The following is a 57,671-nucleotide window of genomic DNA, read 5'->3' on the forward strand; positions in this document are numbered from 1 at the left end:
GTCGAATGTGCAGCGAATCGCGAATTTATTAGTTATCCAAAACGATCAAGTATTATTGCTTAAAAAACCGCGCCGTGATTGGTACGTGGCACCAGGCGGCAAGATGGAAGCCGGAGAATCGATATATGAGGCAGCCATAAGAGAATTCAAGGAAGAAACAAATGCAACACCGATCGGAACGCATTTGAAAGGCATCTACACGATGGTGATTGAAGACGCTGGCGAAAAAGTGGATGAGTGGATGCTTTTTACTTTTGCTGCAAGAGGATTGACTGGAGTTCCGTTCGAAGAAACACGTGAAGGTTTGCTTGAATGGCATCCTGTGGAAAGTTTGGCGTTTTTGCCGATGGCAGAGGGAGACCGGACCAATCTGCAATTTGCCGCACATCAAAGAGGAATGCAATATGGGACGTTCCGCTACACATCTGATTTTGATCTGTTAGAAGAGAATATCCAAATGTCGACGGAAGAGGTGGATTGCTATGATGGAAAATAATAACAATGAAGAAACTGAACTGATTGTTATCACCGGTATGTCGGGAGCCGGCAAGACAGTTGCAATCCAGAGCTTCGAGGATCTAGGATTTTTCACCATAGACAATTTGCCTCCGGCTTTATTGCTGACGTTCATGCAATTGATGCGTGATTCCGGCAAGTCGATGAAACGGGTGGCAGCAGTCATGGATTTGCGCGGCGGCGACTTTTTCGACAATCTGGTCGATGCCATCGATGGCTTGTCGAAAGAGCCGAAAATTTCCATCACGATTCTATTTCTTGATGCCGACAACCAGACGCTTGTCAGCCGTTACAAAGAGTCACGCCGTTCCCACCCGTTGTCTCCGGGCGGCCTCGTGCTTGGAGGGATTAAAAAAGAACGGGATATGCTGGAAGATCTGCAAGGAAGAGCGAAGTACATCTACAACACTTCCCAGATGACTCCACGGCAGTTGAAAGAAAAAATCATTTCGGATTTCTCGACGAAGTCCAGCAATGTTTTCACCGTCAACGTCGTCTCTTTCGGTTTCAAACACAGCATGCCGATTGATGCGGATCTTGTTTTCGATGTCCGCTTCTTGACGAATCCTTATTATGTAGAAGAATTGAATCCGCTATCCGGGCTGGATGAGCCTGTTTCCAGTTATGTGCTTGAAAAACCCGAAACACAGACCTTGGTCAGTAAACTGACGGATCTTTTCGAATTTATGATTCCGCTCTATAAAAATGAAGGAAAAGCGCAATTGGTCATCGCCTTTGGGTGCACAGGCGGACAACACCGCTCTGTTACATTAGCGGAATACTATGGAAAACTACTGTCCGAAAACTATAAAACCATCGTGACCCACAGGGACGTCAAACCAAGAAAGGGCTGAGTGGATGGAACAACATGTTCGCCGCAAGCGAATGGTGATTATTGGCGGAGGCACAGGACTTTCCACTCTCCTTCGGGGATTGAAAAAGTTTCCGCTTGATTTGACCGCTATTGTCACTGTAGCAGATGATGGCGGCAGTTCTGGGCGTTTAAGAGACGATTTGGATATTCCGCCTCCGGGAGATATACGCAATGTCATGGCGGCGTTATCGGATGCGGAACCATTGGTAGCGGAAATGTTCCAACATCGGTTCAAAGGATCGTTGGATCTTGGCGGCCATTCGTTGGGCAATCTGATGCTGGCGGCTCTGACCGAAATTACCGGTGATTTTTCACTTGCTGTTCGGGAAATGAGCCGGGTTTTGAATGTCAATGGCACAATATTGCCGGCGGCCAACCAATTGGTGACCCTTTACGCTGAATTGGAAGATGGATCGATGGTCAAAGGGGAATCCAAAATACCGGCATACTTGCAGAAGATAAAGCGGGTTTATCTAGAGCCGCACGACGTTAAAACACTTCCGGATACCATTGCGGCTATCCGGAACGCGGATATTATTGTTATCGGGCCGGGATCTTTGTATACTAGCATCTTGCCGAATTTATTAGTAAAAGATATAAGAAATGCGGTGGTTGCATCAAATGCGAAGAAAATCTATATTTGCAATTTGATGACTCAAGCAGGCGAAACTTATCGCTATACAGCAGCAGACCATGTACAAGCCCTCTATGACCACGTAGGAGAAGCTTTTTTAGACGCGATTTTGCTTGATAAAGTCGAAATTCCGCAAAATATTGCGGAGCGCTATAAAAAAGAGCGGGCGTGGCCTGTTGAATACGATGAAGAACGCCTGCGCCAACAGGGCCTTCACATCTTCAAAGAAGACATTGCCAATATTTTAGGGGAAGCTGTCCGGCACGAACCATCCAAAGTGGCAGAATGGCTTTTTGAATATGCAGGAGGGCTCGCTAAGGAAGATTCAACACAGATGTATTTCTAGTGTTTGAAAAGGGGGGAACATGTTTTGTCTTTCGCATCCGAAACAAAAAAAGAAATGACTCAAATCGAAGTGGATGATTGCTGTGGGAAAGCTGAACTATCGGCATTAATCCGCATGAATGGCACACTGTCATTTTCAAATCGGCAGCTGAGCCTAGATATACAGACCGAGAATGCTGCGATTGCAAGGCGGATTTATACGATGCTGAAGCGTTTTTACGCGGTTTATCCAGTAGAATTGCTGGTCCGGAAAAAAATGCGCTTAAAAAAGAACAATGTCTATATATGCCGCATACGGGAAGGCTCAAAGCATATATTGGAGGACTTGGCAATCTTGTCCGAAGGGTTTCAATTCCAGCATGAAATCGATAAAATGCTAGTTGAAAAAAATTGCTGCAAGCGCGCTTACTTGCGCGGTGCTTTTCTGGCGGGCGGGTCCGTCAACAACCCGGAAACTTCGTCTTACCATTTGGAAATCTATTCACTTTATAAAGACCATGCAGATTCTCTGGTTGAATTGATGAATAAGTTCCACTTGAACAGCAAAACTATTGAACGGAAAAAAGGGTTTGTTACTTATCTGAAAGAAGCTGAAAAAATATCCGATTTCTTCAGCATCACTGGGGCGCATTCCGCTTTGTTGAAATTTGAAGACGTCCGGATTATCCGGGATATGCGCAATAGCGTAAACCGTTTGGTGAATTGCGAGACTGCCAATCTGAACAAAACCATTGATGCCGCTCTTCGGCAAGTGGAGAATATTCGTTTTATCGATAATGCAATTGGCATCGACCAATTGCCGGAGCGGCTCCGGGAAATTGCACGGCTGCGCGTCGAATTTCAGGATATTACACTAAAAGAGCTTGGTGAAATGGTTTCTTCTGGAAATGTCAGCAAGTCGGGCGTCAACCACCGCTTGCGGAAAATTGATGAAATCGCAGAATCGCTTCGCAAAGGAGAAATGATCGGCCGGTAAAAAGCCGGCTGTTCTTTTATAGATGCAAGTTTAGTTGAGTTTTGGAGGAGGATCAGCATGGTAGAAAAAGAAGTGAAAGTTTTACTGAATACCGGACTTCAAGCAAGGCAAGCGGCGTTGTTTGTCCAAGAAGCGAACCGGTTCAACTCCGATGTCTATCTGGAAAAAGACAATAAAAAAGTCAATGCTAAAAGCATTATGGGACTAATGAGCTTAGCTATAAGCAAAGGCACGACAATCAAAATTACCGCAGATGGTACAGACGAAGAAACGGCAGTGGACTCTCTGTCTGCAATGGTTGATAAGCAAGCGTAAAACTCACGGTCATCGAGGCCGTGAATTTTTATAGGGCTGAAAATTTTTTCGCAGCCACAACTATTGGTTCCAAAAGCGCCAGCCGCATAAAAAAGCTTTCCCTGCCAAATAAAAAAACTCCCCGTCTCCATGGCGGGGAGTTTTTTTATTATTATTTTTTATCATTCGGCAATTTGTTGCGAGTGATGATTTGGTCAACCAAACCGTATTCAAGTGCGCGGTCAGCAGTCATGAAGTTATCGCGGTCTGTGTCTTTAGAGATAACATCTATCGGCTGGCCAGTGCGGTCAGATAAGATTTGGTTCAATTTTTCGCGCAAGTGCAAAATGCGTTTTGCAGCGATTTCGATTTCAGTGGCTTGGCCTTGAGCTCCGCCAAGTGGCTGATGGATCATGACTTCTGCGTTCGGAAGCGCATAGCGTTTGCCTTTCGTGCCAGCTGCAAGAAGGAAAGCCCCCATTGAAGCAGCCATACCGATGCAGATTGTCTGAACATCTGGACGGATGAATTGCATTGTGTCATAAATCGCCATACCGGCTGTGATGCTGCCGCCAGGGCTGTTGATGTAGATGGAAATATCTTTTTCAGGATCTTCCGCTTCAAGGAACAGAAGCTGAGCCACAATAGAATTGGCCACATTATCGTCGATGCCGCTTCCTAGCATAATAACGCGGTCTTTCAGCAAACGTGAATAAATGTCGTAAGCGCGTTCGCCACGGCTTGTTTGTTCAATTACTGTTGGGATTAAGTTCATGAATAGATCCTCCTCATATAGATGATTGATAACATTGCTGAAACAGGTTTCAGCTGTAGTATTATCATACACATGATGGTCAATGAAGGTCAAATATAATGAATTGAAAAAAGTGGGTTGATAATTTGAAAATACTTTTGTATAATAGAAAAGTCGCTAATACAGATTGCGAAATACAAATGCGCCCTCGTAGTGTAATGGATCACACGCAAGATTCCGGTTCTTGAAATGGGGGTTCGATTCCCTCCGAGGGTATCCAGAATTATAAGCTGAGCTGTTTGTCCGGTTTTCCGGATGGATGGCTCAGCTTTTTTCTTTTCAGCCGCTTAGAGTATAATGGGATAGAGAAGGTTCTCCGGGTCCAGCCCCTAAGCCTTTCGAAAATGAATGGGAGTACATTACGAAAGAAGGAACCCTATGTTTACTTTATACACACGCCCAAATTGTCCATTATGCGAAGAAGCCAAGTTGATGATTGGGCTCGTACAGGAAGATTTTCCTCTGGAATACCAGGAAATCAACATCGAAACCGATCATGATCTTCATGAAAAGTATATGCTGATGATTCCGGTGCTTGAAAAAGATCGGAAGATTTTACTATACGGCAATATTGGTTATGCCGATTTACTAGGAGCGTTAGATTTATAACGCTTTTTTTGTTTGCTTTTTTATTTCTGTTTCGCTAGAATGATTCTAGCGGGACATTATTTGGTGTTGTGGGACAAAAAACGTCCAACCGGAGGGAGTGAAGCAATGGATCCATTAACGGAAGCGCAGCAAAAGCTTATGCCGGAAATGACCGAACTCCTGAAAAAACGCTATCAAATATTATTGACAATCCAAATGGAGGAGCCGATTGGCAGGCGGGCACTCAGCGAACTTGCCGGCTCCACCGAAAGAGAAATCAGGAAAGAAACGGATCTGTTGCGCAACCAGCAGCTGATCAAGGCAAAGTCCTCCGGCATGACTGTTTCTGACGAAGGCTTGGCTGTGCTCGATGCTTTAAAAGATTTCATGCGTGATGTGTCGGGGCTGATAGCAATGGAGAAGCAATTGAAATCCCTTCTTGGAATTTCGAGAGTGCTGATCCTTCCGCAAGACAGCGACGACATCCCGGCCGTAAAATCGAATATCGGCAAAGAAGCAGCCCGGCTATTGGAGTCCCTCTTCCCACAGCACAAAAAGATTGCAGTAACTGGCGGCAGCACCATGGCTGCCATTTCAAAGGAATTGTCTTCCGATAAAAAGGACAATACGCTGCAATTCATAGCTGCGCGCGGAGGGCTTGGCGAAGATGTGCTGCATCAAGCCAATACAATTGCCTCATCGTTTGCAGGAAAAACCGGGGGATCTGTCAAAACGCTTTACTTGCCGGACCATTTGAGCGCTGAAGCATATGAAATGATGATGCGTGAGCCGGTGATCAAGGAAATGATGAATTTGTATGACCAGACGGATGTAGTAGTCCATGGAATCGGGAATGCAGAAGAAATTGCCCTTCAGCGGCAATCTTCAACTGAGGAAGTCGAACGGATCCGTTCGGGCGGCGCGGTGAGTGAAGCGTTCGGCTATTACTTCGATAAAGAAGGAAAAGTAGTTTATCGCATCCGCACAGCGGGAATCCAATTAGAGCAAGTTCAAAAAGCTCCAGCGATCTTGGCAGTTGCAGGAGGACGGTCGAAAGCAAAAGCGATTCTTTCTTATTTCAAAAATGCAGCCCCTCAGACGAGCCTCATTACGGATGAAGGCGCTGCTCACAAAATACTTGAGTTAACTCAAAATCGGGAGGAAATTTAAATGACTTTAAAATTAGCAATTAACGGATTTGGACGTATCGGACGCATCGTATTCCGCCAGGCATTGGCAAACAACGAGGTAGAAGTGGTAGCAGTAAACGATTTGACTGATGCAAAAATGCTTGCACACCTTTTGAAATATGATTCTATCCACGGTATCCTGGATGCTGAAATTTCATCTGAAGGCAACGATTTGATCGTTAACGGCAAAAGAATCCACGTTTACTCTGAAAAAGATCCTGCAAACCTTCCATGGGGAGAAAACAACATTGACATCGTAATCGAGTCTACAGGATTCTTCACAAATGCTGAAGATGCGAAAAAACACATCCAAGCAGGCGCTAAAAAAGTTATCGTTTCTGCTCCAGGAAAAGGCATGAAAACTGTTGTTATGGGCGTTAACCATGAAAGCTACAACCCGGAAGAAGACCACGTTGTATCAAACGCTTCATGTACAACTAACGGCCTTGCTGGAATTTCAAAAATCCTGAACGACAAGTTCGGCATCAAAAAAGCGATGATGACAACAATCCACTCGTACACAAACGACCAAATTTTGTTGGATTCACCGCATAAGGACTACCGCCGCGCTCGTTCAGCAGCAGAGTCAATGATTCCGACAACTACTGGTGCTGCGGTTGCAGTAACACAAGTATTGCCTGAATTGGAAGGCAAACTTGACGGAATGGCGATCCGCGTTCCTACACCAAACGTATCATTGATCGACTTGGTTGCTGAATTAGAAACTGATGCAACTGTAGAAGATGTAAACAACGCTTTGAAAGAAGCAATCGATAAAGACGAAAACGGCTTCTTGAGCTACAGCGATCTTCCGCTTGTATCGCGCGACTATAACGGCAACACTTCTTCATCAACTGTCGACCTATTGTCCACAATGGAACTTGGCGGCAACATGGTGAAAGTTCTTGCTTGGTACGACAACGAGTCAGGCTACTCTGCACGCTGCATCGACATCGCGTTGCACATGTACAAAACTGGCCTGTAATCTCAAAATCATAGCTTAATTTCTTATGAACCTCTATAATAAAAGAGGGTAAAAGGGGTGGGGACTTACCCTGCCCCTTCTTTTTATTTAAAGAGTAAACTTGATGCTAATTCGGAGCAGGAATGTTTTTATCCAGCTCCAGCGTCCAGCCCCTCGAGTCGCTTCTGCCTAGCCTGCAAAGGCAAAAAGCGCCATTGCCAGCTATGCTTCCAGCACTTGTCGGAGCTGAGGGGACGCTTACGCTTTTAAAGAGAAACGGGAGGTATTTTCATGCAAAAGAAAATGACCATGAAAGACGTAGACTTAAAAGGAAAACGAGTATTTTGCCGGGTAGATTTCAATGTGCCGATGTCAGAAGGCAAGATCACGGATGATACAAGAATCCGTGCAGCTCTTCCTACAATCAACTATTTGATTGAAAAAGGAGCAAAAGTAATACTTGCAAGTCACTTAGGCCGACCGAAAGGGACTGTCAATGAAGATATGAGACTGGCTCCAGCTGGAGTCAAGTTAGGTGAATTATTACATAAAGATGTGAAAAGCCTCGACGAGTCGGTCGGGGAAAAAGTAGAGCAGGAAATTGCGTCGATGAACGAAGGCGATGTCATTTTACTGGAAAATGTCCGTTTCCACGCTGGCGAAGAGAAAAACGATGAAGAGTTGGCTAAAGAATTTGCCGCTTTAGCGGATATTTTCGTTAATGACGCTTTTGGAGCAGCCCATAGAGCGCATGCATCGACTGCAGGAATCGCGAACTATTTGCCGTCGGTTTCAGGATTGCTGCTTGAAAAAGAGTTGGATGTGTTAGGAAAAGCGCTATCTGAGCCGGATCGTCCGTTCACTGCCATCATCGGCGGTGCAAAAGTGAAAGATAAAATCGGCGTTATCGATAACTTGTTGGAGAAAGTGGACAACTTATTGATTGGCGGCGGCCTTTCCTATACATTCCTGAAAGCCCAGGGCATTGAAATCGGGACATCGCTGCTTGAAGAAGACAAAATGGAGTTGGCGCTGTCATTCCTGAAAAAAGCGGAAGAAAAAGGCGTTAAACTTCATTTGCCGATCGATGTGGTCATCGTGAAGGAATTCTCGAATGACACGGAAACAAAAGTAGTCAAAATCGATGAAATCCCTTCCGACTGGATGGCCCTTGATATCGGACCGGAAACTGTAAAATTGTATGCCGATGTGATCGCTAATTCCAGATTGATCATTTGGAATGGTCCGATGGGAGTGTTTGAAATGTCTTCATTTGAGAATGGCACAAAATCGGTTGCGGAAGCGATGGCCAACACTGAGGGCTATACCGTTATCGGTGGAGGAGATTCAGCTGCAGCAGTAGAGCAATTCCATGTGGCAGATAAAATGGACCACATTTCTACAGGCGGCGGAGCTTCACTGGAGTTCATGGAAGGCAAAGAATTGCCTGGCGTTACAGCATTGACCGACAAATAAGAAAAAATCATTTGGTCGAACAATTTAAGCTTGATCGTCAGTGGTCTCCGGCGATAGCGGAAATTGCTGACGGTTAAAGCTGGATAAAAGGGAGTGGCTTTTTTGAGAAAACCAATTATTGCAGGAAACTGGAAAATGTATAAAACCGCAACGGAAGCAAAGGAATTTGTGGAAAAAGCAAAAGGTCTTGTTCCGGATGCAGAAAAAGTGGATGCGGTCATTTGCGCCCCTGCTTTGTTTTTGAACCAATTGGTGATTTCAGCCCAATCGAGCCCGCTCCAAATCGGCGCTCAGACGATGCATGAAGAAAAAGAAGGCGCGTTTACAGGCGAAATCAGCGCAGCCCAACTTGTTGATATCGGCGTTAAATACGTCATTATCGGCCATTCGGAGCGCCGCCAATATTTCAACGAAACAGATGCTTCGGTCAATAAGAAAGTGCATGCGGCCTTTGCTAACGGCTTGACTCCGCTTATGTGCGTCGGTGAAACGCTGGAAGAGCGCGAAAGCGGATCAACAAGCAAAATCGTCGAAGAACAAGTGGCACAAGGCATTGAAGGATTGTCCGAAGAGCAAGTCGCTGGCTTGGTTATTGCATACGAACCGATCTGGGCGATTGGAACTGGCAAAACAGCTACTGCGGAAGACGCCAACGAAGTTTGCGGAACCATCCGCGAAAAAGTGGCTGCACTTTATAGCGATGAAACAGCTGGAAAAGTCCGTATCCAATATGGCGGCAGCGTTAAACCGGCCAATATTGAGGAATTGCTTGGCATGGAGCATATCGACGGAGCTTTAGTTGGCGGTGCTAGCCTGGAAGTCGACAGCTTCGTGAAATTGCTGGAGGCTGGTTCGAATGCGTAAAGGGAAATATCCAGTAGCACTGATTATTCTGGATGGCTTCGGCTGCCGCCAAGAAACGTTTGGCAATGCAGTGGCGCAAGCGAAAAAACCGAATTTCGACTCACTGTGGAACAATTATCCGCATAGTTTATTGACGGCATCAGGCGAAGCGGTCGGTTTGCCCGAAGGCCAAATGGGCAACTCGGAAGTCGGGCATTTGAATATCGGGGCTGGGCGCATTGTTTATCAAAACTTGACGCGCATCAATAAATCCATCCGGGATGGCGACTTTTACCTGAATCCGGCCTTTGTGGAAGCCATTACTCAGGCCAAATCAAACGGCAAAGCGCTGCATCTGATGGGCTTGTTATCGGACGGCGGCGTCCATAGCCATTATGAGCATCTTTTCGCTCTTTTGGAACTGGCGAAGCAGCACGGCTTGAGCGAAGTTTATGTTCATGGATTTTTGGACGGGCGCGACGTGGGGCCGAAATCTGCGCTTGCGTATGTGGAAAAAACGGAAGAGAAGATGAAAGAAATCGGTGTCGGGAAATTCGCATCGATCAGCGGGCGGTATTACGCAATGGACCGCGACAAACGCTGGGAGCGCGTCGAAAGCGCGTACCGGGTATTGGTGGACGGGGACGGTGCTACAGCTTCTTCTGCCATCGAAGGAATTTCCCGGTCATACGACACGGAAGTGGTCGACGAATTCATCATGCCATTTGCCATTACAGAAGATGGCAAACCGGTAGCGACTATTGGATCCGGGGACTCGGTGGTCTTTTTCAATTTCCGTCCTGACCGGGCCATTCAATTGACTTCGGTTTTCGTTCTTGACGATTTTAGCGGATTCGAAAGAAGCCTGCGCCATCCGCAGGAACTTTCCTTTATTTCCTTTACACCCTACAGCGACGAACTGTCGACACGCATCGCATTTACCAGCCAGAACCTGAATCAGACGGTCGGGGAAGTGGTGGCAGCGAACGGGCTGACGCAATTGCGCATTGCAGAGACTGAAAAATATCCGCATGTTACGTTCTTTATGAGCGGTGGGCGTGAAGATGTGTTTGAAGGCGAAGAGCGGATTCTTGTCTCTTCTCCGAAAGTGGCGACATATGACCTGAAGCCGGAAATGAGCGCTTACGAAGTAACGGATCGTTTGGTGGAGCAAATCGAAAACGATGCACATGACTGCATCATTTTGAATTTCGCCAATCCCGATATGGTCGGGCACAGCGGAATGCTTGAACCGACAATTCGCGCAATAGAAACTGTCGATGAATGTTTGGGCCGCATTATAGAAGCCCTGCACGCCAAAGGCGGTTCAGCGATCGTTACGGCGGATCACGGCAATGCCGATGAAGTGGTGACAGTAGAAGGGCTGCCGATGACCGCGCATACGACCAATCAGGTTCCGGTCATCGTCACTAAAAACGGCGTGGTTCTTCGGGAAGATGGAATTCTCGCAGACTTGGCGCCGACTGTATTGAAATTATTGAATGTTGAACAACCAGCAGAAATGACTGGAAAACCATTATACTAAACCAAAGGGAGCTGTTTTTTATGCCAATTATCACTGACATTCTTGCACGCGAAGTATTAGATTCACGAGGAAATCCAACAGTAGAAGTAGAAGTATTCACAGAAAGCGGAGCATTCGGGCGCGCAATCGTCCCTTCAGGCGCTTCTACAGGGGAACATGAAGCAGTGGAACTTCGTGATGGCGATAAAGGCCGTTACCTTGGGAAAGGTGTTTTAAAAGCTGTAGAGCATGTTAACACGGAAATCGCTCAAGAAATCGTTGAAAACTATTCAGTGCTTGACCAAGTATCAATCGACAAAGCGCTGATCGAATTGGATGGCACAGAAAACAAAGGCCGTCTTGGCGCTAACGCCATTCTGGGCGTATCTATGGCCGTTGCCCACGCAGCAGCTGATTACTTGGATATTCCGCTTTACCAATACTTGGGCGGGTTCAATGCGAAGCAATTGCCGGTTCCGATGATGAACATTGTGAACGGCGGCGAGCACGCTGACAACAATGTCGACATCCAGGAATTCATGGTTATGCCAGTCGGAGCAGAAAGCTTCCGCCACGCAATTCGCATGGGTGCTGAGATTTTCCATAACTTGAAAAACGTTTTGAAAGAAAAAGGCTACAACACTGCAGTCGGGGACGAAGGCGGATTTGCTCCGAACTTAGGATCGAACGAAGAAGCGTTGACTACTATCGTGGAAGCAATTGAAAAAGCCGGCTATACACCAGGCAAGGACGTTTTACTTGCAATGGACGTTGCTGCTTCTGAAATCTATGATAAAGAAAAAGGCGTTTACAACTTGCCGGGCGACAATGCAGTGAAAACTTCAGAAGAAATGGTTGACTGGTACGAAGAGCTTTCAAACAAATACCCGATCGTTTCAATCGAAGACGGTTTGGATGAAAACGACTGGGCTGGCCACAAATTGTTGACTGAGCGCATCGGCGACCGCGTCCAATTGGTCGGTGACGACTTGTTCGTTACGAATACGAAGAAATTGGCGCAAGGAATTTCTGAAGGCGTCGGCAACTCAATCTTGATCAAAGTAAACCAAATCGGTACATTGACTGAAACTTTCGATGCAATTGAAATGGCGAAGCGCGCTGGCTATACAGCAGTCATCAGCCACCGTTCAGGCGAATCGGAAGATGTAACGATTGCGGACATCGCAGTAGCGACCAATGCCGGCCAAATCAAAACTGGTGCTCCGTCGCGTACGGACCGCGTAGCTAAATACAACCAGTTATTGCGCATCGAAGACCAATTGAATGACACATCAAGCTACTTAGGTTTGAAAACTTTCTATAACTTAAGAAAATAAGCGATTTTCCTCTTTTCCTGTTGCTATTGTCTTAGTTCAGTATTTTTGCTAAACTAAGAGATGTTGTTAGGTTCTTTTCAGGAGGTGGAATTTATGCATACGTTGTTAATGACTTTACTCGTCATCGTATCGCTCGCATTGATCGTTGTCGTATTGCTACAATCAGGGAAAAGTGCAGGTCTTTCAGGAGCCATCTCCGGTGGAGCTGAGCAACTTTTTGGCAAGCAAAAAGCTCGTGGAGTTGATTTGATCCTTCACCGGGTAACGATTGTACTTGCTGCCTTATTCTTTATACTGGCTATCGCCGTGACGAAAGTTTAATGTAGATGATCTACGCCTAACCGATCTTTGGTTAGGCGTTTTCTTTTTATAGGGATATAGGGATTTAGAAATAAATTAAAATTAAGAAGTGTATAGAAGAAAGCCCTTCAGGCGGACGCTTTCCTCGGGCATGGCTTGAGCCTCCTCAGTCGCTGCGCTTCTTGCGGGGTCTCAAGACTCATGCTATTTCCGCAGGAGTCGCCGCCTTCCGTGCTTCTTCTTAGCTTAATAAAGTTTTTAAGTATTTTCTTTTGTACCTATAAAATGAAAGTTTGCTCAAAATTGTATAAGCCATCTATAAAGCAGTTAAAGCAACATAGGGAAGAAATCCAAGTTACATCTTTCTTTAAAAATAAAAATTGTTATTTTTTTCTTTTACAGCATTACCATGGAGTAAAACGGCGGAGACTCCCGCGGGAAAGCGAAGTGCCGAAATCCACTCGGGCGCTAGTCAAGACTTGACCGAAGCCTGCGAGGGCAAGTCTTTGCGACGAAGCTAGCGCAGCGATGCAGGAGCACCTGTTTTGAGTCAGTTCGGCGCAAGCCCGCAGGAAAGCGTAGCCGTTTTACGAAATATAGATATCGCAATATTAAATATTAAATGTACTATTAACACATTAAATGGAGGGATTTTGATGCGGATATCGCAGCCAAAACCATTTTTCTTTAAATCAGGGCCGCGTGCAGTGTTGTTGCTGCACGGGTTTACTGGGAATTCAGCGGACGTCCGGATGCTTGGGCGCTTTCTTGAGAAGAACGGCTATACGTCGCTTGCGCCGCATTATGCCGGCCACGGAGTAGAGCCGGAAGAATTGCTTGGCACAGGGCCAGTCGATTGGTGGAAAGATGTAGAAGGCGCTTACCAGAAATTAAAAGATGAAGGATACGAAGAAATTGCGGTCGCAGGATTATCGTTGGGCGGCGTATTTTCATTGAAAGTAGGGTATACATTCCCTGTAAAGGGACTAATCACCATGTGTGCGCCGATGACCATGAAAACGACAGAACTTATGTATGAAGGCGTATTAAAATATGCGCGCGAATACAAGAAATATGAAGGAAAAGACCCTGAAGTTATCGAAGAAGAAATGAAGAAGTTCCAGGAAACGCCGATGGAATCATTGGTGGATCTGCGCAACTTGATCGCGGACGTTAGAGCGCATGTAGACCACGTATACGCTCCGTTATTCGTCGTCCAAGGTACGTTGGATGATGTCATCAATCCCGATTCCGCCAATGTGATCTATGAAGAGGTGGAGTCTTTCGATAAAAAATTAAAATGGTATGAGCAATCCGGGCATGTTATCACGCTCGATAAAGAAAAAGAACAATTGCACCAAGATGTGTTAGCATTTCTCGATTCGCTCGATTGGAGTGAATGAGACCGTCAGAAGGAGGAGTTTATATGGCGACAAATGAAATGGCGCTTGATCAACGGTTATTGACTTTTATGCGGGAAGACGCGTACAAGCCGTTGACTGTCCAGGAAATAGAAGAACAATTCGGCTTTGAAGATGCAGATGAATTTAAAGAACTGGTGAAAACACTGGTAAGGCTTGAAGAAAAAGGCTTGCTTGTCCGTTCAAGATCAAACCGCTATGGTGTTCCAGAGCGCATGAACTTAATGCGCGGAAGGTTCATCGGACATGCAAAAGGCTTTGGATTTGTAGCGCCGGAAGAAGCGGGCATGGATGATGTGTTCATTCCGCCGAATGAAGTGAACGGAGCTGTAAACGGCGATACGGTGATGATTCGGATTTCAGAAGGATCTTCCGGGGACCGCCGGGAAGGCGCCATCATCCGAATTTTGGAACGGGGTACGACAAAAGTTGTCGGAACGTTCCAGGACAATAAAGGATTCGGGTTTGTCGTATCTGACGACAAGAAAATGAACATCGATATTTTCATCGCCAAAGAAAATACGTTAGGCGCAGTAGACGGCCATAAAGTGGTTGTTGAAATCATCGAATGGCCGAACGGGCATAAATCGGCGACCGGTATGGTCACACAGATTCTGGGACATAAAAACGATCCAGGCGTCGATATCCTGTCGATCATTCATAAATACGGCATTGAGACCGAATTTCCGGAAGACGTGCTGGAACAGGCGAATAATGTACCAGATACGATCGATCCGGCCGATTTAACGGACCGCCGCGACCTTCGCGACCAGCAGATTGTTACGATTGATGGTGCTGACGCGAAAGACTTGGATGACGCAGTACAAGTGATCAAATTGGAAGATGGAACGTATAAGCTTGGGGTACACATTGCAGATGTCAGCCATTACGTGACGGAAGATTCTCCGATTGACCGCGAAGCATATGACCGGGCGACGAGTATTTACTTGACGGACCGCGTTATCCCGATGATTCCACACCGCTTGTCCAACGGCATCTGCTCGTTGAATCCGCAAGTGGACCGCTTGACGCTATCGTGTGAAATGATTTTCAATGACATGGGAGAATTATTGTCGCATGACATCTTCCAAAGCGTCATCAACACATCCGCCCGTATGACTTACACAGACGTATACGAAATTCTTGAAAAAGATAACCAGGAGCTGAAGGAGAAATATTCGGAACTGGTGCCGATGTTCCAATTGATGGGCGAGCTGGCTGCTATTTTGCGTGCTAAACGGGACCGCCGGGGCGCCATCGATTTCGATTTCAAAGAATCGAAAGTATTGGTGGATGAAGAAGGCTATCCGGTCGAAGTAGTTGTCCGCGAACGGACGGTAGCCGAAAAATTGATCGAAGAATTCATGTTGGCTGCCAACGAAACCGTTGCCGAACATTTCCACCGCATGGAAGTGCCGGCGCTTTACCGGATCCACGAAGACCCGAAACCGGAAAAACTGCAGCGGTTCTTCGAATTCGTCACCAACTTCGGCATCGTCGTCAAAGGGACGAGCAACCAAGTGCATCCGGCCGCATTGCAGAAAATCATTCGTTCTATCGAAGGGCTGCCTGAAGAGCCGGTCATCTCGACGATGATGCTTCGCTCGATGCAGCAGGCGAAATATTCAGCGGAAAGCCTTGGGCATTTCGGTTTGTCGACGGAATTCTATACGCATTTCACATCGCCGATCCGCCGTTACCCGGATTTGATCGTCCATCGCTTGATCCGCACGTATTTGATCAATAAGGATTTATCAAGAGCGACGATCATGCACTGGGAAGCGAGTATGGATGAGATCGCCGAACATACATCCGAGCGCGAACGCCGTGCGGTTGATGCAGAACGCGATACCGATGCATTGAAGAAATCACAATATATGCAGGATAAGATCGGGGAAGAGTTTGATGGTGTCATTTCTTCGGTTACAAACTTTGGTTTGTTTATCGAATTGCCGAATACGATTGAAGGTTTGGTCCACGTATCGAATATGACGGACGATTTCTACCGTTTCGATGACCGCCAAATGATGATGATCGGCGAACGGACGAACAAACAGTTCCGCATCGGTGATGAAATCAAGATTAAGGTAATCGGCGTTAAACCGGAAGAGTCGTCAATCGACTTTGAAATTTCCGGAATGGTACAAAGCCAGCGCCGTCCACGGAGAGATGCGCCTAAAGTGATCCGGGCGACGAAAAAAGAAGGCACCGGAACGAAAAAACAAGGCGAAGCGGGACCAACGCGCAAGCCGAAAAACAAAAAGAAAAAGTTCTATGAAGGCGCTGTGAAAAAATCAGGCAGCCGCAGAAAGAGAAAGTAAAGGAGCGGCTCCATAGCCGCCCTTTTTAACTGTACATGGGGTGAAAAAGATGGCAAAAGGTGAAGGCAAAGTTATTGCACAAAACAAAAAGGCCACATTCGATTATTTTATTGAAGAAACGATCGAAGCGGGCATTGTCTTGCAGGGAACAGAAATCAAATCGGCGCGAAAAGGCAAAGTGCAGCTAGTCGATGCATTTGTGCGGATCCGGAACGGTGAAGCCTGGATTTCGAATATGCACATTGCGCCGTATGAGCAAGGAAACATTTTTAACCATGAACCGACGAGAGTCCGGAAGCTGCTCTTGCACAAAAAGCAGATCAACGAATTGATTGGCGTTTCCAAGCAGCAAGGCTCCAACATCATTCCGTTGAAGATGTACCTAAAAGACGGTTATGCGAAGGTATTGCTTGGCGTCGGTAAGGGTAAGAAAAACTACGACAAGCGCCAGGACCTGAAGCAAAAAGATGCAAAACGCGAGATTGACCGCGCACTGAAAGACCGCAGCCGTTAATACTTGTAGTGAGACCATTATTGTCTTATAATATCTATATAACACAAGCATAGAAGCCTTGCTTCTTCCGTGTTCCTTTATAATGAGGGGACGTTACGGATTCGACAGGGATGATCTGGGCTTGGGTTGCGCGTCGGAGGATCGGCTTCGTTACCAACGTACCTATAATAACAGGCAAAACAAACCAAAACCTAGCATTCGCAGCGTAAGCTCGGATCTGCTTTATCTATCCATCGCCCATGTGGCTGGGTAAAGCTCAACTTTAGTGGGATACGGTCGGCAGTGCCACTTGAGCTGCCGGCAAGAGATTCGCAAGTTAGTGCCCAGGACGCCCGCTTATTGGCAGAATGGCGCATGAAACCCTAATAAGTAAGCTACACGCGTAGAGGCTCAAGTAGCGGAGTTTCTGGACGCGGGTTCGACTCCCGCCGTCTCCATAGATTAATTTCATGGAGTTTCATAGAACGTCAAAACCCTTGACATATCAAGGGTTTTGGCGTTTTTTGATGTCATGGAATTTTATGTAATATCAAATAAACCTAGTTAAAAACCTAGTCAATTACCTCATAAAAAACCTCTATATCCTATGATGGAATAGATAAAAATTTCTCAAATTGAATTCAAATGCAGGCGGTTCCTTATTTACTTTTTATAATAGCTAACGGAGTTCACTGGCTGCTTTTTACTTGCCGAAACATTATTATGAGCAACTGAACCAGGGGATTTTATATCTCCATTATTAAAAGCTTTTAATGAGTTCTTTAAATTACTCCTATTTTAATTGATTAAATTTTTAAACCAGCTAGTCAATATAGGTATCTCAGCATTATAGACTGTAGCAATGACATTATTTCCATCTGTTATGATCAGGGAATCCAAAGGTACATTGTTTGCCTCTACAACTTCAGATATTCCACTAGCCGGCCAGTTAGTTCCACACAAAAATGGTGGCTCTGCTCCAACTAAAAATCTTGAAGGGTCTTTTTCCAGCTGTGAAATCAACTTATGGTTGAGATTATAATCTGCAAATTCATACATTTGATTATTAACTTCTGCGATAATTGTCAATTTATATAATGAGGTTCTAAACAATCTTTTTTGTTCTTTCATGTTAGGTTCAATCTTAAAATTTACTTCTTTTAATTTCAGTGATTTCGTTTTTTCTACATGAAAAGTAGCTTGTTCTAAATTCATAGACACTTCCATAGTCTCATTCCTTTATAAACATTTTGTTGTTTCATAATCTGGTCCGTTTGTTGAAAATTAACCTTTCTTAATTACCCAATCAGTTAATCTAACGCGCCAAAAAGCCATAACATCAACAGACTTGTTCGTAATTTCTTTCTATAAATATACCATTTAAGTATAGGAATTAGAGGATTGTTTTGACTAAACTGTGCCCAAAAAAACAAATAAATAGAATGTAAAGTTCATTTTTAAAAGCACCATATATGAAGTTATATTCCTTTGCGTCCGCAGCCTTTATTTTTATGCGGTCTTTCAAATGTCTTTGAATCAACATTTGGAGGCAACTAATGTTCGTTTTCGCAGCTCAAATAGCTGATGAAACGAATGGCTGCAGGTCTTATTGTAAGGTGTTTTCTTCTTGTTATAATCAAATGAAAAAAGGACACTACTTCAATTATATCAGTATGAATACTAATAAATTATGTTTATCGTAAGGAGAGGGACACCAGATGCTCAACAAACCGATCGAGGTATTTGAATTTCCTACTAATCTTGGATTGCGGAGAAAAGTGGACGAGGTTGAACCTGGGGTCAAGGCGCTGCCCAAATGGCTGAAATATCATGGCTTTTATGAAGCGCTGGGTATAGATACGGTTTATGGACTGCCGGCTCCTTTCTATTCGATGGAATATAATCTGAAGACAGGGATGCTGAACGAAAATCAGGTGATTGAATTTGCTGAGCGACAGGCACTGCTATTGGGAAAACACCTAAGGACCGATACTTTTAAGCTGCTAATTGGAGGAGATTGCAGCATTCTGATTGGAGCAGCATTGGCGTTGAAGAAAAAAGGAAGTTATGGGCTGTTCTTTGTGGATGGGCATACGGACTTTATCACTCCGAGCCTTTCGAAAACAGGTGGAATTGCAGGGATGGATCTGGCGATAGCTGCAGGCCTTGGAGAGGAAGCAATTACGAATATAGACGGACTGAAACCTTATGTTCAAGAAGACCATATTTTTTGCGTCGGCAATCGAGAATTTGACAGATCATATATCGCTCCAATCCTGGATTCTAAAATCCATTACTTTGATCTGAATCGGGCACGCTCTATGGGTGCCGCTAAAATTGTCGATGCGTTTCTAAAGATGGTTGAAGAAAAATTCTTGGACGGATTTTTCATCCACCTGGATGTGGATGTGATAAACGATGAGCTAATGCCTGTCGTCGACAGTAGAGCAGAAGATGGGTTTACGTATGAAGAGCTTGCTCCATTACTTCAGCCGCTTCTCCATCACTCTATGTGCATAGGGATGGAAATCACTATTTTGGATCCTTCATTGGATGAAAATGGCGTCTATACAAAAAGGTTTATCGATTTTTTCTTGAGTCTATTGGAAGAATGAAGACCGAACTGCCTAACTCTAGGTGTTTGGCAGTATTAAAGATATTCTTCATAACCCAGACAACAGCATCGTTTACTGTAATCACTGCTTAAAGAAGATGAAATGAAAAGACAGGAAAACTGCTGCACTCCTGTTTAAGAGAAGTATAAAATATTTGTATAAAGAAAAAACTATGGTTTTGCCTTAAATTGCTGAAAAACCGCTTTAAAACCGGCGTCTCCATAGTGAGATAAAACAGTTGGAAAACGCCAAAACCTTTTCATCAGTTTTGGCGTTTTTGATGTCATGGAATTTCTTATTAATTAGTAAGTAAGGGCTCATGAAAAAAGCAATAAGATGTAAGTGCAAAAATATTTTGCGCTTATAAAAATAAAATTTCAAACTTTTGAAAAAAACCTTTGCACCTTTTTAGAAGCAATGGCAAAATAAATGAAAGGGTTTTCATTTATGATAGCGAGGAGATGGATTATGAGAAGACAACAGGAAAGAGAGATCCCTTTTTTAATGGCTTTGATTCCGTTAGTGGTCATGATTGCCATCATGGCCGTCACAATCATCAAATTTGAAGGCAGTCCGCATGTGCCTTTATTGATCGGTGCAGCAGTTGCAGCTGCAATCGGATTGCGTTATGGAAACAAATGGGATGTGATCGAAGAAGGCGCTTATAAAGGCATCCGCATGGCGCTTCCGGCAATCGTGATCATTATTCTGGTCGGCTTGATCATCGGAGCTTGGATTGGCGGAGGCATTGTCGCTACCATGATCTATTACGGATTGAAAATCATTACACCGTCCTTGTTCCTGGTGACGATCTGCATTATTTGCGCAATTGTCACTTTGGCAATCGGCAGTTCCTGGTCGACAATGGGAACCATAGGCGTCGCCGGTATGGGAATTGGCGTAAGTATGGGGATTCCGGCAGCGATGGTGGCCGGGGCTGTCATTTCCGGGGCTTATTTCGGCGACAAAATGTCTCCGCTGTCCGATACAACAAATTTAGCTGCCGGAATCACTGGAACGGACTTGTTTGCACATATAAAGCACATGATTTATACCACGATTCCTGGTCTCATCATTGCTTTGGTTGTCTACTTCATCCTCGGCAGGCAGTTCGCTGGAGCGGCAGTGGATACAGGGAACATCAGCAGCATTTTAACGGCTTTGGAAAGCAATTTCGTGATATCTCCCTGGCTGTTGCTGGTGCCGCTCGCAGTCGTTGTAATGGTTGCCAAAAAAGTGCCTGCATTGCCGGCTCTTGCTATCGGTGTTTTGCTGGGCTGGCTATGCCATGTATTTATCCAGGGCGGCAGTGTGGCAGATGCTGTCAATACGCTCCACGATGGATTTTCCATTGCGAGCGGAAATGAAATGGTCGATAACCTGTTCAATCGCGGCGGTATCGAGTCTATGATGTATACAGTCTCCTTGACGATTGTGGCTATGATATTCGGCGGGATCATGGAACAAGCCGGAATGCTCCAAGCAATTGTGAAACAAATCCTGAAGGTGGCGAAATCAGCCGGCAGCCTTATTGCGGCTGCTGTCGTTTCTGCATTTTTCACGAACGCTACAGCATCTGAACAATACATATCGATTCTCCTTCCGGGAAGAATGTATGCTAAAGCTTTCAGGGGCAAAAAATTGCATTCGAAAAACTTATCCCGGGCACTGGAGGATGGAGGAACAGTCACTTCACCTTTAGTTCCTTGGAACACATGTGGTGTTTTTATATTTGCGACACTGGGCGTCGGGACATTTGCCTACGCACCTTATGCCGTCTTGAATTATGCCATCCCGATCATTTCAATCGCCATGGCGTTCCTCGGTTTGAAAGTCGAATTCCTGACGGATGAAGAAATAAAAGCGCTGGAAGAAAAAGAAGCAAGGCAAACGGAGGATAGCGGGGAAACCGAGCCTTCAGGGTCTTTGCTGACATAATCGTCAAAACACCAAGCTTATCAAAGCTTGGTGTTTTTTTATAATCTTATAAAAAGGCAATATAAAAAAGCTGAACTTGCATCATGGATGAATGACAGGCAAGTAGGAGTTCAGCTTTTCAGAGAAATTGCTTATGCAGTTTTTTTATTGTTTCGGCCGCTAAGCAAGATCCCGCCCGTCAATGCTGCAAGCAAGCCAAGCATTGTGTAAAGAGGGCCGTTTGTTGCTGTTGTTGGCATTTCATCGCCTTCGCCAGCCATCTCGACCTGTCCACGGATTTCTCCATCAGGATATTCTTCTGTATGAAGGTTTACGTAAATGTCTCCTGCCACCATGGCTTCAGTGAATTCATCCCAGCTCATTTCCCCGGACAAATCTTCTTCCGTGAATGTGCCTGTTGCGACTTCGCCGTTATAATCCATCGGTTCGTCGTTTTCAAAGATTGGCAGGACGACTGGACCGTTCTCACCAGGAGCGCCGCTGTGGAAATGCCCTGCCAGGGTGTTCTCCAGGTTTTCTGCATTCACCGTGAACTCCAAAGACATCCCATCTTCGCTAAACTGAACATGTGCATCACCCGAAGCATCGCTTTCAACTTCCATCGGTTCTTGGTCGGGTGTCAATTCTGCCATAAAATCCTGGCCTTCATGAGCAGCAAAAACCGATCCTGCAAATCCTGCGACTGCCAACACTGAAGCTAACGGTAAAGCCATACGTTTTTTCATACATCAATCTCCTTCTTGCATATTTCGCCACTTGGCGATACCATATTATACAACAGAATATTCTTAAAAATGTGAATTTTATGTTAATTTAATTAATTTTTTTATTAAGGACTTGAAACTTCCCACTCGTGTATTTAGAGTAAAGAATAAATACAGGTGCTATGAACAATTGATTGAATGGGTTGCTTGATGATGGGACAGAAAAAAGTTTCTATTCTACGGAGTGATGGGAAGTGAAACGGATTGAGGAAGAAACTCGGGTTGATTCTCGTCTTAATGGGTTTGTTGTTCGCAAGCTGGAACGGCTACACTTGGTTTTCTGAAGCATCTTCCGGGCGGGAACCCATCGGCGAAAATGATATTGTAGCAGCTGAAGAAATTAAAAGCATGGATGTTCCGGCTCCCGCCAAGGAGGACCCTCTTGATGAAGAAGCCAAACTCTCCTCGAAAATAGCTAAAAAACCGAAAGCGCCGGAAGAACCGAAACAGCGGGATTATAAGGAATATGAAAGGGGAGAGGAAATAGGCTGGCTGCTGATTCCTTCCCTCGATATGAAATATCCGATGTACTGGGGAACGGATGATGAAACTTTAACGCAAGGGGTGGGCTATCATGCAAGTAAATTCACCAGTCCTCCGGACGGACAGCGCCATACAGTGCTATCCGGCCATCGGGACACGGTTTTCCGTGAACTTGGCGACTTGAAAGAAGGTGATAAAATGTACGTGCAGTTCGAAGGGGTGCAATATGAATATGAAATAGAAAAGACCTGGGTTACGGATGCTGAAGACCGCACAGTAATCGTTGCAAAAGATGAACCGGTACTGACACTTACTACTTGTTATCCGTTTACGTTTGTAGGAGCGGCTCCTGACCGCTATATCATAGAAGCTCCGCTTGTGAGTATCACGAAAATGTAATCCTGATCCTTGTGAAAGGCAGGGAATAAAACAACCAGCCGAAGGTATACCTTCGGCTGGTTGTTTCATTTTGTCCAAAGCCGTGCCTTCCCGCTTTTCTGAAAGCTGGAAATGCCACTTCGACAAGGCGTCTGTTCATGATTTCAGTTGGAACGGACTTTTTTGGAGAAAAGGCCGATCAGCAAAAAAATCACTCCATTGAAAAATAGAATAGCCGCAAAAGTCCATCCAGCGACACTTCCCGCGATTCCATCTCCGCTATAGCGTCCAACAACCTGGAGTGTTACTTCGAACACTATGGGAGCGATCAAAAGAATGGTAACCGCAGCAGAGATACACCACCTTTTTCGATGTGCCGCAGAAAACTTATTCACCGAGTAATTCAACAGGATAAGAAATATAGCCAAAATCATAAGTGACATATGCTCGCCTCCTTAAACTATCTTCATTATACTATAATTTTCTGGAAATTAATTGGATTCTGAAGCATCAATTGGATATAGTGGATAATAAGGGATGATCTTTTCTGGTTCAGAAAAGATAAAAGCCTTTTGGATAGCGGAACAGTAAGGCAATCATTTTGGAAATTGGAGTTGAGATGATGTTCATCGTAAATGTCGAAGCAGCAATTTACAAAGACGAAAAGTGGTTGATTGTAAGAAGAAGTGAAAAAGAAGAATATGCGGCCGGGGTACTCGCACTAGTTGGCGGAAAAGTGGACAAGGAAGGGAATTCCGCGGATATTCTGGAACGGGCTTTGATAAGGGAAGTTGAGGAAGAAGTCGGCGTTGCAGTTTCAAATCTTACATATGTCAACAGTTCTTCTTTTGTCGCCGAATCCGGGGTGCATGTAGTAGACATCGTATTCCTTTGCACCTATCAAGCGGGTGAGCCATTTGCCAAAGACCCGGAAGAAGTGGCAAGCATCCACTGGATGGCCACCGAAGAAATCTCGAGTAACGATGAAATTCCAGGATTTCTGAAAGAGAATATTCAGCTTGCAGAAAAATTAGTGAAAAGTAACCCGGTTTTTTCTTTGATTCAGTAGAAGCAGCAATCTTATCAAAGAAGAACCGTTCGCAGATTTCCGCATATGATGGGTCAAATGATTGAGGGAAGGCAGAAAGATAAAAGATGAAAAAAAGCGGCAAGCCTTTAGTGATTGCTATTGGCGGTGTATCAGGCGGAGGGAAAACAACTATTGTCACCCAATTAAAGCAACAATTCGGAAAAGCCGAGGCACTCTATTTCGATAGTTACGATTTTGAAGGTCCAGAAAATGTATTCCAGTGGATTGAGGACGGCGCTAATTATGATGAATGGAACTTAACGCCTCTTATCAGGGATTTGAAAGAAGTATTGTTAAAAAGGCATGATTATATCTTCTTGGATTTTCCTTTTGCTTATCAACATTCTCAAACAAGCGGGATTATAGATTTGGTTGTTTTTATTGATACGCCACTAGACATCGCTTTAATCCGTCGGATGAATAGAGAGTTCAGGGATAGTTCTGCTGAAGAAATGCTGCAATATATGGAATCCTACGCCACCTACGGAAGAAGAGGTTATCTGGAGATGCTGCAAACGATCAGGCCCGATTCGAATGTTGTAATCGATGGGACTTTATCAATATCCCAAATTGTCGAAAAAATAAGGGAACAGGTGAACCGGCTATAAAACTCGTTTTCCAGGAATAAAAGAAAGGCTTTAACGAAAATATATGAAAATAGAGCAGGAAAGCGGAAGGGAGCTTTCAAGCAACTATGGCTTTGCAAAAGAAGGGATTAAGGTACTTCAAATTATTCCTATCTATACAAATAGCATTTATCTCCTATTATGTCTTGAAAGCATATCCTTATCCGGACAGTTTTGATTTCATTAGCACGCACTATAAAACAATCGACCTGGGAAGAAAGTTTTATCCGAAAATTGATTTAATCATACTGTTTCTTGGAATGATTATCTTTTCGCTATACTCCAGAACAAAAGTAAAGGAATACCTATCACACAAGCCATTGAAGAAATTTTCAAGCTGGGTTTTTATTTCTCTCTTTTTTCTCCTGATTTACTTGTGTGAGCAGCAGCAATCTCGTTTTTCTTATTCTTTGCAGCTTGAGATGCCTTCTTTTACTATAATAGAGTATTTTGCACTTGCTTCAACGGTTGTTTTGATTGCGCCTATAAGTGAAGAACTGGTTTTCCGAGGTCCGTTGCTCTTTTTATTTCCTGATAAAGGAAAATATTTATTTTTATTCGTTTCTACAGTTTGGTTTATTGCATTGCATGGAAATATCATTTTTGGTGCTTTGTTTTCATTAGGCCTTAGCTTTTTGACTTTGAAATTCAGGAGCTTGGCTGTTCCGATTCTCGCTCATGCTATTTGGAATTTCTTTGTTATGCACAATTAAAAAGATGGGGAGTTCCTAGCAGAATGAGATGGGCTTAAACTTTTTGCATCTTTCTCCTGCTTCCATGCTTCAACAATGTACAGTTTGTTTTTAAAAGGCATGGACTTGGTGTTTTACCAAATCCCTGCCTTTTAAAGCTGCAGACAGATTGAATATACCTATACGGCTTATTTCTTCGGTCTCTGAATATCTCATTAGTATGGCCCGGTGATCGTACTTGAAACAGAAAAAAGGGGCAATCAAGTCCACGATTGCCCCCTGCTTTAGCGTACGCTTATTCTAGCGCCGTCCTCCGAAAAAGAACCTTCCCTTCATAAGCGATCCAACTCGCCGCTCCTAACAAAAGGCCGGATAGGACAAACACACTGCGGATTCCATAAGCATCTGCCAGTATCCCCATCAAAAGAGCAGCAAGCCCGAATGTTCCTGTTCCAATCGCTCCGAGCGTGGTGAATACCGTTGGCAATCGGTCTTTTGGAACGCTTGTCTGGACTACAGTCTGCTGCGGAATATTCTTGATCTGGCTGAACATGCCGACAAGGAAAGAAAGGATCACGGCTAGTGCCGGAAAGCTATTCAGCCCGAAGAAGAAAGTCGCCAGGCTGCCGAAAACTGCTCCCATGAAAATACACTGGCCGAGTTTTTGTTCGATCCAATTTGAAAGCCGGAGGCAAAAGAGGCTTCCGCCAATCAATCCAAGGAAGAAGGAGCCATTGATGAATCCCCACCATTTCTCATCCGCCGTTAATGCATCACTGACAAATACATAAAGGATCGCGGCAATCCAGACGGTCCCGGCAATCGTCTCCAAAACATCTATCCAGGCAATTCGCTTCAGCACAGGAGCAGAGGAGACCGTCTGCCAGCCGATGCTGATTTGCTGCCATTTGCTTTGATGGCGGGGCGGCTTAAAGTCTGCAGGATCCAAACCGCAAAGCAGCAGGCTGGAACAGAAAAACAAAACAGCTGCCAGCCAGACCATCTCATTTGCGGCTATCCATATCAACAGGGAACTCCCGATAAACCACATGGCGGTCTGGATCAGTTGTGTGACGGTTTCTGCAATCCCATTCGCTTTCAGAAGTTCTTCATTCTGTACGTAACTTGGAAGAAGCGATCGAGTGACAGGATTTGCACAGCCATCAAGCAGTGCAATGAAGCCGATTGCCAAAAACAGCCATATATAATTGGACAAAGAGATATGCTGCGTAAAGAAAGCCAGGGCGAAGAGCAGCACCGTTTTTCCGAACTGGGAACCGGCCAGCAGCCATTTCAGGTTGAAATGCTGCATTAGCAAGGGCGTCAGCGTATTGGAAACAAACATTGAACTGGTTATTGCAAAAGGCACAAGTGCGGCGGCAGTAGCTGAACCGGTCAATCCAAAGATGATGTAAATGATGCTGACGATGTATAAAATGTCTCCGATATTGGCAAGAGATTGACCTGTTAACAACAAGCTAAAATTTTTATTCAGTTTCATAATGGCTATCCCCCAAGAGTTCAATTTGTAAATGCTTTTTACTGCAGGGAATCAGTTAGATTGGACAAATGTTCATGGTCAATGTTCCTTTCAGGGCTGCGATAAATCTTGGGGGATCCAGACTTATCGAAAATTTTGTTTGTTTCCATTATACGACAGAAATTTGGAAAATAAATGGAGAAAAAAGTTTTGAAAAAACAAAAAGAATTATTACGTCTTGGAGGCAGTCGTCAGGCAAACATTCTTTAAAACAAACAGGAAAAGAAAGTTGGAATGTCAAAACAGGATAGCCCCACTTGATAAGGACGAAGGGCTGATTGCTAGAAGCAGGACAACAATCAGCTATATGCATTATGAAAATTCTCAGTTCAATTAAGGGTGAAAATGCAAACAAGCCATATTCAGCATGGGGGATAAAGTGATAAGCTGACTGTATTGCAGCACTTTGATTCGAAAACGGCCAAAGGGGGGGCAAACATGAATGCAAAAGCCGATCAATCCATTCAGCCTTATATAGAGTCACCCGAAAAGTTGAAGAAATTATATCGCCATGTAATTTTTGTCGCCAGCCTCTCCCAAATTTTCGGCGGTGCAGGTTTAGCCGCCGGGATTACGGTGGGCGCCCTTTTGGCTCAGCAAATGCTCGGGACAGCTGCTTATGCGGGACTGCCGATCGCCTTATTCACCTTAGGTTCTGCTGGCGCCGCTTTGTTAGTCGGCCAGCTTTCCCAGCGCTGGGGAAGGCGGCCAGGCCTGACCACCGGCTTTATGCTTGGAGGAGTCGGGGGCTTAGGGGTGGTTCTTGCTGCAATACTGGGCAGCATACCACTTTTATGGGTTTCGCTGATCATTTACGGTTCTGGAACGGCGACCAACTTGCAAGCCCGCTATGCCGGCACGGACCTGGCAAGCAAGAACCAGCGGGGAAAAGCTGTCAGCATTATCATGGTGTCTGCCACAGCCGGCGCATTCGCCGGTCCGAACATGGTGGGTATTATGGGGAGATTTGCCCTTTCAATCGGGATTCCGGCACTGGCTGGACCCTTCCTTCTGTCGGGAACCGCGTTCATTGTGGCGGGAATGATCATTTTTCTGCTGCTTCGTCCGGATCCCTTTCTCATTGCGAAAGCGATAGAAGCTTACAAACAAGAGAACAGCCAGGAAGAGCTTTTGCCGGATACTGTCCAGGCTATCAACAAAAAAGGAGTGGCAGCCGGAGCCGCTATTATGGTGCTGACCCAGATGACCATGATTGCCATTATGACAATGACACCTGTACATATGGGGCACTATGGCCATGATCTTAGCGACATTGGTCTTTTGATTGGAATCCATATCGGGGCGATGTATCTTCCGTCGGTTTTTACGGGCATCCTTGTGGATAAATTTGGTTCGACGGCCATGTCGATTGCTTCAGGTGCGATACTCGGAGGGGCGAGTGCCTTAGCAGCTTTCGCGCCTGGAGATTCCCTGGCTGCGCTTGTTTTGGCGTTGGCTCTTCTTGGCATTGGCTGGAACTTTGGATTGATTAGCGGAACAACGCAAGTGATCGATTCAACAGATCCGGCACAACGGGCGAAAATCCAAGGAACAGTGGATGTGTTTATCGCTTTGGCCGGAGCTTCCGGGGGAGTATTGTCCGGTATGGTGGTAGCTGGGTCGAGCTATGCTGTGTTGTCGTTGATCGGTGGATTGGTATCCCTGGTTTTAATCCCCATCATTCTATGGTCACGCACAAGCAGTAAAGCCCAAAGCAGCAATCCCTAAGCTAAAAAGCTTAGGGTGGGTTCGCAAGCGTTCAATGCTGCTTTAGTGAAATGGAAAAAGGTGTTTCTTTTGATAGTTTCAGGTCGGTGGAAACGCAGTGCATCCTGCAAAATGGGGAAAAGTGATCCTTCTTTGGAAGGATGCACTTTTTATGAACGGAGCTATTTTTTCGATCTGTATAATGGAAAGAATCCGCTATCTTCTGTGATGTCATTTTCCAAAACCAGCATATGATAGTAATTCGGATTGTGGATTTTTTTGCCGATACAAAACTGGAGCGGTTCGGATGATGAAAATGATTTCTTGAATCTGAAGAGGCTGTCGCCATCACCGGAATAGCCGCCGCCTAGATGAAATCTCTGCATGCCATTTTCTTCTCCCCATTTGGCAACTTCATAGAGAAGCACATTATTTGCACCAAGATGTTGATATTCTCTTGCTGATCCTGACAAGTGATAATGCATGAAATTCCCTTTCGTTAAGATTAATGTGGAAGAAATCATTTGACCTTCCAAGAAAGCTCCGAAAAGATGAAGGTCAGGACCGAACAGCTTAATGGTCTCCTTGAAATACTCTTCTGTAAAGTAGTAAAAGCCGGAAGCCCGATTCCGGTCCATTGTGGCGTAATACATGGATAAAAATTCCCCTAAATAACTTCCTATATCCACTTTCTTTACTTCAACATCGTTTTTCAAAGCTTTGCGGATCATATTGCGGTTTTTTCCGGGAAGTCTATCTAGCAGATTGCCTTCCTGTTGCAAGTTGATTTCTATAGTATGGCTGAGGGGAACGATTTCCATTTCCTCTTCAAACCCCCTATGGTTGCTCAGCAGCGGATGAAATCTTACAAATTCGGAAACAATGCAATGGGTACTGCAATACTCGTTGAAAGCTTCCCTGAATTCCGATATCAGGCATTTCCTATTGCAATAGACTTCCATCAATGGGCCGCCATATCCGTAAGGAGTAGTAATATCATACAATTCCACATTTGTTTTCGCTGTGACTTTTCTTTTTACTGCGGGGTAAGCGATTTTGCCATTTTCGCTTTCAAAGAGAAACAGGAGCGCTTCTCCGTCATCCAGGGATAAGGAACTCATGATATATTCAAAATAAAAATAAATGTCTTTGTCTGAAAAACCATCTATGATGCTGTTCCAATGAGCTGAATCTTTGGCGTCCATAATCATCAGCAAACTCTTTTCCTGTTTCTGCATGTTGCATCCCCCCATTTTTTGAAGAATTTTCAGATCTACTATGCCTGAAAAAACCATGTGTTCACCTTTGTCCAAAACAATACATGGGGAAAATGAAAATCAGGTGAAAATCAATAACAGAAAGATATATTTGCGTACTAGGCAGGAGAAGATGGAAGCAGCCGAAGGCGTCCTGCGTTTGATGCAGAAAACGGCTAACTCTTTTGGGGATTAGCGGATTTTCCATAACTTATTTATCTTGCGTTTTACTCCATACGATAAGGGATTGAAATCTGCCGATCCATAGCATTTGAGTTGTTGCTGGCCCTTCTGCGGCATGGGATATGAAATTCTGTAAACTGCTCATCAAAAAGGGGGGTCCGGATATTCTCGATAATTTCTCGACAGTTTCTTCCTATAATCAAAAGAAAATTCACTGATGCGTAAAGGAGAAATAGTTTGGCGAGGTGAACCGAAATGGCAAAGCATGATAGGAATCCTCTTCCACATGGACAGAGGCATTCCATGGAACATGAACACCATCGGGAAACACGGCATAACAATGAATCCACTATTCAGCCGGAGCAGACACATTCAAAACACGGGAATCAGGGCCATCACGCTCATTCAGCGCACGGCAGTATGGTGGCGGATTTCAAGAAACGGTTTTATGTATCTTTGATTTTGACCATACCCATTCTGGCTTTGTCGCCGATGATTCAGCATTTTCTTGGAGTCGACTGGCGTTTTGGGAACGACCTGTACCTATTATTCGGTTTGTCATCCATTGTCTTTTTCTATGGCGGCTGGCCATTTTTGACCGGCGGAATCAGCGAGCTGAAAGAGAAGAATCCAGGTATGATGACTTTGATTGCGTTAGCCATCACCATTGCTTACAGCTATAGTACACTGGTGGTCTTCGGCTGGGGCGGCAATCAGCTGTACTGGGAACTTGCCACGCTGGTCGTCATCATGCTCCTCGGGCATTGGATTGAGATGCGCTCCATTATGGGAGCCTCTAATGCCTTGGAGCAATTGGTGAAGTTGATGCCAAGCGAAGCGCACAAGCTGGATGATCGGGATGAAGTGCAGGACGTGCCTTTATCTGAGATCAAGAACCGGGATCGGGTTCTCATCAAGCCCGGCGAAAAGATTCCGGTCGACGGTTTGATAATAGAAGGGAAGTCGACGATTGACGAATCCATGTTGACAGGTGAGTCCATACCTGTCGATAAATCGGTGGGTGATAACGCAATAGGCGGCTCGGTGAACAAGGAAGGCTCCCTGATCATGGAAGTGGAGAAGACAGGAGAAGCCTCTTATTTGTCCCAAGTGATCAAAATGGTCAAAGAAGCGCAGGAATCCAAATCGAGAACACAGGATTTGACGAATCGCGCGGCCAAATGGTTATTCTACTTGGCTTTGATTTCCGGTTCCGCCACTCTTTCGGTTTGGCTGCTGCTTGGTTATCCAGCTGACATTGCGATTGAACGGATGGTAACGGTAATGGTCATTGCGTGTCCGCATGCTCTCGGCTTAGCTGCACCGCTTGTTGTGGCGGTATCAACATCCATTTCTGCCAAAAAAGGGCTTCTGATCCGGAACCGGGCAGATTTTGAAGGAGCCCGGAATCTGGATGCCGTAGTGTTTGATAAAACCGGCACGTTGACTCAAGGAAAGTTTGGCGTCACGGATATTGTTCCGGCTGAAAGTTACAGCAGTGATGCAATCCTGGAATTGGCGGCGGCTATCGAACAGAATTCGGAGCATCCGATTGCCAAGGGCGTTGTAGATTCCGCCAAAGAAAAAGGGCTTAGCATCAGGAAAGTGAGCGGCTTCGAATCGATGGCCGGAAAAGGCATCCAAGGGCAGGTGGACGGGAAGACAGTGAATGTTGTCAGTCCCGGCTTTATGGAAGGGAACAAGCTCGGTTATGACCAACAGCAATTCAATGAATTGTCAAAAGAAGGGAAAACAGTCGTCTTTGTTCTTGTGGAAGGCCAGCTCGCGGGGATGGTTGCTTTGGCTGATATCGTGCGTGACTCAGCCAAGGAGGCGGTGGCAACCTTGAAGGCAAAAGGCATCCATTCAATCATGCTTACAGGAGATAATGAAAAAGTGGCTAACTGGGTAGCACGCGAAGTCGGAATCAGTGAAGTATATGCGGAAGTATTGCCCAATGAGAAAGCACGCCAAATCCGGAAAATACAAAGCACAGGACGGAGAGTGGCGATGACGGGGGATGGCGTGAATGATGCGCCGGCTCTGGCGACAGCCGACCTTGGGATAGCCATCGGAGCGGGGACGGATGTGGCAATGGAGACCGCTGATGTGGTGCTTGTCAGAAGCAACCCGAATGATGTGGTTTCATTGATCGACCTTTCGAAAAAGACCTACCGGAAACTGGTGCAAAACTTATGGTGGGCTACCGGTTATAATATTTTCGCGATTCCCTTGGCTGCGGGTGTCCTGGCTCCTTGGAATGTGGTGATAAGTCCGGCGGTTGGCGCTGTTTTCATGAGCTTGAGTACGGTAATTGTAGCGATAAATGCGAAGCTGTTAAAAGCGTAAATCATTCAATGGACTTTTATGGGCATGGAGAAGAGATATTGAGAATCTTCGGGACTGCTGCTGCGGTTCTCACTGGAAAATTAGAATCGTGAGTGGGAATCCCTGCCGGACACAAGCCATATTTCGCTGAACCGGGAAATAGCCATAAATCCGCCACATATAAAAAGAGCTGCCAAATTTTGATTTTACTATAGAAGTAAAATGAACAGAGTTTGGATTTCAGTCTTGTTTCCCGGGAGAGTGAAAGAGGTTGAACAGGATACAAACAGGGGGTTGCCGGGATAAAGGCAATTTGCAATATAGAAAGGAGAAAACATGCCCTAAAAGCATTTTTCTCCTTTTTATTTATACTGGGACTCTTCGGCAGAAAAGGATATTGGACAAATATGAAAAAAATTTAGCGGTTAAACCACTTTCTTAATTCAACCCCTCGCTCTTGATGCGGAATTGGTTGCAGCTCATCCCGATGATTTATTCTCATTGGAAGAATCCGTTTATCCCCAATTGATATTTAGAAATACCATTATAGCGAGGGTTGAATTGCGGAATCGACTGAAATATGGGTTGACAAAAAGACGCTGTATCATTATAGTTACGATAGCGACATTGAGAATCATTATCAACAGTTTGGAATAGAGAGGAATAAATTAAACATGCAAAAAGTCAAAAGCAAGAAGAGTATATTGCTAGCATCTGTCACATCGATCTTTCTTTTGTTAACGGGATGTTCCAACGATAATGCTGCTTCCCAATCCACCGAAGGCACGGAAGAAAATACAAATTCAATCACTTTATCCTGGCCAAGAGACATCGGATCCATGAACCCCCATGTCTATAATCCATCGCAGTTGATTGCCCAATCCATGATCTATGAACCTCTAGTAAGCTATGAGGATGGGGGAAAAATCAAGCCGCACCTTGCGGAATCCTGGTCGGTTTCAGAAGATGGCCTTGAGTATACCTTCAAGCTTCGTGAAGGGGTCAAGTTTACAGACGGCTCCTCCTTCAATGCTGAAATTGTGAAAAAGAATTTTGATGCTGTAATGAAAAACAAAAGCTCACACAGTTGGCTTGGCGTCATCAATGTTCTTGAAAAGACAGAGGTCGTTGACGAGCTGACCTTCAAGCTGACTTTATCGGAACCTTACTATCCTGCCATTCAGGATCTAGCTTTAGTCCGCCCGGTTCGATTCTTAGGGGAGTCCGGATTTCCGGAAGATGGCGATACTTCAAAAGGAATCACGGAACCTGTAGGTACAGGGCCATGGGTATTGGAAGATTATAAAAAAGACGAATATGCGACATTCACACGCAACCCGGATTATTGGGGAGAAAGCCCGGAATTAGAGAAAGTCACCATCAAAATCATTCCGGATGCCGAAACGCGGGTTTTGGCTTTTGAAAAAGGCGAACTGGATCTGATCTATGGAGAAGGCGCTATCAGCATGGATTCCTTCAATTACTTGAAAGAAACCGGGGATTATCAGACAGATTTATCGGAGCCGGTTGGAACAAGAACTTTGCTGTTGAATTCAACAAATGAAAAATTAGCTGATTTGAATGTGCGCTTGGCGCTGCAGCATGGTTTTGACAAAGCGGCAATGGTAGAAGGCATCACACTGGGGCTTGAAGAGAAAGCGGACAATATTTTATCCACAAACTTCCCGTATACTGATATCGAAGTAGAGCCTTTCGATTACAATGTAGAAAAAGCTGCGGCATACCTGGAAGAGGCGGGATGGAATCTTCCTTCCGGCAAAGCGGTAAGGGAAAAAGATGGCCAGCCGCTGGAACTGGAATTGATGTATGACAAAACTGACCCTATCCAAAAAGCAATGTCAGAAACGCTTCAAGCGGAATGGTCTGCAATCGGTGTTAAGCTGAACCTGAAGGGTGAAGAATTGACAACTCAAATCGAACGCCGGAAAGCCGGACAATTCGACCTCGATTTCTGGTACAACTTTGGCGCGCCATATGACCCGCATTCATTCATCAATGTGGTAGCCGAAAAAGGATGGGGCGTTTCGGAAGCCCATTCCAACTTGCCGATGAAAGCGGAATTGGATCAGCAAGTCCAAGAAGCACTCGCTTCTACGGACGAGAAAGAGCGTCAGCAGCTTTATGGCTCTATTTTGAATACCCTGCAAGAGCAGTCGGTTTTCTTGCCGATTTCTTATATAAAGAAGACCGTTGTTTACCAGAACGATGTGAAAGAATTTATCTTCCCGGCGAATCGGGATGAGCAGCCTTTCAATGAGATTGAAAAAAGCCAGTAAATAACAGGGAGTGCAAGGCATGGTTATCTATCTGACAAAACGGCTCCTCGCCGTCATTCCCATTATACTTTTTGCCATTTTCCTGATGTTTCTGCTTATACGCCTCTCGCCGGTTGATCCGGCTGAAGCATATCTGGCCGCAGCCAATATACATCCTACTGAGGAACTTTTGGCTGAGAAAAGGCAGGAATTCGGTCTGGACCAGCCGTTGATCGTGCAATATTTCCAGACGGTCAAAAAAATCGTCCTTCTGGATTTTGGCAATTCTTATGTGACGAACTCGCCTGTCTGGCAGGAGGTTGCGGCTAGAATGCCCGCAACCATACAGCTTGCTGTCAGCAGTATTCTTCTTTCCATTATAGTCAGTATTCCGCTTGGATTTTTGTCAGCGGTATATAAGAACAGCCTAATTGATCATTTTAGCAGGCTTCTTTCTTATCTAGGCGCTTCTGTTCCACAGTTTTGGCTCGGCTATATCCTGATTTTCTTCTTTTCGGTAAAACTGGATCTTTTCCCGGTAGAAGGCAGGGGGACTTGGCAGCATTTCGTGTTGCCAAGCTTAACGCTTTCCTTGGCATTGATCGCGATTTACACCCGGTTGCTTCGTGCGAGTGTATTGGAAGAACTGGAAGAGGTTTACGTGTTGTACGCAAGAACACGGGGGGTTAAAGAAAAAGCCATAATGGTGAAGCATGTGCTGAGAATAGCGATTTCTCCCATGCTGACAGGGTTGGGCATGAACTTGGGGAAGCTTCTCACCGGCACCATTATTGTTGAACAGGTCTTTTCATGGCCGGGATTCGGGCGGTTTTTTATAGAAGCGATTTTCAATCGGGACATTCCTGTGATTCAAAGTTATGTCGTTCTCGCGGCCTGCCTGTTCATTGTCTGCAACCTTATCGTTGATATTGTGCAATTGTACTTGGATCCGCGTATTTCATGGAAGGGAAGGACCGAATATTGATTTCTAGCATACGAAATGGCACTAAAAGCAAGTGGGCGATCGTCATTTGCTCAGTCATCTTGCTTGTTTTTTTCCTGGTCAGTATTCTGGCCCCATGGATTGCCCCCCATGATCCCATCCAAGTGAATCTGGCATTGAAACTGTCGCCGCCTTCATGGGAATACCCGTTGGGAACGGATCATCTGGGGCGCTGCAATCTGTCGCGCCTGTTATACGGAGCCCGAATTTCCCTAGGTTTTGCATCATTGATTTTTGTTGCTTCCTTAGGGGTCGGATTGCTGGTCGGAACGATTGCAGGATATAGAGGCGGTTGGATCGATCTCTTCCTGATGCGGTTTTGCGATGGAGTCATGGCGTTCCCGAATCTGGTACTGGTCCTTGGCATCGTCGGTTTGTTGGGTCCTGGACTATGGCAGGTCGTGTTGGCGTTAATGATGGTCCAGTGGGTATATTACGCGCGAATGATCCGCGGCATGGTGGTCAGTATGAAAGAACAGAATTTCATTACAGCTGCGCGGATAAGCGGATCGTCGACCGGGAAAATCATCAGGCGCCATATGATTCCAAATGTGCTTCCGCCGATCATGGTAATGGGAACACTTGAAATGGGATGGGCGATCATGGACATTTCGGCCCTGTCGTTTCTTGGGCTTGGAATACAGCCGCCTACTCCAGAATGGGGAACTATGATACAGGAAGGCAAGAACTTCATACGGAACCAACCTGAGTTGATGCTTTACCCGGGCTTGATGATTTTGTTTGTCGTTATTTCTTTTAATGTGTTGGGTGAGTCGCTATCAGAACGATATGGTGTGAAGAGACGTTATTGAAAGGGGAAAAACGCAGATGGAAAAACAACAGAATGTTTTGCAGGTCAGCGGACTGAATGTCGCTGTCAAATCACAAAAAGGGGTGCTTCCTCTTGTTCAAAATCTTAACTTGGAGCTGAAACCAGGGAAGATTTTGGGGCTTGTCGGAGAGAGCGGCAGCGGAAAAACCATCACCTGTATGTCTCTTCTTCAACTTTTGAACCAAAAGGCAATGCACATAGAAGGCAGCATCCAGCTGCATGGCCGGGAACTGAATGGTTTGAAGGAGAAGGAGATGCGGTGCATTCGAGGGAAAGAAATCGGATTCATCATGCAAAACCCCATGAACGCCTTCACACCAGTTTACACAATCGGAAACCAGTTCGTTGAAACGATCCGTATCCACACAGAGCTTACGAAAAAACAAGCCGTCGATTTGGCGATTGCCTCCTTAGAGAAAATGAACTTACAAAACCCGGCTAAAATTATGAAAATGTATCCTTTTCAGCTGAGCGGCGGCATGCTCCAGCGGGTCATGATTGCAATATCGATGTGTTTGCGCCCTGCGGTCGTCATTGCGGATGAGCCGACAACAGCTCTTGATGTGGCAACCCAGCTGCAGGTGTTAAAAGAACTGGACCGGCTCCGGACAGAATGCGGGACATCGGTTTTGCTGATTTCCCATGACCTAGGAGTGATTTCAGAGCTCGCGGACGAAGTGGCTGTGATGCAAAATGGCCGGATTGTAGAAAAAGCAGACGTTTACCGGCTGTTCGATTTTCCGCAGCACGAGTATACTAAAAAGCTGCTGCAGGCAAGGCCTGTCTTGCCAGTGAACGAAGAGCTGAGCAAACTTGTTATATAGACTCGATAAGTATAGGGATGCTTACCAGAAAGAGAGGGAAGAATCCATGAGTTTACTGGAAGTGAAAGAAGTAACACATTCATACGGCTCTTCCCGCTCTTTTTGGCGTTCGGCAAAAGAAGAACATGTTCTTTCCGATGTTTCCCTTTCGATAGAACAAGGATCTTGTATGGGGCTTCTTGGAACAAGCGGGGCGGGAAAAAGCACATTGGGAAAAGTGATTTTGGGCTTGGAAAAGCCGCAGAAAGGCAAGGTGATTTTCCAGGGGCAAGATCTTTATACGATGGATGCATTAACCCGTAAACGGATCCGGAGAGATCTTCAAGTAGTTTTTCAAGACAGCTACTCATCGGTCAATCCTCGGCTGACAGCGGAAAAGATTATTGGAGAACCTCTGGAAAACTACGAGAAGCTGTCGCCTGCCGAACAAAAACGCACAATTGCCGACTTGCTGGATATGGTAGGGCTGGATGCAGAAGATATGAAAAAGTATCCCCGGCAATTCAGCGGAGGGCAATTGCAGCGAATCAGCATTGCAAGAGCAATCGCCTTGAAACCGAAAATGATTGTTTTGGATGAGTCTGTCAGCAGCCTCGATATGGTGAACCAAACGAATATCTTGAACTTATTGAATGAGTTGAAGTCAGTGTACGGCCTTTCTTACCTTTTCATCACACATGACATCCGGGCAGCGTATTCAATCTCGGATTCTTTGACAGTCATGGAGAAGGGGAAAATAATAGAAGTCTGCAATGATAAAAACGAGGTGTTCACTTCGCAGCATCCCACTGTAAAGAAATTGGTTGCATCCATACTTCCAGAACATCCCCGGAACCGGACAATCTCCAGGGGAAAAAGCCGCGCATAAAAGCATTATCAAACAGGCCGGTTCAAATAATGGCCGGAATCATAACCCCCCCTGGAAGGACCGGCATGCCGGTGTGTCTTCCAGGGGGTTTTTAGATTCAGCTGGAATCAATACACTTTATAGACTTGGCCTGTTTGTGCGCCTTCAACACATCTTAAGAATGCATTGGACACCTTATCCGCGGACACTGGATCAAACCCTTTAAAAAATGGTCCGTATTTGTCCATGGATTCTTCCAAGACGTTCGGGCTTACAGTATTGATCCGTATATTGCGTGTCAATTCGATGGCTGCAGACTTTACAAATCCTGCCACTCCGGCATTGGCCATAGCGGCTGAGCTGCCTTTCAAAATGGGATCATCCATCATGATTCCGGAAGTAAGCGTGAAACTGCCGCCATCATTAATATAATTTTGACCGATCAGAACAAGGTTCACTTGGCCTTTAAGCTTGCTGTTTATAGCCACTTCATTCAGTTCCGGTGTCAATTCGCTCAAGCCGCCAAAATGGGATTCGCCTGTCGTGCTTACCACAGCATCAATGTTCGGGATGTCTTTGTACATTTGTTCAATGCTGTCCACGGACGTGATATCAACTTTATAATTTCCGTTTGATCTGCTGGCTATGATCACTTCATGATCGCCCTTTAATTTGTTCGCTACCGCTGTGCCAATTGTTCCGGTTCCTCCAATTACAACAATCTTCACGCTTTCCTCAGCTCCTATCTAACGATTTAATAAAGACCATGTTACAGGATATCGTTCTTGTTTTTAAAGGAAAAGTTAAATGGTTTTCTGAAAAGTTTCCATCGCCTTCAAGGTCAAGGAAACGGAAAAAACATTTAAGGTATGATTGACAATGGGATGGATGCCCATGGACCTGCAGCGGCAGGACCGCTGAAGGAACTTTTATCATAACTAGTTTTTGAAGTTTGAGTTGACTTATGAATTTATAAGTGATAAATTGAATTCTATTAGAGACAACTAGAGTCCTTGATATCTTTTAATAGGGTGCAAAGAGAAGAATGAGAGTAACTCTTAGAAGGAAAGGATTGCAGAATATGGAAATGGGCTCTGATCGGCAAAGAACTGGGGCAAAATTCTAAAGGTTCTAGAAAAACATTTTTTTAAAAATAAGGAGGGTCTATGTAAATGAATTCTAAACACGGCAATTTCCACGGAACCAATCATCATAAAGGCAAAATCTCATATCTGGACAGTCTTGAACGAAGAGGGGAATTTGCGCCGGAGCAGCTTATAGGCATGAGTCCGATCAAAGAAACTGACAATATTTTGGATTTTGGTGCCGGCACGGGCTATTTTTCACTGCCTTTGGCCAAAGCGGTAAAGGGCACAGTTTATGCACTGGATATTGACGCCAACATGTTGGAGCTTATAAATTCAAAAGCTTCAAAGGAGAAAATTTCCAATATAGTCACTATTCAAGGAGGAGCAGAAATTCCAGTGCCAAATGGATCGATCGATGCCGTAATCGCCTCTTTGGTTTTGCATGAAATTCAACCGCTGGATGCGGCCATAAATCAGATTAAAGAAGCACTCAAAGAAGAGGGTTATTTGATCTGTGTCGAACTTGAGCCTAAAAGACATTCCAATCGTCAAGCACCAAGAATTACATCGGCCGATATGGAAAGGGCACTAACGACTGCCGGATTGCGGATAACCAAGAAATTCTTTCCGACAGAAAAGTTGTATGTTCTTGTGGCACAAAAATAATACTGTAAAGAAGGGAGTATAAAAAAATTTACTTTGATCGTAGATAACAGATGTTTTAAAGGTTCTAATTAAAAGTTTCAGGGAGATTGCCATTGAAATACCAGGCAGACGCAATTTCCATTTCTAAAGAATATCAGTCTTTCCATTCACGCCAAATGGAGAAAGCAGGGGGAGCAGTTTGTTCTTTTTCATGAATTTCTTGCGGCCTTACCATCCTGTATATGCTTCCGCCAGTAGTTTATGCATGAAACAGCTAAAAAAATTTCTGGATGCAAAACAATGCAATCGTTGTTTTATCGATGTGACAGGTTTTCCAGTCTATGTGATGAAATGCCCGGAAGCTGTTTCAGAATCAATCAAACGATGGATCGACAAAGATCGATTTGTATTCAAGTAGATTGATCGATGCTTCCGGGAAGCTGCATCTTTTATTGATAGCCGGTTTTATAGGAGAGAGGAGCTGAGGTTCCTTTCTTCTTTTTATTGCCTGAGCGACCCTTGTTGAAAAGCCGGCCATCTAGATTAAAAAACGATAATCCAACAACAAGAAAATGAACCAACTCAATCAAATGAATTGAACTAGGATGCGGAAAGAATATTTCTCTTCATTTCAAGGAAGCTGCCATGATTGCAGGAAACATGGGCATCTTGTCAGATGAAGCATTTAGGGCCAACGAGAAACTGCTCTCTGCTTTTTGGAAGTCTGAAAATCAGAACGTGCTTCACGTGAATTCGGGTTTCATCTGTCAAATCAGCATTAATCGAATTTCTCGAATCGGCTGTCCAGTGTCGGTTCCTAGTTAACGAGATTGTATGAAGTTTGGTGGCAAGCCAAGCAATAACAGCAAGGATAACCGCAATTCCATTGAAAGAGGCACGCATGGGAAGGCAAAGCAGCAGCGAAGTGCAGGCAAATATGGAGATGCTTTTGCAAGACAGCTGCAGTTTAAAATTTTAAAGAAAAGGAAATTGAAATAACTAGTATTCTCAAAGCCCCGGTTCGATTCTTGCTGTCATCCATGAAGCATTAGCGTTGTCTGCATAACTCTTACATAAGATTTAGAAAAGAAGCAACAAACACAATCCAGAACTATCTTCCCCCTAGAATGAATCATTCCTTTTCCTGAATTAGGAAAAAGCCGATTCCTATCAAAAGTTAAAGGAAGATGGGGGGAGAGAATTGTATTAGCCATATTCTATCATTGTCAAACGAAAGGTTGACATCTTTGCAATACTAACGTAACGTTAGGTATTGTGTTAAAAAAAGTTTGGAGGGAAACTATATGAAGAAAGTAACGAACGTTTTCTGGATTTCGCTCGCTTTAGTCTTGCTGGCTGTCGGCTACGGAGCGTTTGCCCCAGAGAATTTCGCAGAAGTTACCGGGAATATAGAAACGTTCCTGACAACCTCGTTCGGTTGGTACTACCTATTGATCGTATCGATCATGGTCTTATTCTGCCTATTTTTCCTCATCAGTCCAATGGGGCAAATCAAATTGGGGAAAGACAACGATAAGCCGGAATTTTCATTCGGCACTTGGATTGCTATGCTATTCTCGGCAGGCATGGGCATTGGACTTGTATTCTGGGGAGCAGCCGAACCGCTGTCCCACTATGCAATTGATCCGGCCACAGCTGAGCCAGGTACAGCAGAAGCATTCCGCGAATCCATGCGTTTCACGTTTTTCCACTGGGGAATTCATGCTTGGGCAATCTATGCGGTCGTCGCTTTGGCCCTAGCGTATTTCCAATTCCGCAAAGGAGAGCCAGGACTGATTTCTGCTACACTAAAGCCGCTCTTCGGCGAGAAGATGAATGGGCCTTGGGGAACCTTGGTGGATGTGATTGCGATTTTTGCTACAGCAGTAGGGGTTGCGACCACGCTTGGTTTCGGAACCATCCAAATCAATGAAGGTTTGGCGTTCTTGTTTGATGCGGTGCCTGGAAATAACTTTATAGTCCAAGTCGTCATCATTGCCGTTGCCACTGTCCTGTTCCTGGCTTCAGCTTGGAGCGGACTGAGTAAAGGCATCAAGTATTTGTCGAATACCAATATGGTGCTGGCTATTTCTTTGCTTGCATTGGTGCTGATTTTTGGGCCGACTTTGTTGATTCTCAATATGTTCACAGATACAGTAGGGAATTACTTCCAAAATCTGTTGCGCATGAGTTTCCGTGCTGCCCCGATCGATCAAGAAAACCGCGCTTGGATCGATGGCTGGACCATCTTCTACTGGGCATGGTGGATTTCCTGGTCTCCATTTGTCGGGATATTTATCGCTCGCGTTTCAAAAGGCCGGACAATCCGCCAATTCCTGTTCGGTGTATTGATCATCCCTACAGTACTCAGCTTTATCTGGTTTGCGGCATTTGGATCAACAGCTATTGATGTCCAAAGTTCCGGTGCCGATTTGACGGGCTTGTTGACATCCGAGACTTTGTTTGGCGTGTTTGAACAGCTTCCATTAGGGACATTTATGTCAATCATCGCGATTTTGCTCGTTACAACATTTTTCGTCACTTCAGCTGACTCAGCTACATTCGTTCTTGGGATGCAGTCAACAAACGGTTCGTTGAACCCGTCAAACGCGATCAAAGTAACATGGGGAGTCGCCCAATCGTCCATTGCTGTTATCTTACTGTCAGCAGGCGGACTTGATGCGCTTCAAACGGCATTGATCATTTCAGCTTTCCCGTTTTCTTTTATCATGCTTTTGATGATGGGATCTTTCTACAAATCACTGAGCCTCGAATACAAAGCCATAAAACGCAAACGATAAAACCGCCGCCTCGGCGGTTTTTTTGTTCAATAACAGGTATAATGGATAGAGTGTTTTAAGAAGGATGGAGGATTTACTATGAATGAGAAACCACATGTGCTGCTGGTGGACGGGATGGCGATTTTGTTCCGCTCGTTTTTTGCCACTTCAGTGGTCGGTCAATATCTTCGGACGTCCGAAGGATTGGCGACAAATGCGGTGCAAGGCTTTGCCCGCCACGTGCTTGCTGCGAAGACGATGATGAAGCCGACGCATCTCGCGGTCTGCTGGGACATGGGAGCACATACATTCCGGACGGATATGTTCGATGGCTACAAATCGAACCGGCCAGCGCCGCCTGATGACATGCTTCACCAATTCGACTTGGCAAAAAAAGTGTCTGAGCAGCTTGGCTGGAAAAACTATGGGGAAAAGGGAATCGAAGCGGATGATTTCATCGGCTCGTTCACGAAGCAGTGGAAGGACAAGGCGAAATTTACAATCATCACTGGCGACAAGGATATGCTGCAATTGCTGAATCCTTCGGTCGAAATAGCTTTTATGAAAAAAGGCTTTCACATTTATGACGTGTATACTGAAGGCCGTTTCAAAGAAGAATACGGCATTGAACCGACGCAATTTGCGGATGTTAAAGCGTTCATGGGCGATGCCAGCGATGGCTATCCGGGCGTTAAAGGAATTGGGCCGAAAACTGCATTGCAGCTGATCCAGCAGCACGGCTCAACCGATGGCGTGCTGGCAGCCATCGATGAACTGAAACCGGCCCAAAAGAAAAAGATAGAGGAGCATAAGGATATGCTGCTGCTATCTAAGGAGTTGGCGGTTATTAAATGCGACATTCCGCTTGATGTATCGCTTGATGAAATCACTGTGCCCAACTATACAAACGACATGGTGCAGCTGTTCGATGACCAGGAATTGAAACTATTGGCCCGGCAGGTGGAAAAAAGCTTGGGGCCCGTCAATCCTTTTGAGTAGGAACAATTTTGACGAATGTCAGGACTTTTTGGTTCTTTCTATAAGAAATCGCCCGGACTTTGCTCGGGCGGTTTTTTTGTCCATTGTCGTGGATATATAAAATCAAATCGCCGTCTTTTTCTTCAAAGCCGATCAATGGCACCCAATGATACTTGTATGCCGGTTTTGAAAACCAGCGGAATGAAAAGTAGCAATCGAATTTCATAGCAAGCGGCCGGCCGGCAAGCAGCTCGTTTTTCACTTCATCAATATTTCGGGCTTTCTTGATGGTATAGTGATGCCCTGCAAGCCTGCGCAGATTTTTTAGGAGCCTCCATGTGAACAAGCCGATGGGTGTGGTGCCGAGCAGATGATATAGCTCATTGATGCCATAAACGGTTTTCTCGTGATGGCCCAGGATGGCAGCTGCTGTCACAGGGCCACATGCGGAGCCTTGCTTTTTGCTGTCGATGCTTGCTTCGTATTGGGACAGGCCTTTAAATGGAATCATCGTTTTCACGGAAATCCCTCCCATGGGAATGGCAATTATTTTACCGACTTTGCCGCATTTTTGTTTTCTTTGAGCAATACCTTCAGCGCAGTGCGGAAGTTTATATAAACTTCCAGATCCACCTGAATGCCGGCACGGACGATTTCGCGTACGAAGCGGGGATTGAATCCAACATAGATAGGGCGAAGCCCCATCAGCTTCTGTGCACTGTTCAATTCAGACAGCTCGCTCGCCAATTCGTTATAGTCGAACGCCTCTACGTCTTCTAAAGCGACTCCTGTAAAATCGAAGACGACGCTTTCGGTTTCCCGGTGTTCGGCGGCATACTGCAATACTTTTGTCCGGATGGTTTCAAAACGGTCCCTATATATGAATCCGGCAATCGGCACTAGAATGGTGCGTGGCACGATAGAAGGGATAATAGGAGCGGACATGTTCTTGATGACCTTCTCGTAATACTGGACCAGCTCTTTTAGTTCTTTCAGTTCTTGTTGCTCATTCATGTAAAACACCTCAATTTTTAATAATAAGTGCAGCGGGGGCCGATGGGATAGGTGTTTCGCTATTTTTTCTGCTCAGATAGGAATTGAGTGACCGATTCCGGCGATTTTGCGTGGGCACTGTGAAGGTGGGCGGTTTTTTCGCCATTCCTGAAAATCAGCAGACTTGGAATGCCCATCACTTCCCATTTTTCTGCAAGCTCCGGCAGTTCATCACGGTTAAGGTCATACCAGTGGTATTGATCGAATTCCTCTATAATCGGATCGATGAACATGTCCATTCTTGTGCAATCCGGGCACCAGCCCGCTTGAAATTTTACAATAGCCGGCTCGTTTCCGCTGATTGCATTTTCAAACTGTTCCAATGTAGTAATTGATTTCATGCAGCTTCGCCTCCATATTCTATTGATAGTGTACCGTTCCAAAGCCCTTTCGAAAAGAAATTAATCTTTCAGGCAAAGTAAATTTTCGGACAATTAAATATTGCGAAAAAAAAGAAAATACCTTACACTAGGAGACATAGAGAACGTTCTATTTTTTTACCATAAAAATGAATGAGTGTTCATTCAAAAAAGTGGGAGGGCTTGCGAGTGGCATACCAAATACAAAAAGCAGCGGTGCTGGGTTCTGGGGTTATGGGGTCTGGAATTGCAGCACACCTTGCAAATATCGGGATTCCAGTATTATTGCTTGATATCGTTCCGAACGAATTGTTGAAGGAAGAGGAAGCAAAAGGCTTATCGCTTGAAGACAAGGCGGTGCGGAACCGGTTTACAGAGTCATCCATCCAGAAGCTGTTAAAACACAAACCTGCTCCGTTGACGGCAAAAAAAAATTTGGAGCTGTTAACCCCTGGAAACTTAGAGGACGACTTGGAGAAGTTGAAAGATGTCGATTGGATTATAGAAGTGATTGTCGAAAATCTGGAAATAAAAAAATCCCTGTATAAAAAAATTGATGCCGTAAGAAAACCGGGGACGATTGTTTCTTCGAACACCTCAGGCATTAGCATCAATGCTATGGCGGAAGGGCGTTCGGATGATTTCCAGAAACATTTTCTTGGCACGCACTTTTTCAATCCGCCGCGCTATCTGAAACTGCTTGAAGTGATTCCTGCTGAAACGACGTCCTCTGAAGTGGTTGATTTTATGGCCCGTTTTGGTGAAGACCGTTTAGGAAAAGGCGTTGTCATCGCTAAAGATACGCCAAATTTCATTGCGAACCGAATTGGTACATATGGTTTGTTGGTGACAATCCGGGAAATGCAAACCCGCGGCTACTCGGTCGGGGAAGTGGATTCGGTCACCGGGCCATTGATCGGACGGCCAAAATCGGCGACTTTCCGCACGCTTGATGTAGTAGGATTGGATACATTTATGCATGTTGCCAAAAATGTATATGACCAGACTTCAGGCGATGAGCAGCAAGTGTTCGAAACCCCTGGATTTTTAAAGGAAATGGTTGAAAAAGGCTGGCTTGGTTCGAAGACAGGACAAGGATTCTTCCGGAAGCAAGGGAAGGAAATCTTGGAACTGCATCCTGAAACATTGGAATACCAACCAGCCGGAAAATTGGAAACGCCTTCACAGGAAATGGCCAAACAGCAAAAAGGCCTTTCCGCGAAGATGAAAACCCTTGTATACGCCAATGACCGCACAGGTGAATTGCTTTGGAGCATTCTATCACCGGTCCTCCGCTACTCTGCACAATTGACCGGTGAAATTGCCGATAACATCGTTGCAGTCGACAACGCCATGAAATGGGGCTTCGGCTGGCAGCAAGGTCCTTTTGAAACGTGGGATGCCATAGGTGTGGCACAATCCGCAGAGAAAATGAAACAAGAAGGGCATGAAATCCCTGCCTTTGCGCAAGCATTGCTCGAATCAGGAAATGACAGCTTCTATAAAGAAGTCGACAACGACCTTTATTTTTTTGACGGGGCGGAATACAAGCCGGTGCCTGTCAATGAAAAAGTGATCGATTTGAAGCGCTACAAGAAAAAGCACGGAGTCATCAAATCCAATACCGGCGCAAGCTTGATCGACCTTGGGGACGGCATTGCGCTGCTTGAATTCCATTCGCAGTCCAATGCCATCGGTTTGGATATCATACAGATGATCAACTTTGCCGTCGATGAGGTTGAGAGAAACTTCAAAGGGCTGGTTATCGGAAACCAAGGCAAAAACTTCTGCGTCGGCGCAAACCTCGGAATGATCCTCATGGAAGCGCAGGATGACAATATTTTTGAATTGGATTTCACCATAAAAGCTTTCCAAAATGCCATGATGAAAATCAAGTACTGCTCAAAACCGGTCGTTGCGGCACCGTTCGGCATGTCTCTCGGCGGCGGGGCGGAAGTGGCGCTTCCGGCAGCGCATATCCAAGCTTCGATGGAGACCTATATGGGCCTAGTCGAGGCAGGAGTCGGATTGATCCCAGGCGGCGGCGGAAACAAAGAGCTTTACATCAAGCATATAAAAGGCATGCCAAAAGGGGTCGTTGTCGATTACCAAAACGTCGCCAGCAAAGTGTTCGAGTCGATTGCGACGGCGAAAGTGTCGACTTCAGCAGAAGAAGCCCGTGAGAACAACTTCCTTAATTTTGTGGATGGCATAAGCGTCAATAGCGACCATCTGATCCATGATGCGAAACAAGCGGCCCTTGCACTGCATGAAATGGGCTACCAAGCGCCAAAAAGGGAAAAAGTGCCGGTAACCGGTGAACCGGGCTATGCCACATTGCTCTTAGGGGCAGAAGGCATGCTATTGTCCGGCTATATCAGTGAATACGACTTGAAAATCGCCAAAAAACTCGCTTTTGTCTTGTCCGGCGGGAAAGTTCCATATGGCACATTGGTCGACGAACAGTATTTGCTCGATCTCGAGCGGGAAGCATTTTTAAGTTTGGTGGCGGAGCCAAAAACACAGCAGCGGATGCAGCATATGCTCGTCAAAGGAAAACCGCTGCGCAATTAGTGCTGCAACCAGAATCAGAGGAGGAAAACTCATGCGCGAAGCAGTAATCGTATCCGGTGCAAGGACACCGGTAGGAAAAGCAAAAAAAGGGTCGCTTGCTACTGTGCGGCCGGATGATTTCGGCGCTGTAGCTGTTAAAGAGGCATTAGATCGGGCGGACGGCTATGATGGCCCGATTGATGATCTGATTATGGGCTGCGCCATGCCGGAAGCGGAACAGGGCATGAATATCGCCCGCAATATCGGCGCTCTTGCCGGTTTGCCGGACACCGTGTCAGCCGTTACGATCAACCGTTTCTGTTCTTCGGGCCTGCAGTCTATCGCTTATGCCGCTGAACGCATTATGGTCGGGTCGGCAGAAGCGATCATTGCCGGCGGCGTAGAGTCGATGAGCATGGTGCCGATGATGGGGAACGTCATCCGCCCGAATGCCAAATTGGCAGAGACAGCTCCCCAATATTACATGAGTATGGGCCATACGGCTGAACAAGTGGCCACACAATACGGCATCAGCCGGGAAGACCAGGACGCGTTCTCGGTCCGCTCACACGAGAAAGCGGCAGCGGCCATCCAAAAGGGGCATTTCGTCGAAGAAATTGTGCCAGTTGAAGTGGTCCGGCGCTATGTGGATGAAAACAATAAATACCAGGAAAAAAAGTTCATGTTTGAAATGGATGAAGGAGTCCGCCATGGCACTAATATTCAGACCTTGAACAAATTGCGTGCAGTTTTCTCAGCGCGCGGCACTGTTACCGCAGGCAACTCGTCGCAGACGTCAGACGGTGCAGGAGCGCTTCTAGTAATGGACCGCGAAAAAGCGGAAGCGCTGGGCTTGAAGCCAATCGCGAAATTCCGTTCGTTTGCTACAGGCGGCGTGCCGCCGGAAGTGATGGGAATCGGCCCGATTGTCGCCATTCCAAAAGCGCTGAAATTGGCCGGTTTGTCCATTGAAGATATTGACGTCTGGGAACTGAACGAAGCTTTCGCCTCGCAATCGCTTGGTGTCATCCGGCACTTGAACATCGATATCGACAAAGTGAATTTAAACGGGGGGGCCATTGCTCTCGGCCACCCGCTGGGTGCAACAGGCTCTATTTTGACGCTGAAGATGATGAGCGAGCTGAAGCGCCAAGGCAAGCAATTCGGCGTCGTCACCATGTGCATCGGCGGCGGCATGGGCGCAGCCGGCGTTTTTGAAATGCTGTAAATCTACGATTAGATAGTTCGCTTCAAATGTTTAAAAACTACCAGCCGCTTCGGCCGCTCAGAGGATGGCTTTCGTAAGAAGCCAGGCACAGAGCGCCTGTCTTCTTACTTCGCTCACCTTCATGGTCGCGCCGGCGCCAGGTAAACTCATCACACTTTAAGAAAAGGATGATTTCGTCGTTATCCCCATTATTTTTTGATACGAAGCAAAACAGCGGAGACTCCAGCGGGAAAGCGGAGTTGTCTTGCGGAATATCATCAGACGCTCAATATAGCTAATAAACGAGGAGGAATTCACAATGGAACAGCAAAAAACATTGATCAAAGGCGGAAGCTTCCTGATTGAAGACGCGGACCTTTCACGTGTTTTTACACCGGAAGATTTTACCGACGAACACAAGATGATCGCTAAAACGACCGAAGATTACATCAACAACGAAGTGATGCCGGTCGTCGAGAAGCTGGAAAACCATGAATTCGATCATTCAGTCCGGCTGCTGAAATCGGCGGGCGAACTTGGGCTTCTTGGTGCAGACGTCCCTGAACAATATGGCGGCCTCGGATTGGATAAAATAGCATCGGCGTTGATTGCTGAAAAAATGTCAAAAGCGGGAGGCTTTTCAATCACCCACGGTGCGCACGTCGGAATCGGCTCATTGCCGATCGTCCTTTTCGGCAACGAAGAGCAAAAGCAGAAATATCTTCCCCTCCTAGCCACGGGTGAAATGATTGCTGCCTATGCGCTGACCGAACCAAGCTCAGGATCTGATGCGCTGGGGGCAAAAACGACTGCCAAGCTCAACGAAGCGGGTACGCACTATGTGTTGAATGGTGAAAAGCAATGGATCACCAATGCAGGATTTGCGGATGTCTTTATAGTCTATGCGAAAATTGACGGCGATAAATTTTCGGCATTCATCGTAGAACGCGCTTATGATGGTGTTTCTGTCGGGCCTGAAGAAAAGAAGATGGGAATCAAATCATCCTCGACCCGAACCCTGATCTTGCAGGATGCGCAAGTTCCGGCAGAAAACTTATTGGGTGAAGCGGGGCGCGGCCATGTTATAGCATTCAACATCCTTAACATCGGGCGCTATAAATTGGGAGTAGGAACGATTGGCGGTTCCAAGCATGCCTTGGAAATCACCATTCCGTACACGAATCAGCGACAGCAATTCAAAACACCAATTTCGTCTTTCAACTTGACGCGCGAAAAATTGGCGACGATGGGGGCTCAATTGTACGCACTGGAAAGTTCTGTGTACCGGACTGTCGGCTTGTTTGAAGACCGCATGAGCGGTTTTACGGACGAAGAGCAGGCCAACGGCAAGCTGGTTGCAGATTCAATAGCGGAGTTTGCGGTCGAATGCTCAATGAACAAATTTTTCGGGACGGAAACACTCGATTATATTGTGGATGAAGGAGTCCAATTGCACGGTGGCTACGGCTTTATGCAGGAATATGAAATTGAAAAAGCGTATCGCGACTCACGCATCAACCGTATTTTCGAAGGGACAAACGAAATCAACCGCTTGCTCGTACCAGGCACATTGATCCGTAAAGCGATGAAAGGCGACCTTCCGCTATTCCAGCATGCCCAGAAACTTCAGGAAGAGTTGTTGATGCTGATGCCGGAAGAAGTGGGAACTGAAGCATTGGCGCAGGAGAAATACTTGGTGCGCAACGCGAAAAAAATCGCTTTGCTTGCTGCCGGCCTCGCTGCTCAGACCTATGGGGCAAAACTTGAACAGGAGCAGGAAGTGCTGGTGAACATCGCCGATATCGTCTCAAATGTTTTCGCCATGGAATCCGCTGTCCTTCGCACAGAAAAAGCGATTGGGGCTGCCGGCGAAGAAAAAGCACAGCAAAAAATTCTATACTCACAAATTTATTGCCAGGAAGCGTTTGACAAAATTGAAAAAGACGCAAAAGAAACATTGCTTGCTGTTGTCGAAGGCGACAACCAGCGTATGATGCTTTCAGCTCTCCGCAAACTGACGCGTTCAACTCCATACAACGTCATCGCAAAAAAACGCGAAGCCGCTGTGAAATTGGTCGAAGCAGAAAAATACGTTGTATGATGAAAAAGAAAAACAGCTGGATGATAGGGGATAGAGCTCCGGAGTGATCGATTCCGGGGCTTTTTCAGGTTTTGAACCATATTAGCAATCTGCGTAAATTTTGCCTCTTATTGATAAGGAGAAAACTGTGCTTCTTTTGCACCGCACAGGCCTGCAGAAAACATTAGTACTTGCAACACGGCTCCCTATTGGATCGACTGGCATACGCTATTTTGCTAAGCTAAAGAAAAAGGAGGTTTCATCATGATTCGATTTTACGCATATCCGAAATGTTCGACTTGCCGAAATGCGAAAAAATGGCTGGATGCAAGTGGGGCTGACTATGAAGCGATAGACATCGCTGAAACACCGCCTTCAGCAGAAGAGCTGCGCAGCATCCATCAAGCCAGCGGGCTGGAGTTGAAAAAGTTTTTTAACACAAGTGGCATGAAATACCGGGAGTTAGGACTGAAAGACAAGCTGCAGGCAATGAGCGAAGAAGAGCAGTTCGATTTGCTCGCTTCAGATGGCATGCTGATCAAGCGTCCGCTTGCCTGGGACGGCAAAAAAACGACGCTGGGCTTTAAAGAAACGGACTATGAAAATACATGGGGCTAAACTCAGCGGATTGTTGTATTTCATAGGCGAATATGTCAAACTGAAATTGAGCACAATACATATTTTGGAGGGGTCTGGATGAGCACACCACAAGAGCTTCGTTATTCAAAAGAACACGAATGGGTAAAACTTGAAGACGGCACTGCGCGTATTGGCATCACTCACTTTGCGCAAGCTGAACTTGGCGATATCGTATTCGTTGAACTGCCGCAAGTAGGCGACGAATTGAAAAAAGACCAGCCTTTTGGCAGCGTGGAATCCGTTAAAACGGTTTCTGAACTTTACGCGCCGATCAGCGGCCGTGTAGTTGAAGTCAACACCGAGCTGGATGACAGCCCGGAGTTCGTCAATGAGTCCCCATATGAGCAAGCTTGGATGGTGGTTGTTGAAGCAATCGACGAGTCCGAGGTCAATGAATTGATGACAGCGGAGCAGTATGAGAAAATGATTAATGAATAAGACCCGAAAAGCGCCTCTTGTTTGGCGCTTTTTTTTCATCATAACTAGCGGGGTGTAGACTTATGGAGAAAGTGATTGTTGTCGAAGGGCTTACCGATAAATCAAGGATTGCGCCTCTAATTGCCGAACCTGTCACAATTCTTTGCACCAATGGCACTGTCAGCGCATCAAGGCTGGAAGAACTGCTGCTGCCTTATGAAGGTTTGGACATTATCGTTCTTGTGGATGCCGACAAATCGGGGGAACAATTGAGAAAACTGGTTAAGCGTGAATTTCCCGAAGCGAGGCATTTTTATATCAATCGCAGCTACAAGGAAGTCGCAACAACACCAATACGGATTCTGCTAGACGTGCTCATCAGCGCAAATGTCCGGGTCAATCAGATACTAGCCGAAGGATGATCGAACATGAAAGAATGGACTCATAAAGAATGGCTGAAAGAAAAAAACACAAGCCAGGTGACTGCTTTTTATTTGTACACGCCGATGTGCGGCACATGCCAAGTGACGACAAAGATGCTTGATATCGTCCGAGAGTTGTTGCCGGACTTGAATATCGGCAAAGCCAACTTGAATTATGTGCAGGAGATAGCCAAACTGTACGAAGTGGAAAGCGTTCCATGTTTAATCCTTACAGAGGACGGTTTAGTAAAGGAAAAGATTTATGCCTTCCATTCCGTCCCTTTTATATACGAAAAGTTAAAAGGTGTTGACGCAAAACGCCATGCATGGTAAATTGAATTTCTGATTACAAATTCAATATCGTACTCTTATTAAGAGAGGTGGAGGGAAGTGCCCTATGAAGCCCGGCAACCGTCATGAAAATGAAATGGTGCCAATTCACGCAAAGCGATGCTTTGGGAGATGAGAGATCGGTGTCCGTATACAAATGCGAATACCCTTCTGCTCAATTCTGCGCAGAAGGGTATTTATTTTGAAGTAGGAGTGTTTACAAATGATTGAGTTGAAACAAGTGACAAAAACGTATGACACCGGAAAAGGCGCATTAAAGGCAGTGGATGGTGTCGATTTATCGATTTCCCCTGGTGAAATTTTCGGCATCATCGGCTATAGTGGAGCAGGAAAAAGTACATTGATCCGTTTGTTGAATGGCCTGGAAAAGCCGACATCCGGTACGGTCCAAATCAATGACCATATGATTACAGCGATCAAAGGGGCGGAACTTAGAAAAGCGCGGCAAAAAGTCAGCATGATTTTCCAGCACTTCAATCTGCTTTGGTCCAGAACAGTGAAAGATAATATTGCTTTTCCTCTTGAAATTGCAGGAGTGCCGAAAAACAAGCGGGATGCACGGGTCATGGAACTGATCGAATTGGTCGGCTTGACTGGCCGCGAAAACGCCTATCCTTCCCAGCTGTCCGGCGGCCAGAAGCAGCGCGTCGGTATTGCCCGGGCATTGGCCAACGATCCGGAAGTGCTGTTGTGTGACGAGGCGACATCCGCACTCGATCCGGAAACGACCGATGCAATCCTTGATTTGTTGGTGGACATCAACAAACGGCTTGGATTGACCATCGTCCTGATAACCCATGAAATGCATGTTATCCGGAAAATCTGCCATCGGGTTGCCGTCATGGAAGGCGGTAGAGTAGTTGAGCTTGGTGATGTACTGAGTGTATTCCAAGCTCCGAAGGCAGAAATAACCAAGCGGTTCGTAGCGCAAGTGACAGAGACGGAAGACTCGAATGAGACGATCAAACATTTGCGTGAACTTTACCCGACAGGTGATTTGGTGAAATTGGTGTTTGTGGGCGACCAAACTGAGCAGCCGATTTTGACGAAGCTGATCCGTACGAATCCGGTGGAAGTCAATATTGTTCAAGGGAACATCTCGCATACACAGCGAGGCGCTTATGGGACGCTGATTCTGCAGTTGAAAGGAACACACGAAGAAATTGCGAATGCCATCGCATTTTTAAACAACGAAAACATCCAGACAGAGGTGATGGCAAATGATTGAATCTTTATTTCCGAACGTAGATTGGGAAAAAATGTGGGAAGCTACAATTGAAACTTTATATATGACAGCCATGTCGACATTTTTCACCTTTGTTATCGGTCTTGTGCTGGGGATCGTTTTATTTCTGACAGCTCCAAGACAACTTTGGGCAAACAAAATCGTCAATTGGTTGACAGGTGCATTTGTCAATATCTTCCGTTCCATTCCTTTTATCATCTTGATCATCTTATTGATTCCTTTCACGAAGTTTTTGATCGGAACGATTCGCGGACCCAATGCGGCTTTGCCTGCGCTTATAATCGGTGCAGCTCCGTTCTATGCCCGGATGGTGCTGATTGCTCTGAAAGAAATTGACAGAGGGGTTATTGAGGCGGCTCGTTCAATGGGGGCCACAACATGGACCATTATCCGTAAAGTTCTATTGCCTGAATCCAAACCGGCTTTGATCTCTGGGATCACTGTCACCGCCATCGCACTTGTAGGCTATACAGCCATGGCTGGGATTATCGGAGCAGGCGGCCTTGGGACACTGGCCTTTTTGGACGGTTTCCAAAGAAGCCGTGAAGATGTTACATTGATGGCTACCATTTTGATATTGGTAATCGTTTTTGCGATACAGTTTATCGGCGATTTTGTCACGACCCGTTCTGACAAACGATAGTTTCACCTTATTCACTGCAATAAAAAAACACCATAGAAAAGGGAGAAGATTTACATGAAAAAATTATTGGCAGGAACATTATTAACGGCTTTAACACTAGCGGGATGCGGAGGCGGCGCAGGATCTGGCGACTCTGCTGAAGAGTCAAGCACTTTAACAATCGGTGCTTCCAACGTGCCGCACGCGGAAATCCTGGAGCAGGCAAAACCGCTTCTTGAAGAGCAAGGCGTAACATTGGAAATCGAACCTTACCAGGATTACATTTTGCCGAACCAAGATTTGGAAAGTGGAGAAATCGATGCAAACTACTTCCAGCATATTCCGTATTTAGAAGATCAGAAAAAAGAGTTCGGCTATGATTTTGTTAGCGCAGGCGGCATTCACATCGAGCCGATCGGCATCTACTCGAAAAAATATGCATCATTGGATGAATTGCCAGAAGGCGCTACAATCTTGATGAGCAACTCGGTTGCTGACCATGGCCGGATCTTGTCAATGCTTGAAGCTGAAGGCTTGATCAAGTTGGATGAAGCCGTAGAAAAAACTGCTGCAGAAGTTAGCGATGTTGTAGAAAACCCGAAAAACCTTGAATTCGATGCGAACTACGAAGCTGCGCTGCTGGTCCAAATGTATGAATCAGGCGAAGGTGATGCTGTATTGATCAACTCCAACTATGCTATCGATGCAGGATTGAACCCGTTGGAAGATTCAATCGCCCTTGAAAGTTCAGATTCCCCTTACGCAAACATCATTGCTGTCCGGGCCGAAGATGAAGGAAATGAAAACGTCGCTAAATTGGTTGAAGTTTTGAAATCACAGGAAATCAAAGATTTCATGCTTGAAGAGTGGGGCGGGGCAATCGTACCGGCCGAATAATATTTTAGCACCCCTCGGGGTGCTTTTTTATTATGTTTAAAATAATAGAAATATTCCGTGTAAAGGTTAAGTACTTACAATTTGAAGACCTCTGTGCTAATTTAGGATAATATTAAAAAATCATTTGTGCACGTGGGGAGGACTTTTTGTGAAAATCAAGTTTGGTTTGTTGCCTAGAATTGCTGTAGCCATCGTTTTAGGGATTGTTATCGGGTCGATTGCACCCGAATGGATGGTCCGCTTGTTTGCTACATTCACAGCTATTTTTGGCAGCTTTCTTAATTTTATAGTACCTTTGATCATCCTTGGCTTTATTGCTCCAGGGATTGCTAAGCTTGGCAAGGGATCCGGAAAATTATTGGGCCTCGCTACAAGTTTTGCTTATCTTTCAACAATTGCCGCTGGAATTTTGGCGTTTTTCGCTGCAACAACTATTTTGCCGAATTTTATGGGCGGGAAAACTTTAGGGGGAATTGAAGATCCGGAAGAAGCATTAGCGGCAAGTTTTATTGCACTCGAACTTCCTCCGGTCTTTGGTGTAATGTCAGCGTTGATCTTAGCATTTTTGCTTGGCATCGGAATGGCTGCCAGTGGCAGTAAAACAATGATCTCCTTTTTTGATGAATTTCAGGCCATTATCGAAAAGACGATATCCCGTGTCATTATTCCGCTATTGCCTTTCCACATTTTCGGTATATTTGCCAATATGGCTTACGGCGGAGCCGTAGCGAAAATTTTATCCTTGTTCGCCATCGTGTTTGTTATGATCATCATTCTCCATTGGACAATGCTGGCAATTCAATACACGGCAGCTGGCTCCTTGAATAAGAAAAACCCGCTTTTCCTATTGAAAACGATGATGCCTGCTTATTTTACTGCTCTTGGAACCCAGTCATCAGCTGCCACTATCCCGGTAACATTGCGGCAAGCGCGCAAGACCGGAGCCAATGAACGCGTGACGGACTTTACAGTGCCGCTTTTTGCTACAATCCATTTATCCGGAAGCACGATTACATTGGTTTCCTGTGCCATCGGTGTTTTGCTCTTGACTGGCGGCACGCCGGCATTCGGCTCTTTCTTCCCATTCATTCTAGTGCTTGGAGTTACGATGATAGCTGCTCCTGGAGTGCCAGGAGGTGCTGTAATGGCTGCAATCGGTTTGCTGGAGACTATGCTTGGATTTGACCAGACAATGGTAGCGCTGATGATTGCACTTTACTTGGCACAAGATAGCTTCGGGACTGCAACTAATGTGACTGGAGACGGTGCGCTCGCTATGATCGTCGACCGTTTCACGCGTGGTGAGAAAGTCCTTGATAACAAAAGGTGAGAAGTTATAAGATTCCCAAGATTTGATATATTATGGCTATTTAGCCAGCTCTATACGCTCTTCGCAGGCTATGATACGATAACTGAGAATTCAAATTTCAGGAGGACTATCATGAAGAAACTACTATTGGTCGGCGCTGCATCTGCCTTGTTTTTAGGGGCTTGCAGCGAAGAAAACAGTGCAGAAGAAACAACGGCGACAAGCACAGAAACTGCTGAGAAAGAACCGAATGCAAAACAGGAACTGATGAGATTTTACATGTCGATTCCACAAAAAATCAACGCGGTTGATGCTGATTTGAACGCTTTCGAAACTGCTCAAGCGAAAGGCGAGCTTCCAAAAGGCGAAGAGCTTGAAAAAATGAAAGAGGCTGCAGCTGCAGCGGCTGCTGAAGCAGGAACAGTAGCGGAAGGAATTGAAATTCCAGAAGCATTGGCTGATCATAAAGCGGACATCGAAGGGGCTTTAGCTTCCATTAAAGAATCCTATTCTATGAAAGCGGATGAAGTTTCAAAAGATGCTTCATTCGAAGCTGCAAACGAAAAATTTGTTCAAGCAGATGAAACACTGAACAAACTTCTTGAAGAGCAAGGATTGGCTCCTTCAAGCATTCTAAACGAAGTATCAAATTAATGTTTGAAGACCCGGCACTGGGATGCCGGGTTTTTTATTTGGGTTTACTCTCTAAATCCTCAAAAAAATATTCTTTAA

General features: G+C 45.5%; 55 protein-coding genes, 1 tRNA gene, 1 other RNA gene and 1 riboswitch. Of the genes, 47 read left to right on the forward strand and 10 right to left on the reverse strand.

From position 1 onward, the window contains the following. Positions 1-7: 7 nt before the first annotated feature. Genes FQV30_RS16395 through FQV30_RS16415 form a run of 5 tightly spaced genes read left to right on the forward strand, consistent with a single transcriptional unit; the run spans position 8 to position 3,660 of the window. Positions 8-496, forward strand: a complete 489-nt coding sequence (locus FQV30_RS16395) for an NUDIX domain-containing protein (protein ID WP_146501209.1) — start codon at positions 8-10, stop codon at positions 494-496. Next, on the forward strand, positions 483-1,370 hold the full coding sequence (rapZ, locus tag FQV30_RS16400; protein ID WP_146501210.1) for an RNase adapter RapZ: 888 nt from the start codon (positions 483-485) through the stop codon (positions 1,368-1,370). The genes FQV30_RS16395 and rapZ overlap by 14 nt, the downstream gene beginning before the upstream one ends. 4 nt (positions 1,371-1,374) lie before the next feature. After that, positions 1,375-2,370: a gluconeogenesis factor YvcK family protein gene (locus FQV30_RS16405; RefSeq protein WP_146501211.1), complete on the forward strand. Its 996-nt coding sequence runs from the start codon at positions 1,375-1,377 to the stop codon at positions 2,368-2,370. Positions 2,371-2,394: 24 nt separating this feature from the next. Further along, a complete protein-coding gene (gene whiA, locus FQV30_RS16410) occupies positions 2,395-3,345 on the forward strand; it encodes a DNA-binding protein WhiA (protein WP_146501212.1) in 951 nt (316 codons plus the stop codon). 57 nt (positions 3,346-3,402) lie between these two features. Beyond that, complete coding sequence (locus tag FQV30_RS16415) at positions 3,403-3,660, forward strand: HPr family phosphocarrier protein (protein WP_146501213.1); 258 nt, start codon at positions 3,403-3,405, stop codon at positions 3,658-3,660. A gap of 151 nt (positions 3,661-3,811) precedes the next feature. On the opposite strand, the gene clpP is transcribed toward FQV30_RS16415, so the two are convergent. After that, the gene (clpP, locus tag FQV30_RS16420; protein WP_146501214.1) at positions 3,812-4,414 is read right to left on the reverse strand and encodes an ATP-dependent Clp endopeptidase proteolytic subunit ClpP; all 603 of its coding nucleotides are present in this window, start codon (positions 4,412-4,414) and stop codon (positions 3,812-3,814) included. 183 nt (positions 4,415-4,597) lie between these two features. On the opposite strand from clpP, the gene FQV30_RS16425 reads away from it, so the two are divergent. From FQV30_RS16425 to ssrA, 13 genes are all read left to right on the forward strand, one after another. Beyond that, positions 4,598-4,669 (forward strand) — tRNA-Arg (locus FQV30_RS16425). A gap of 162 nt (positions 4,670-4,831) precedes the next feature. Beyond that, positions 4,832-5,062 carry a glutaredoxin family protein gene (locus FQV30_RS16430; protein ID WP_146501215.1) on the forward strand — a complete coding sequence of 77 codons (231 nt, stop codon included), beginning with the start codon at positions 4,832-4,834 and terminating at the stop codon, positions 5,060-5,062. A gap of 105 nt (positions 5,063-5,167) precedes the next feature. Continuing rightward, entirely contained in the window at positions 5,168-6,211 is a 1,044-nt protein-coding gene (locus tag FQV30_RS16435; RefSeq protein ID WP_146501216.1) for a sugar-binding transcriptional regulator, read from the forward strand. After that, complete coding sequence (gene gap / locus FQV30_RS16440; protein ID WP_146501217.1) at positions 6,212-7,216, forward strand: type I glyceraldehyde-3-phosphate dehydrogenase; 1,005 nt, start codon at positions 6,212-6,214, stop codon at positions 7,214-7,216. Between the two features lie 270 nt (positions 7,217-7,486). Then, positions 7,487-8,671 carry a phosphoglycerate kinase gene (locus FQV30_RS16445; protein WP_146501218.1) on the forward strand — a complete coding sequence of 395 codons (1,185 nt, stop codon included), beginning with the start codon at positions 7,487-7,489 and terminating at the stop codon, positions 8,669-8,671. A gap of 102 nt (positions 8,672-8,773) precedes the next feature. After that, positions 8,774-9,535 (forward strand): triose-phosphate isomerase, encoded by a 762-nt coding sequence (gene tpiA, locus FQV30_RS16450; RefSeq protein ID WP_146501219.1) that lies wholly within the window; start codon positions 8,774-8,776, stop codon positions 9,533-9,535. Further along, positions 9,528-11,060 carry a 2,3-bisphosphoglycerate-independent phosphoglycerate mutase gene (gene gpmI, locus FQV30_RS16455; protein WP_146501220.1) on the forward strand — a complete coding sequence of 511 codons (1,533 nt, stop codon included), beginning with the start codon at positions 9,528-9,530 and terminating at the stop codon, positions 11,058-11,060. The genes tpiA and gpmI overlap by 8 nt, the downstream gene beginning before the upstream one ends. A 20-nt stretch (positions 11,061-11,080) precedes the next feature. Then, a complete protein-coding gene (eno, locus tag FQV30_RS16460) occupies positions 11,081-12,376 on the forward strand; it encodes a phosphopyruvate hydratase (protein WP_146501221.1) in 1,296 nt (431 codons plus the stop codon). Positions 12,377-12,469: 93 nt separating this feature from the next. Next, positions 12,470-12,697, forward strand: coding sequence for a preprotein translocase subunit SecG (gene secG / locus FQV30_RS16465; protein ID WP_106534161.1), 228 nt, complete (start codon positions 12,470-12,472; stop codon positions 12,695-12,697). A 635-nt stretch (positions 12,698-13,332) separates the two neighbouring features. Further along, positions 13,333-14,079 carry an alpha/beta hydrolase gene (locus tag FQV30_RS16470; RefSeq protein ID WP_146501222.1) on the forward strand — a complete coding sequence of 249 codons (747 nt, stop codon included), beginning with the start codon at positions 13,333-13,335 and terminating at the stop codon, positions 14,077-14,079. Positions 14,080-14,102: 23 nt separating this feature from the next. Beyond that, positions 14,103-16,418 (forward strand): ribonuclease R, encoded by a 2,316-nt coding sequence (gene rnr, locus FQV30_RS16475; RefSeq protein ID WP_146501223.1) that lies wholly within the window; start codon positions 14,103-14,105, stop codon positions 16,416-16,418. Between the two features lie 49 nt (positions 16,419-16,467). After that, a complete protein-coding gene (gene smpB / locus FQV30_RS16480) occupies positions 16,468-16,932 on the forward strand; it encodes an SsrA-binding protein SmpB (RefSeq protein ID WP_146501224.1) in 465 nt (154 codons plus the stop codon). A gap of 86 nt (positions 16,933-17,018) precedes the next feature. After that, positions 17,019-17,372: a transfer-messenger RNA gene (gene ssrA / locus FQV30_RS16485) on the forward strand. Positions 17,373-17,709: 337 nt separating this feature from the next. Here the strand turns inward: ssrA and FQV30_RS16490 are convergent. Continuing rightward, positions 17,710-18,126, reverse strand: coding sequence for a hypothetical protein (locus FQV30_RS16490; protein ID WP_146501225.1), 417 nt, complete (start codon positions 18,124-18,126; stop codon positions 17,710-17,712). Between the two features lie 503 nt (positions 18,127-18,629). Here FQV30_RS16490 and FQV30_RS16495 point away from each other — a divergent pair. After that, the gene (locus tag FQV30_RS16495) at positions 18,630-19,526 is read left to right on the forward strand and encodes an arginase family protein (RefSeq protein WP_146501226.1); all 897 of its coding nucleotides are present in this window, start codon (positions 18,630-18,632) and stop codon (positions 19,524-19,526) included. Positions 19,527-19,994: 468 nt separating this feature from the next. Continuing rightward, positions 19,995-21,464 carry a Na+/H+ antiporter NhaC gene (nhaC, locus tag FQV30_RS16500; RefSeq protein ID WP_222434335.1) on the forward strand — a complete coding sequence of 490 codons (1,470 nt, stop codon included), beginning with the start codon at positions 19,995-19,997 and terminating at the stop codon, positions 21,462-21,464. Positions 21,465-21,595: 131 nt separating this feature from the next. On the opposite strand, the gene FQV30_RS16505 is transcribed toward nhaC, so the two are convergent. Further along, positions 21,596-22,189, reverse strand: a complete 594-nt coding sequence (locus FQV30_RS16505; RefSeq protein ID WP_146501227.1) for a CHRD domain-containing protein — start codon at positions 22,187-22,189, stop codon at positions 21,596-21,598. 243 nt (positions 22,190-22,432) lie between these two features. Between FQV30_RS16505 and FQV30_RS16510 the strand changes: the two genes are divergently transcribed. Continuing rightward, complete coding sequence (locus FQV30_RS16510; RefSeq protein WP_255473517.1) at positions 22,433-23,110, forward strand: class D sortase; 678 nt, start codon at positions 22,433-22,435, stop codon at positions 23,108-23,110. Between the two features lie 143 nt (positions 23,111-23,253). Here the strand turns inward: FQV30_RS16510 and FQV30_RS16515 are convergent, their stop codons facing one another. Next, complete coding sequence (locus FQV30_RS16515; protein ID WP_146501228.1) at positions 23,254-23,532, reverse strand: hypothetical protein; 279 nt, start codon at positions 23,530-23,532, stop codon at positions 23,254-23,256. A gap of 179 nt (positions 23,533-23,711) precedes the next feature. On the opposite strand from FQV30_RS16515, the gene FQV30_RS16520 reads away from it, so the two are divergent. The 3 genes from FQV30_RS16520 to FQV30_RS16530 all read left to right on the forward strand — a co-directional run bounded on the left by FQV30_RS16520 (position 23,712) and on the right by FQV30_RS16530 (position 25,518). Beyond that, positions 23,712-24,158, forward strand: a complete 447-nt coding sequence (locus FQV30_RS16520; RefSeq protein ID WP_146501229.1) for an NUDIX domain-containing protein — start codon at positions 23,712-23,714, stop codon at positions 24,156-24,158. Between the two features lie 86 nt (positions 24,159-24,244). Next, complete coding sequence (locus FQV30_RS16525) at positions 24,245-24,787, forward strand: nucleoside/nucleotide kinase family protein (protein WP_146501230.1); 543 nt, start codon at positions 24,245-24,247, stop codon at positions 24,785-24,787. 86 nt (positions 24,788-24,873) lie between these two features. Then, positions 24,874-25,518, forward strand: coding sequence for a CPBP family intramembrane glutamic endopeptidase (locus FQV30_RS16530; protein WP_146501231.1), 645 nt, complete (start codon positions 24,874-24,876; stop codon positions 25,516-25,518). A gap of 274 nt (positions 25,519-25,792) precedes the next feature. On the opposite strand, the gene FQV30_RS16535 is transcribed toward FQV30_RS16530, so the two are convergent. Next, a complete protein-coding gene (locus tag FQV30_RS16535) occupies positions 25,793-26,998 on the reverse strand; it encodes an MFS transporter (protein WP_146501232.1) in 1,206 nt (401 codons plus the stop codon). A 477-nt stretch (positions 26,999-27,475) separates the two neighbouring features. Here FQV30_RS16535 and FQV30_RS16540 point away from each other — a divergent pair, with 477 nt between their 5' ends. Beyond that, positions 27,476-28,765 (forward strand): MFS transporter, encoded by a 1,290-nt coding sequence (locus FQV30_RS16540; RefSeq protein ID WP_146501233.1) that lies wholly within the window; start codon positions 27,476-27,478, stop codon positions 28,763-28,765. Between the two features lie 161 nt (positions 28,766-28,926). On the opposite strand, the gene FQV30_RS16545 is transcribed toward FQV30_RS16540, so the two are convergent. Next, positions 28,927-29,982: a lipid II:glycine glycyltransferase FemX gene (locus FQV30_RS16545; protein ID WP_186725689.1), complete on the reverse strand. Its 1,056-nt coding sequence runs from the start codon at positions 29,980-29,982 to the stop codon at positions 28,927-28,929. A 504-nt stretch (positions 29,983-30,486) separates the two neighbouring features. Between FQV30_RS16545 and FQV30_RS16550 the strand changes: the two genes are divergently transcribed. From FQV30_RS16550 to nikE, 6 genes are all read left to right on the forward strand, one after another. Then, positions 30,487-32,532: a copper-translocating P-type ATPase gene (locus FQV30_RS16550; RefSeq protein ID WP_146501235.1), complete on the forward strand. Its 2,046-nt coding sequence runs from the start codon at positions 30,487-30,489 to the stop codon at positions 32,530-32,532. A 653-nt stretch (positions 32,533-33,185) separates the two neighbouring features. Beyond that, positions 33,186-34,808: a nickel ABC transporter substrate-binding protein gene (nikA, locus tag FQV30_RS16555; protein WP_146501236.1), complete on the forward strand. Its 1,623-nt coding sequence runs from the start codon at positions 33,186-33,188 to the stop codon at positions 34,806-34,808. Positions 34,809-34,827: 19 nt separating this feature from the next. Continuing rightward, positions 34,828-35,772 (forward strand): nickel ABC transporter permease subunit NikB, encoded by a 945-nt coding sequence (nikB, locus tag FQV30_RS16560; protein WP_146501237.1) that lies wholly within the window; start codon positions 34,828-34,830, stop codon positions 35,770-35,772. Beyond that, the gene (nikC, locus tag FQV30_RS16565) at positions 35,769-36,602 is read left to right on the forward strand and encodes a nickel ABC transporter permease subunit NikC (protein WP_146501238.1); all 834 of its coding nucleotides are present in this window, start codon (positions 35,769-35,771) and stop codon (positions 36,600-36,602) included. Before nikB ends, nikC begins: the two co-directional genes overlap by 4 nt. A gap of 16 nt (positions 36,603-36,618) precedes the next feature. Beyond that, positions 36,619-37,446, forward strand: a complete 828-nt coding sequence (nikD, locus tag FQV30_RS16570; protein ID WP_146501239.1) for a nickel import ATP-binding protein NikD — start codon at positions 36,619-36,621, stop codon at positions 37,444-37,446. Positions 37,447-37,492: 46 nt separating this feature from the next. After that, positions 37,493-38,314 carry a nickel import ATP-binding protein NikE gene (gene nikE / locus FQV30_RS16575; RefSeq protein WP_146501240.1) on the forward strand — a complete coding sequence of 274 codons (822 nt, stop codon included), beginning with the start codon at positions 37,493-37,495 and terminating at the stop codon, positions 38,312-38,314. 107 nt (positions 38,315-38,421) lie between these two features. Here nikE and FQV30_RS16580 read toward each other — a convergent pair whose 3' ends face one another. Then, a complete protein-coding gene (locus FQV30_RS16580; protein ID WP_146501241.1) occupies positions 38,422-39,021 on the reverse strand; it encodes a short chain dehydrogenase in 600 nt (199 codons plus the stop codon). 444 nt (positions 39,022-39,465) lie between these two features. On the opposite strand from FQV30_RS16580, the gene FQV30_RS16585 reads away from it, so the two are divergent. The 4 genes from FQV30_RS16585 (at position 39,466) to FQV30_RS16595 (ending at position 43,805) form a co-directional block, all read left to right on the forward strand. Beyond that, positions 39,466-40,047 (forward strand): class I SAM-dependent methyltransferase, encoded by a 582-nt coding sequence (locus tag FQV30_RS16585; protein WP_146501242.1) that lies wholly within the window; start codon positions 39,466-39,468, stop codon positions 40,045-40,047. 244 nt (positions 40,048-40,291) lie between these two features. Further along, positions 40,292-40,444 (forward strand): hypothetical protein, encoded by a 153-nt coding sequence (locus tag FQV30_RS18045; RefSeq protein WP_186725690.1) that lies wholly within the window; start codon positions 40,292-40,294, stop codon positions 40,442-40,444. 886 nt (positions 40,445-41,330) lie between these two features. Continuing rightward, entirely contained in the window at positions 41,331-42,827 is a 1,497-nt protein-coding gene (locus tag FQV30_RS16590; RefSeq protein ID WP_146501243.1) for a glycine betaine uptake BCCT transporter, read from the forward strand. A 78-nt stretch (positions 42,828-42,905) separates the two neighbouring features. Further along, positions 42,906-43,805, forward strand: a complete 900-nt coding sequence (locus FQV30_RS16595) for a 5'-3' exonuclease (RefSeq protein WP_146501244.1) — start codon at positions 42,906-42,908, stop codon at positions 43,803-43,805. Here the strand turns inward: FQV30_RS16595 and FQV30_RS16600 are convergent. From FQV30_RS16600 to FQV30_RS16610, 3 genes are read right to left on the reverse strand one after another with little or no spacing between them, the layout of a single operon-like run. Beyond that, positions 43,789-44,295, reverse strand: a complete 507-nt coding sequence (locus FQV30_RS16600; protein ID WP_255473523.1) for a hypothetical protein — start codon at positions 44,293-44,295, stop codon at positions 43,789-43,791. The genes FQV30_RS16595 and FQV30_RS16600 overlap by 17 nt on opposite strands. 35 nt (positions 44,296-44,330) lie before the next feature. Next, positions 44,331-44,798, reverse strand: coding sequence for an STAS domain-containing protein (locus FQV30_RS16605; RefSeq protein WP_146501246.1), 468 nt, complete (start codon positions 44,796-44,798; stop codon positions 44,331-44,333). A gap of 59 nt (positions 44,799-44,857) precedes the next feature. Next, on the reverse strand, positions 44,858-45,178 hold the full coding sequence (locus FQV30_RS16610; protein WP_146501247.1) for a thioredoxin family protein: 321 nt from the start codon (positions 45,176-45,178) through the stop codon (positions 44,858-44,860). 207 nt (positions 45,179-45,385) lie between these two features. Here FQV30_RS16610 and FQV30_RS16615 point away from each other — a divergent pair, with 207 nt between their 5' ends. The 12 genes from FQV30_RS16615 to FQV30_RS16670 all read left to right on the forward strand — a co-directional run bounded on the left by FQV30_RS16615 (position 45,386) and on the right by FQV30_RS16670 (position 57,593). Continuing rightward, a complete protein-coding gene (locus tag FQV30_RS16615; RefSeq protein ID WP_146501248.1) occupies positions 45,386-47,770 on the forward strand; it encodes a 3-hydroxyacyl-CoA dehydrogenase/enoyl-CoA hydratase family protein in 2,385 nt (794 codons plus the stop codon). A gap of 31 nt (positions 47,771-47,801) precedes the next feature. Then, positions 47,802-48,977 carry an acetyl-CoA C-acetyltransferase gene (locus tag FQV30_RS16620; RefSeq protein WP_146501249.1) on the forward strand — a complete coding sequence of 392 codons (1,176 nt, stop codon included), beginning with the start codon at positions 47,802-47,804 and terminating at the stop codon, positions 48,975-48,977. Positions 48,978-49,275: 298 nt separating this feature from the next. After that, the gene (locus FQV30_RS16625; RefSeq protein ID WP_146501250.1) at positions 49,276-51,057 is read left to right on the forward strand and encodes an acyl-CoA dehydrogenase family protein; all 1,782 of its coding nucleotides are present in this window, start codon (positions 49,276-49,278) and stop codon (positions 51,055-51,057) included. A 243-nt stretch (positions 51,058-51,300) separates the two neighbouring features. Beyond that, positions 51,301-51,654, forward strand: coding sequence for an arsenate reductase family protein (locus FQV30_RS16630; RefSeq protein ID WP_186725691.1), 354 nt, complete (start codon positions 51,301-51,303; stop codon positions 51,652-51,654). 78 nt (positions 51,655-51,732) lie between these two features. Beyond that, positions 51,733-52,113, forward strand: a complete 381-nt coding sequence (gene gcvH / locus FQV30_RS16635; protein ID WP_146501252.1) for a glycine cleavage system protein GcvH — start codon at positions 51,733-51,735, stop codon at positions 52,111-52,113. A gap of 62 nt (positions 52,114-52,175) precedes the next feature. Further along, the gene (locus FQV30_RS16640) at positions 52,176-52,514 is read left to right on the forward strand and encodes a hypothetical protein (RefSeq protein WP_146501253.1); all 339 of its coding nucleotides are present in this window, start codon (positions 52,176-52,178) and stop codon (positions 52,512-52,514) included. A gap of 6 nt (positions 52,515-52,520) precedes the next feature. Further along, entirely contained in the window at positions 52,521-52,847 is a 327-nt protein-coding gene (locus FQV30_RS16645; protein ID WP_146501254.1) for a thioredoxin family protein, read from the forward strand. Between the two features lie 32 nt (positions 52,848-52,879). Then, positions 52,880-52,983: riboswitch (SAM riboswitch) on the forward strand. Between the two features lie 84 nt (positions 52,984-53,067). Next, entirely contained in the window at positions 53,068-54,093 is a 1,026-nt protein-coding gene (locus FQV30_RS16650) for a methionine ABC transporter ATP-binding protein (RefSeq protein WP_146501255.1), read from the forward strand. Next, a complete protein-coding gene (locus FQV30_RS16655; protein WP_146501256.1) occupies positions 54,086-54,754 on the forward strand; it encodes a methionine ABC transporter permease in 669 nt (222 codons plus the stop codon). Before FQV30_RS16650 ends, FQV30_RS16655 begins: the two co-directional genes overlap by 8 nt. A gap of 54 nt (positions 54,755-54,808) precedes the next feature. Continuing rightward, positions 54,809-55,630 (forward strand): MetQ/NlpA family ABC transporter substrate-binding protein, encoded by an 822-nt coding sequence (locus FQV30_RS16660; RefSeq protein ID WP_146501257.1) that lies wholly within the window; start codon positions 54,809-54,811, stop codon positions 55,628-55,630. A 148-nt stretch (positions 55,631-55,778) separates the two neighbouring features. Beyond that, complete coding sequence (locus FQV30_RS16665; RefSeq protein ID WP_146501258.1) at positions 55,779-56,960, forward strand: dicarboxylate/amino acid:cation symporter; 1,182 nt, start codon at positions 55,779-55,781, stop codon at positions 56,958-56,960. Positions 56,961-57,071: 111 nt separating this feature from the next. After that, on the forward strand, positions 57,072-57,593 hold the full coding sequence (locus FQV30_RS16670; protein ID WP_146501259.1) for a hypothetical protein: 522 nt from the start codon (positions 57,072-57,074) through the stop codon (positions 57,591-57,593). Positions 57,594-57,671 lie beyond the last annotated feature (78 nt).

This window comes from Planomicrobium sp. CPCC 101110, assembly GCF_007859395.1.
Lineage (GTDB): Bacteria > Bacillota > Bacilli > Bacillales_A > Planococcaceae > Planococcus.

Bases quoted from the DNA above. Each gene is read 5' to 3' on its own strand.
- FQV30_RS16640 (WP_146501253.1), top strand. From the start codon at position 52,176: ATGGAGAAAGTGATTGTTGTCGAAGGGCTTACCGATAAATCAAGGATT.
- FQV30_RS16430 (WP_146501215.1), top strand. From the start codon at position 4,832: ATGTTTACTTTATACACACGCCCAAATTGTCCATTATGCGAAGAAGCC.
- FQV30_RS16405 (WP_146501211.1), top strand. From the start codon at position 1,375: ATGGAACAACATGTTCGCCGCAAGCGAATGGTGATTATTGGCGGAGGC.
- FQV30_RS16470 (WP_146501222.1), top strand. From the start codon at position 13,333: ATGCGGATATCGCAGCCAAAACCATTTTTCTTTAAATCAGGGCCGCGT.
- FQV30_RS16605 (WP_146501246.1), bottom strand. From the start codon at position 44,798: ATGAATGAGCAACAAGAACTGAAAGAACTAAAAGAGCTGGTCCAGTAT.
- nikD (WP_146501239.1), top strand. From the start codon at position 36,619: ATGGAAAAACAACAGAATGTTTTGCAGGTCAGCGGACTGAATGTCGCT.
- FQV30_RS16660 (WP_146501257.1), top strand. From the start codon at position 54,809: ATGAAAAAATTATTGGCAGGAACATTATTAACGGCTTTAACACTAGCG.
- FQV30_RS16585 (WP_146501242.1), top strand. From the start codon at position 39,466: ATGAATTCTAAACACGGCAATTTCCACGGAACCAATCATCATAAAGGC.
- nikE (WP_146501240.1), top strand. From the start codon at position 37,493: ATGAGTTTACTGGAAGTGAAAGAAGTAACACATTCATACGGCTCTTCC.
- FQV30_RS16495 (WP_146501226.1), top strand. From the start codon at position 18,630: ATGCTCAACAAACCGATCGAGGTATTTGAATTTCCTACTAATCTTGGA.
- secG (WP_106534161.1), top strand. From the start codon at position 12,470: ATGCATACGTTGTTAATGACTTTACTCGTCATCGTATCGCTCGCATTG.
- FQV30_RS16590 (WP_146501243.1), top strand. From the start codon at position 41,331: ATGAAGAAAGTAACGAACGTTTTCTGGATTTCGCTCGCTTTAGTCTTG.
- gap (WP_146501217.1), top strand. From the start codon at position 6,212: ATGACTTTAAAATTAGCAATTAACGGATTTGGACGTATCGGACGCATC.
- FQV30_RS18045 (WP_186725690.1), top strand. From the start codon at position 40,292: ATGAAACAGCTAAAAAAATTTCTGGATGCAAAACAATGCAATCGTTGT.
- gcvH (WP_146501252.1), top strand. From the start codon at position 51,733: ATGAGCACACCACAAGAGCTTCGTTATTCAAAAGAACACGAATGGGTA.
- nikA (WP_146501236.1), top strand. From the start codon at position 33,186: ATGCAAAAAGTCAAAAGCAAGAAGAGTATATTGCTAGCATCTGTCACA.
- FQV30_RS16625 (WP_146501250.1), top strand. From the start codon at position 49,276: ATGGAACAGCAAAAAACATTGATCAAAGGCGGAAGCTTCCTGATTGAA.
- FQV30_RS16515 (WP_146501228.1), bottom strand. From the start codon at position 23,532: ATGTCACTTATGATTTTGGCTATATTTCTTATCCTGTTGAATTACTCG.
- rapZ (WP_146501210.1), top strand. From the start codon at position 483: ATGATGGAAAATAATAACAATGAAGAAACTGAACTGATTGTTATCACC.
- FQV30_RS16610 (WP_146501247.1), bottom strand. From the start codon at position 45,178: ATGAAATCAATTACTACATTGGAACAGTTTGAAAATGCAATCAGCGGA.
- nhaC (WP_222434335.1), top strand. From the start codon at position 19,995: ATGAGAAGACAACAGGAAAGAGAGATCCCTTTTTTAATGGCTTTGATT.
- FQV30_RS16435 (WP_146501216.1), top strand. From the start codon at position 5,168: ATGGATCCATTAACGGAAGCGCAGCAAAAGCTTATGCCGGAAATGACC.
- FQV30_RS16670 (WP_146501259.1), top strand. From the start codon at position 57,072: ATGAAGAAACTACTATTGGTCGGCGCTGCATCTGCCTTGTTTTTAGGG.
- FQV30_RS16655 (WP_146501256.1), top strand. From the start codon at position 54,086: ATGATTGAATCTTTATTTCCGAACGTAGATTGGGAAAAAATGTGGGAA.
- FQV30_RS16545 (WP_186725689.1), bottom strand. From the start codon at position 29,982: ATGCAGAAACAGGAAAAGAGTTTGCTGATGATTATGGACGCCAAAGAT.
- FQV30_RS16600 (WP_255473523.1), bottom strand. From the start codon at position 44,295: ATGATTCCATTTAAAGGCCTGTCCCAATACGAAGCAAGCATCGACAGC.
- FQV30_RS16650 (WP_146501255.1), top strand. From the start codon at position 53,068: ATGATTGAGTTGAAACAAGTGACAAAAACGTATGACACCGGAAAAGGC.
- rnr (WP_146501223.1), top strand. From the start codon at position 14,103: ATGGCGACAAATGAAATGGCGCTTGATCAACGGTTATTGACTTTTATG.
- FQV30_RS16540 (WP_146501233.1), top strand. From the start codon at position 27,476: ATGAATGCAAAAGCCGATCAATCCATTCAGCCTTATATAGAGTCACCC.
- gpmI (WP_146501220.1), top strand. From the start codon at position 9,528: ATGCGTAAAGGGAAATATCCAGTAGCACTGATTATTCTGGATGGCTTC.
- clpP (WP_146501214.1), bottom strand. From the start codon at position 4,414: ATGAACTTAATCCCAACAGTAATTGAACAAACAAGCCGTGGCGAACGC.
- nikB (WP_146501237.1), top strand. From the start codon at position 34,828: ATGGTTATCTATCTGACAAAACGGCTCCTCGCCGTCATTCCCATTATA.
- eno (WP_146501221.1), top strand. From the start codon at position 11,081: ATGCCAATTATCACTGACATTCTTGCACGCGAAGTATTAGATTCACGA.
- smpB (WP_146501224.1), top strand. From the start codon at position 16,468: ATGGCAAAAGGTGAAGGCAAAGTTATTGCACAAAACAAAAAGGCCACA.
- FQV30_RS16620 (WP_146501249.1), top strand. From the start codon at position 47,802: ATGCGCGAAGCAGTAATCGTATCCGGTGCAAGGACACCGGTAGGAAAA.
- FQV30_RS16550 (WP_146501235.1), top strand. From the start codon at position 30,487: ATGGAACATGAACACCATCGGGAAACACGGCATAACAATGAATCCACT.
- FQV30_RS16645 (WP_146501254.1), top strand. From the start codon at position 52,521: ATGAAAGAATGGACTCATAAAGAATGGCTGAAAGAAAAAAACACAAGC.
- FQV30_RS16595 (WP_146501244.1), top strand. From the start codon at position 42,906: ATGAATGAGAAACCACATGTGCTGCTGGTGGACGGGATGGCGATTTTG.
- FQV30_RS16525 (WP_146501230.1), top strand. From the start codon at position 24,245: ATGAAAAAAAGCGGCAAGCCTTTAGTGATTGCTATTGGCGGTGTATCA.
- FQV30_RS16505 (WP_146501227.1), bottom strand. From the start codon at position 22,189: ATGAAAAAACGTATGGCTTTACCGTTAGCTTCAGTGTTGGCAGTCGCA.
- FQV30_RS16530 (WP_146501231.1), top strand. From the start codon at position 24,874: ATGGCTTTGCAAAAGAAGGGATTAAGGTACTTCAAATTATTCCTATCT.
- FQV30_RS16535 (WP_146501232.1), bottom strand. From the start codon at position 26,998: ATGAAACTGAATAAAAATTTTAGCTTGTTGTTAACAGGTCAATCTCTT.
- FQV30_RS16490 (WP_146501225.1), bottom strand. From the start codon at position 18,126: ATGAATTTAGAACAAGCTACTTTTCATGTAGAAAAAACGAAATCACTG.
- FQV30_RS16445 (WP_146501218.1), top strand. From the start codon at position 7,487: ATGCAAAAGAAAATGACCATGAAAGACGTAGACTTAAAAGGAAAACGA.
- FQV30_RS16415 (WP_146501213.1), top strand. From the start codon at position 3,403: ATGGTAGAAAAAGAAGTGAAAGTTTTACTGAATACCGGACTTCAAGCA.
- FQV30_RS16520 (WP_146501229.1), top strand. From the start codon at position 23,712: ATGTTCATCGTAAATGTCGAAGCAGCAATTTACAAAGACGAAAAGTGG.
- FQV30_RS16630 (WP_186725691.1), top strand. From the start codon at position 51,301: ATGATTCGATTTTACGCATATCCGAAATGTTCGACTTGCCGAAATGCG.